Below are 55,487 nucleotides of genomic sequence, written 5' to 3' on the forward strand. Positions count from 1 at the left end.
CGGCACCTTGGCCACCGCACAACAAATCATGAGGCACATGCCATACGGTGGCGTGACCAAGCCAAAGGCCAAAGACAAAATGCCAATGATGGCAAAGTGCACAGGGTGCATGTCCACCGATTGGGCCAAAGGTTGTAAGGTGGTGCCCACGATGATGATGGCGGGAATCGCATCAAGAAAACAACCCACAATCAGGAAGGCTGCCGCAATGAAAATGCCGACGCCAATCACGTCCATGCCCCAAGCTTGGACATTGGTCAGCAAGGCTTTGGGAATTTGGTAGTAGGCCAACAGCCAGCCAAAAACCGAGGCTGTGCCCACACAGAACAATGCCACGGCCGACAATTTTCCCGTGTCCAACACGGCAGCCATGAACTGCTTGAAACCCATTTCGCGGTAAAACAGCAGGGACAGCACTGCGGCATACAACACCGCCGCTGCTGCCGACTCGGTCGCCGTGAACCAGCCCATCAAAATACCCCCCACGATGATCACCGGGGTGAGCAAGGCTGGAATGGCGACAAGCGTTGATTTGACAATTTCAGTGAAGTTGGCGCGCGGGTAGACCGGGTAATTGCGCTTGACCGAATAGGCGTGCACGGTGGCCATTTGGGCCAAGCACAGTAGCACACCCGGCACAATGCCCGCCAAATACATCGCACCAATCGAGGTGGAGATCACGCCCCCCCAAACCACCATGAGAATGGACGGAGGAATGATCACCGCCAGCACAGACGAAACCGCTGTGACAGCGATCGAAAACGACAAGTCATAGCCTTCCTTGACCTGTGCCTCAATGAACAATTTGCCTTGCCCGGCCGCATCGGCGCTGGCCGAACCCGAGATGCCTGCAAAAAACACCGACAACAGCACATTGATCTGTGCCAAGCCGCCTGGGAAATGGCCCACCAGCGCCCTGGACAATCGCATCATGCGCACGGTGATGCCTCCGCCGTTCATCAAATTGGCCGTCAAAAGGAAGAACGGCACCGCCAACAAAATGAAGGAGTTGTAGGTTTTGAAAGTCTCATTGAACAAGACCATCGGTGACAGACGAGGCTCCAGCAGCAGGACGGGCAAAGAAGCCAGGCCCAATGCAAAGGCCACCGGAACCCTGATCGCCAAAAGAAAAAAGAAACCTCCGAAGAGGACAATGGCGGCTATTCCTGGCGAAAACAATGCTGAGGTCAAACGACTGACTCCTGGTTCACGCTTTCATCGCCCACAGACTTGCTGAACATGTGATGCAACAAAAAGACGATCCACAAGAAGCCGGAAATCGGCCAGGCAATGAAGATCCACCACATCGGCATATCGGCCAACTCGGATGTCTGGTTCCAGCCAAATTTGGTGAACTCAATGCCCCAGTAGAAAATCACGCCGGAAAAAATAAGCATGAAAAACTGACAAAAGAACAGCAAGATGCGATCGGCCTTGGCTGACAATTTAGGCAAAAAATCCACATCAAAGTGCATTTTTTCTCGCACGCCCAAGGTGGCGCCCAACATGATGAGCCAAACAAAGAAAAACCGGCTCATTTCCTCGGTCCACATGTACCTGGGAATAAGATCGGTGTATCTGGAAAAAATTTGCAGGCTCACCGGCACCAACAACAGCAACACCACGAAAATCAATAGAAACGACAGAAAACTGTCGATCAAGTGCAGCAATTTATTCATGGGCAAATTCTGGGGAGCACGGTCAAACACGAGGCAGCAGCCGCATGGCCGCCGCCGGGGATGCACTTCACTTCATTGAGTTGATCTTGGCGTAGATGGCGTCAGCACCCACCTCTTTGGCGTAAGCGGCCATGACCGGGTCCACCAGCTTTTGCATTTCAGCGCGCTGTGCGAAAGGCACCTGCTTGAGCTTGCCTTCCTTGGCGTACTTGTCAAGCTTGGCCTGGTCTTCAGACGACTCGATCTGACGACCAAAAGCACCCGCCTCCTTGCCGGCCTTCACGATCGCTGCTTGCAGGTCTGCGGGCAGTTTTTTCAGCGTCTTGACTGAAAAGCACAGGGGACGAATGGTGATGGCATGGCGTGTCATCAGGATGTTGGGGGCCACTTCAAAAAACTTCATGGCTTCCACACCGGCGGCTTCGTTTTCACCCGCATTGATCACGCCGTTTTGAATGGCGTTATACACCTCGTTGTATGCGATGACCGTGGGGGTCATGCCCACAGCACCAAAGGTGCGGCTCCAGATGGGTGCACCTTGCACGCGCACCTTGAGGTTTTTCAAGTCGGCCAAATTACCGGCTGATTTGTTCGAGAAGATGTTGCGCACACCACCGCCGGCATAACCGATCAATTTGACTTCGGCTTTTTGCTCCACTTCGTCTGCAATCGGCTTGAGGATGTCTTGGTCCAACACCTTGTTCCAGTGGTTCAGGTCACTGAACAAAAACGGCGCATCAATGAAGGGCGCTGCTTTGGAGAAGGTGGACATGTGGGCTGGCGACACAATCGCAAAGTCCACCGCCTTGCCTTGGTTCATGTAGGCAAAGTAATCTTTTTCCAAACCCAGTTCGCTGTTTTTGTGCAGAACAAAGTTAACAGGTTTGCCATAGTATTTTTTCACCAGTTCTTCGAACTTGACCATGGTTTTGGTGAAGGCATGGTCGTCGCCAAACTGTGAGGCACCGTGCAATGTGATGGCCGCTTGTTGCGCGTGCGCGCTCAAGGCCATGATCGAAGAGAGCACCACGCCCAGCAAAGGTTTCAAAACTTTCATCTCTTTGTCTCCTGTATTGATCGGAACAACAACTTCAATGTGCTGCTTTTTTAACTTTAGGCCAAAGCAACTTCAACAGTCTTGGGGTAAACCATAGGTCATCTGCCCAACTGTCTCCAACGTGTCCTCGAGCGCTGGTCCCGGCCCTACCGGAAGTGATAACTTGAACCCCACCTCGCGCAAGAGCATGGTGGCCCTTAAGTGCGCCAGCCGGGATCAACTTGGGGTTGGTATTTTTTGATTCATCATACGAAAGAGACTCATGAAACACATCGGTTTTATAGGGGCCTCAGGCCTGATGGGCCACGGCATAGCCAAAAATTTGTTGGCCAAAGGTTTTCAGGTATCCCTGACCGCACATTCGCGGCTCGAGCCTTTGCAGGATTTGTTGGCCGCAGGGGCCAAACTGGTAGAGCGCCATGCCGATCTGACGGCCTGTGATGCGGTCATCATTTGCGTGACCGGCTCGCCGCAGGTCGAGGCCGCTTTGGAAGGCCCCATCGGCTTATTGAGCCAAGCCCGAGCGGGCTTGATTGTCATCGACGCGTCCACCAGCGAGCCCGATTCAACCCGCCGCCTGGCGGCACGCTGCCAGGCCGTGGGCATGACCCTGGTCGATGCCCCGTTGGCGCGCACCCCCGTGGAGGCCGAGGCCGGCAAACTCAACACCATGGTCGGCGCATCGCCCGAAGTCTTTGCCCGTCTGGAGCCGGTGTTCAAGGCCTATTGCGAAAATATTTTCCACGTCGGTGAGATGGGCTCAGCCCATGTCATTAAGCTGCTGAACAACTTTCTCGGGCAGGCCATCACCACGGCTGCAGCCGAAGCCTTTGCGGTAGGTGCCAAGGCCGGGATCGATTTAGGCCAACTGGTGCGCGTGGTGTCGGCCGGCGCGGTCAACTCAGGTTTGTTTCAGGCCATGGCCAAAACACTGGAGGGTGATTACACCGGCCTGAAGTTCGAGCTGAACAACGCATCCAAGGACTTGCGTTACTACGTGCACCTGACCGAAAGTGTCAAAGCGCCCTCATTGGTCGGCACCAGCGTGCACCAAAGTCTGGTGACGGCCTGCGCTTTGGGTTATGGACAGGAAATGGTGCCTTCACTGGTCAAAGCCCAAGCGCAAATCAACCAAGTCAAAATCGGCTCGGGTCGTTGATGAGCGCACGCCTGGGCATGGCCCTGGTGGGCCTGGGTGCAGCCACCCAGCCCCACCTGCGCAGCCTGCAAGACCTGAGCGAGCGCATTGACCTGCGCTATGCCGTCACGCGCCAACCTCACCCTGATCGCATCCGGCCCTACACCGGCACGGTGCGCTTGGTCAGCAGCTTGGACGAGGCCCTGGCAGACCCACAGGTTCAGGCGGTGATGGTGGCCACGCCACCGTCCACCCACTTGGATATCTGCCAACGCTGCTTTGCCGCAGGCAAACATGTTTTGCTCGAAAAACCGCTGGAACTCAATCTTGAGAGGTCACAGCAACTGGCCGCGCTGGCCCGTCAAAGCGGACTGCATTTAGGGGTGGTGCTGCAGCACCGGTTCCGTCCCGCATCGGTGGCCCTTCAGGCGGTGCTGGACACAGGACGCCTGGGTGAAATCCAGGCCGCATCGGTGCGTGTGCCCTGGTGGCGTTCTCAAGCTTATTACAACGAACTGGGCCGGGGCACGTTGGCACGCGACGGCGGCGGTGTGTTGCTGACCCAGGCCATCCACACCCTGAACCTGTTTCAGGCGCTGGTGGGGGTGAAATCGGTCACGGCCTCGGTGGTGCGGCAAACCCGTTTGCACCAGATGGAAACCGAAGACCACGTCAGCGCACTGTTGGTTTTGGGCAATGGTGCACCCGGTGACCTGATGGCCACCACCGCCATGTATCCGGGCTTCCCGGAAACAATCGAGGTGATTGGCACTTTGGGCAGCGCAAGGCTTAGCGGCGCCGATCTGCAGGTGAACTTTTTGCAGGGTGAACCCTTGACCGTGCGCAGCGAGGGGGGCACCGGCAGCGGCGCCAACATCATGGATTTTTCACACGAACCGCACCGCGAGTTGTTGACCGATTTCATCGACGCGATCGAACAAAACCGAGCACCTCGGGTCACCGCCGATGATGCGCTGAAAACCCATCTGCTGATTGACGAACTGCTGCGCAAGGGACAGATGTCCAACGCCTGAAACCTCAAAGCTTGACCGAACGAAACCCCGCAAAAATATCGCGCCGCTCGGACGCAAAGAAGTTTCGGTAGCGCACATCCACAACATGCGCCGAGGTGGCGGCGCAAGCCCCGCGCAGCACTCGGTGGTGGTGCCACGAGGGTTCTGAATAATCGCGGTAGGGGTGTGCCGCAAAGCCGGGGTAAGGCACAAAGTCGCTGCCGGTCCATTCCCACACCTGGCCCCACGAAAAGCCTGGGTGCTGAGCGGCGCACTCCCACTCGGCTTCGGTGGGCAGACGCCTGCCTGCCCATTCGCACCAGGCCTGGGCATCGGCTGCGTTGACATGCACCACAGGGGCGTTCAGGTCGATTGCCCCCCACTGGCCCAGGCGCCGCACTTGCCAATCGCCTTGCACGCATCGCACATGTGGCGTGAGGGCATGGCCCATGGCCTGCAAAAAGGGCAGGTACTGCGACCAGGTCACGGCCATCGCATCGATCTCAAAAGCGGCCAGCGTCACCGGATGGGCCTGGTATTCGTTGTCAAAGGCAAAACCAGGCCCGCTGTGGCCCAAGGTCCAAACTTGGGCGGGGATGTGCAAAGCGCTTGTTGAAACAGCCACCGTGTCAGCGTGGGCGTGCCCCACGCACAAGGCTTCGGGCAAATCCAGGCCCAGGTCTTGCGCCATGTAAACCCAAGCTTCGTTGTGCATGGCCTCGTGCTGCACCACCAAGCGCCAAAAGTAAAGCGCCTCGTCCGTGGACTCGGGCGCGGCCCGCAAATGGGCCAGGCTGTGCGCCAGCACCTCGGCCAGATAGCGCAGGGTGTGCTGCAAGTCGGGCAGCGGCAGCGACCAGCGGCTGTCGTGCGCCACCTCGCTGGAGTTGTAGAGCGCATCAGCACGGGGCATGAGCGAAGGCCCAAAGCCATCGCCCAAGGAGGCACTGCGGGTGCCTTCGTAGCGTTGTCGGTTGCGCACCGTCCACCATTCCTGAAACCAGGCGATGTGACCCCACTCCCACAGGGGCGGGTTCATGCCGGGCCGGGGTGGCACGGCCAGATCGGGCAGCGCCGCTTGCCAAGCCTGGATCAAACCCAGCGTGCGCTGGCGCGTGTCGCTCAGGGCTTGTGCCAAGGTCTCGGCGTTGGCCGTGCGCCAGGGGTTGGTCACGGGTCCATTCAAGCGGTGGGGATTCGTCTGCCTGGGGGGGGCTTTGGTACTGCTGCTCATGTATAAACTGCCCATGCAAAAACTTCGTGTGGTCATTGTCAGCCCTGCCCTGGCCGACGCCAACAACGGGAACTGGCAAACGGCGCGCCGTTGGCAGCACCTGCTTCGGCCTCATTTTGCCCGCATCGTACGGCAATGGCCCGACGCTGAGGCCTTGACCTCGCCGGATGATGTGATGCTGGCCCTGCACGCGCGCCGCTCAGCCGACTCGGTGCAAGCCTGGCACACCACGCACGGCCAGCGCGGCTTGGGCGTGGTACTCACCGGCACCGACCTTTACCGCGACATCGGCCATGACCCCCTGGCCCAACAGTCTTTGATGCTGGCCCATTCGCTGGTGGTGCTGCAAGAATTGGGGGTCAAGGCCTTGCCACCCGTACACCACGCCAAGGCGAGGGTCATCTTTCAGTCCACCGGTACGCGCCAGACTTTGCCCAAAACCACGCGCCACTTGCGCTTGGTGATGGTGGGCCATTTGCGCGAAGAAAAAGACCCGCTGACCCTGATGGCTGCTGCGCGCCTTTTGCACCCAGACGCGGGCGTGTTCATCGACCACATTGGCGCACCGCTGGATGCCGTGCTGGGCCAAGCCGCAGAGGCCACGCAGGCGCAGTGCCCACATTACCGTTGGCTCGGGGCTGTGCCCCATGCCCAAACCCTGCAGCGCATCCAGCGCGCCCACCTGCTGGTGCACTGCAGCCGCATGGAAGGCGGCGCACATGTGCTGATGGAGGCGATTTGCAGCGGCACCCCCGTGCTGGCCTCGCGCATCGACGGCAATGTGGGCCTGATGGGCGAAAATTACGCTGGCCTGTTTGAGCCGGGCAACGCCAAAGCTTTGGTCGATTTGCTGCTGGCGTGCCAATCACCACAAACCGGTCAATCTCTGGTGGCACACTTGCAGCATCAGTGCGCTTTGCGCGCGCCCTTGTTTGAACCGCAGGCCGAACGCGCCGCCTTGCACCGCTGGGTGCAAGACCTCTGGACCCTTTGAATGCAATCTTCCAATCAACCCGTGCTGCGCGATCTGGTGCTGGTAGGCGGCGGCCACAGCCATGTGGGCGTGCTGCGCATGTTCGCCATGAAGCCCGAACCGGGCGTGCGCATCACCTTGATCTGCACCGACATTGACACGCCTTACTCGGGCATGTTGCCCGGCTACATTTCGGGCCACTACAGCTTTGACGAGGTGCACATCGACCTGGGTCGCCTCTGCGCGTTTGCCGGTGCACGCCTGGTCCAGGATGCCGTGATCAGCATCGACCGCAAGAGCCAAAGAGTCATTTGCAAAAACCGCCCGCCCGTGCCGTACGACCTGTTGTCGATCAACATCGGCTCGACCCCGCAAATGCGGCAGGTCGATGGCGCACAGGCGCTGGCCGTGCCCGTCAAGCCCATTGCGCAGTTCAACCAGCGTTGGTTGGCCCTGATGGACAAGGCCCGTCAATGGCCCGCACACCGAGGCCCCATGACGATTGCCGTGGTCGGCGCAGGCGCGGGTGGTATCGAACTGGTGTTGTCCATGCAATACCGCTTGCGCAACGAATTCAGGGCCCTGGTGCGCAATCCAGAAGACCTGCAATTTGTACTGCTGGGTTCAGGCGAACACATTTTGCCTACACACAACCCGGGCGTGCGCGCGCACTTTTCTAAGGTTCTGCAAGAACGCAACGTCGCCGTGCACACCCATGCCGAGGTGGTGCAGGTCTCGCCCGGCTGTCTGCACACGCGCGACGGCCGCACCTTCGATGCCGACGAAACGATGTGGGTCACCCAGGCCGGTGGCCCCGAATGGCTGCAAAGCACCGGACTGGCTTTGGACAAAAACGGCTTCATCCTGGTGCACCCCCAACTGCAATCCCTGAATGACCCGCTGGTGTTTGCCGCAGGTGACATCGCTTCGTTTGTGGAGCGCCCATTAGAGAAAGCCGGCGTGTTTGCCGTGCGCATGGCCAAGCCCTTGGCCGAGAATTTGCGCCGCAGCCTGCGTGGCCAAAAGCTGCTGGCCTACGATCCGCAACGCCAATGGTTAGCGCTCATTTCCACCGGAAACCGCTTCGCCGTGGCCTCTCGTGGGTCGCTGGGTTTTGCCGGGGCTTGGGTCTGGCGCTGGAAGGACCGCATTGACCGAGAGTTCATGCGCCGCTTTACCGAGTTTCCTGCCATGCCGGGAGCCGGCGGCCCCGCCCAACCCGGTGCCAACGTCCGCGAAGCCGTGCAAGCCATGGGCCAACTGCTCAAAGACATCCAGGCCCAAGGCAAGGCACCCAGCACGCGCCTGACACTGACGAGTGAAGAATCACTGCAAGCCATCTCGGCCATCGCCATGCGCTGTGGGGGATGCGGTGCCAAAGTAGGCGCCAGTGTGTTGTCACGCGCCTTGGGGCAATTGCAACCGGTCGACCGCCCCGATGTGTTGATCGGCCTGCACTCGCCCGACGACGCGGCTGTGGTGCGCGTTCCGCCGGGCATGGCCGTGGTGCAAACCGTCGACTTTTTCCGGGCCTTCATCGACGACCCCTATTTGTTCGGCAAGGTGGCGGCCAACCACGCGCTGGGTGATATTTTTGCCATGGGCGCCGAGCCGCAAACCGCCACCGCTGTGGTCACCGTGCCGCCCGGGCTGGAGCGCAAAGTCGAAGACTTGCTGACCCAAATGATGAGCGGCGCCATTGAAGTGCTGAACGCCGCAGGCTGCGCCTTGGTGGGTGGGCACACGGGCGAGGGCGCGGAGCTGGCCTTGGGCTTTGCCATCAACGGCCTGATCGACGAAAACATGAACAGCGTGATGCGCAAGGGCGGCATGCAGCCCGGCGATGTGCTGCTGCTGACGAAGCCAATGGGGACCGGCACCCTGTTCGCTGCCCACGCGAGATATGCAGCCAAGGGGCGCTGGATCGCTGCGGCATTGCAGTCGATGGTGCTGTCCAACCAGACAGGCGCTAAAATTTTGCACCATTACGGGGCCACCGCGTGCACCGACCTGACGGGCTTTGGCCTGCTGGGCCACCTGGTCGAGATGACACGTCCATCGGGTGTAGACGCCGAATTGACCATGAGCACACTGCCCCTGCTGGACGGTGCGGTGGACTGCGTCCAGGCGGGCATTGTCAGTTCGTTGCAGCCTGCCAATGTGCGCCTGCGCCGCGCCCTGCGAAACGCCGATGAGTTCATCAACGACCCGCGCTACCCCTTGCTGTTTGACCCGCAAACCGCAGGCGGCCTGCTGGCCAGCGTGCCCGCAGCGCTAGCGGTGGCTTGTGTGCAAGCGCTCAAGGCGGCAGGCTACCCGCACACCGCCATCATCGGCCGCATCACCGCGCAAGGTGAGGCCATCGAACCGGTTCTGCTGAAAACCTGAGCTGCTCCAACGACATGACCACCGAACACATCACCCACCCCATCACCCTCAACGCCGACCGGACCCAGCGCTGCATCGTGCACAGCCCCTCGCTCGATTGGGTGGACTCACCCGCCTCGGGCGTATCGCGCCGCATGCTCGAGCGCGACGGTGGCGAAGTGGCCCGCGCCACTTCCATCGTGCGTTATGCGTCCGGCTCGGCGTTTGCCAGCCACACGCACGGCGGGGGCGAGGAAATCTTGGTGCTCGAAGGCACGCTGCGCGACGAACACGGGGCCTACGGCCCCGGCACCTACATCAAGAACCCGGTGGGCAGCGCGCACGCACCGTCCTCGCCAGAGGGCTGCACCTTGTTTGTGAAGCTGCGCCATATGGACGCGCGCGACAACGAACGCGTGGTCATCGACACGCGCCGCAGTGAATGGCGTCAGGGCATGGTGGAAGGCCTGAAGGTCTTGCCCCTGAACACCTTCGAGACACAAAACACCGCGCTGGTGCGCTGGGCACCTCAAACGTTTTTCAACCCGCACCGGCATTGGGGCGGCGAGGAGATCTTTGTGGTCGAAGGTGTTTTTTCCGACGAACACGGCGACTACCCCGCAGGCAGCTGGCTGCGCAGCCCGCACATGAGCCAACACCAACCCTTCAGCCGCGAGGGTTGCTTGATCCTGGTGAAAACAGGGCATCTGGCATGACGCACCCCAGCATCCGAGTGGTGGTGTTCGATGCCTACGGCACCTTGTTCGATGTGTATTCGATAGGCGCTTTGGCCGAAGAGTTTTACCCGGGCCAGGGCGCAGCGCTGTCGGTGCTGTGGCGGGACAAGCAAATCGAGTACACACGGTTGATCTCGCTGAGCGACCCCAACCCCGAAGGCAGTCGCCATTACCAGTCTTTTTGGGACGTCACGCGCGCTTCGCTGCGCTACGCGCTGGCGCGTTTGGGCCTGGCGCACACCCACGCGAATGAAGACGCGCTGCTGGCCCAATACGCCCAGCTTTCACCCTTCCCAGAAAACCTGGGCGTGCTGCAAGGCTTGCGCCAGCGCGGCGTTGCCACGGCCATTTTGTCGAACGGCAGCCCCGAGATGCTGCAGTCGGCCGTGCACAGTGCGGGCATGAGCGGGCTGCTCGATGCCGTGTTGTCGGTGGACCGCGTGCGCCAGTTCAAGACCACGCCCACCAGCTACCAAATCGTGACTGACCACTTTGGGTTTGCCACGGCGGCTGTGCTGTTTGTCTCGAGCAACGCCTGGGACGCGCTGGGCGCCACCTGGTTTGGCTTCACCACACTGTGGGTCAACCGCCAAGGTCTGCCTGCCGAAGCCATTGGACCGGCACCGCATCACACCGGGCGCGACTTGACGGCAGTGCTCCAAGTCTTGGGGTGAAACGGCAGCACGGGATGGCACATGTCACCTGGCTCATGTCACCTAGCTCATGTCACCTGGAACTTGTCAGCCCACTGAACGGCTCGCGTTTTTAAAACAGACCTTCACTTTTCATTCCATTTTTCGCTCAAACCATGAACACTCCCTCTGCAGCCTCTTTGGTCGATCAACTCGCTCCCGGCGGCGTTTTGCGCGTGGCGATCAACCTGGGCAACCCCGTGCTCGCCGGGCTCGACGCCGCAGGCGAGCCCTCGGGCATTTCGGCCGATCTGTCGCGCAAACTGGCGGCCCAACTGGGCTTGGGCATTGAATGGCGGGTGTTCAAGAAAGCCGACGACTCGGTGCAGTGCGTGCGCGCCGACGCCGCCGACATCGGCTTTTTTGCCATTGACCCAGTGCGCGGCGAAGGTCTGTATTTTTCACCGCCCTATGTGCAAATCGAAGGGGCTTACATGGTGCGCAACGACTCGCCACTGCAAAGCAACAGCGAAGTCGACCAAGCCAACCACCGCGTGACAGTCGGTGCAGGCAGCGCTTACGATTTGTTTTTGACCCGCCACCTGAAACACGCCCCCATCGTGCGTGCGCCCAGCTCGCCCGCCGTGGTCGATGTGTTCATGGCCCAGCAGCTCGAAGTGGCCGCAGGCGTGAAGCAACAACTGCAAGCCGATGCCCAGCGCTTGGGCGGCGTGCGCCTGCTGCCCGGCCGTTTCATGGTCATCCACCAGGCCATGGGCATGCCCGCGCAGCGCAGCGAACCAGCGCGGCAATTTTTGAACAGCTTTGTGGAAGACGCCAAGCAATCGGGTTGGGTTGCGCAGGCCTTTGTGCGGCACCAGATCCAGGGCGCGGCGGTGGCGCCGCCGGGCTATCGCGCACACGACTGAGGGCCGCCAGGTCCGGTGATAAATTGGGGTTTGATCTTTCAACCCACCCCAAGAAGAAACAGACCGATGACCTCCTCCAAAACCGACCGCCTGCCCGAAATCCCGCGTGAACAAATGACCGAAGCACAACGTGCGGCGGTGGACGAACTCGTCAGCGGGCCCAGAGGCAAACTCTCTGGCCCCTTTGTGCCTTTGATGCGCAGCCCCGAGCTGATGCGCCGCTTGCAAAAAGTGGGGGAATACCTGCGCTACGACAACACCGTGGGTTTGCACAACTCGGAATTTGCCGTGCTGGTGGTGGCGCGCCATTGGTCTCAGCCAGTTGAATGGCACATCCACAAGCCCATCGCCATGAAAGCCGGTGTGAGCGAAGAGACTTGTGACGCGATTGCCGAAGGCCGCCGCCCGCCGAACATGACGGCCGAAGAAGCCGTGGTGTACGACTTTTTGCAAGAGCTGCTGCACAACCAGTCGGTGAGCGACGTGACCTGGGCAGCTGCACAAAAGATGTTTGGCGACCAGGGCGTCATCGACATGACGGCGCACTGCGGTTACTACAGCTTGCTGGCCATGGTCATGAACACCACGCGCCGCGAACTGCCGGACAACGCCGCACCGGGCATTGCACCGTTTCCCCACTGAAGGCCTGAACGAAGCTTCGGAGCACGCTCAACCAACGGCGTTGAGCGTTTGCCCCCCTGCTTGCACCGGGTGCGCATGCACCAGCACCACCGCCATCACACAGGTTTCAGTGCCCCGGTTGATCCAGTTGTGCACCGTGCCGCGCTGCACCATGACGTCGCCAGCCTTCAGGTGGACTTCCTCGCCGGACTCGAGCTCCATGTCGATCTCGCCAGACATGACCACGATGTAGTCTACTGAGTCGGTGCGGTGCACGCGCTGCTGGACACCTGGATGGAAGTCGAGGATGCGGAACACGGTGCCATTTTCAATCACCGAAAATTTGCCCTCGCGTCTGCCTGCGTCCACATGACCGTTGTTGTTGGCGGGATTGGTGTCGGTGGTCCAGACATTGCACACAAAGCCATTGGGGCGGCCTTGGCGGTAATGGCTGCAGACTTCATCGATTTCAACGATGGCTTTGCCTTGGTCATCGTGACCGGTGACAACGCGGCGAATGGACGGATTGATCGGGGTGGACATTCAATAAGCTCCTAGGAAATCGGTTCAGTCACCATCATGGCCCACGCGGCGCATGAAATCAGCCATGGCTGTCGCCAGGGTTTCTTCGTGCGGGCCCCAAGCAGAAAAAGGCAATGCGGGCACGTCCTCGTCTGCCACCGGCAACTCAAACAGTTCGCAGCCGGGGATCAGGGCCGCCGCTTCGCGGCCATGTCGAGACACATGGGTGTTGTCATTGCCGGGCACCACCCAGGTGGGCACACGAATGGCCTGCAGGGCCTGGGTCGTCATGCCCAGCACCGGTTCACGCGGGCCTTGTAAAAAAACCGCGAGCCAGTGGCGCATGACAGCGATGTATTGCCGCGGGTCCATGGCCATCAGGCGATCCTGGTTGCTGGGGTCGGCTGCGATGAGTTCTTGGTAAAAGGGCGTGGCACAAACCGCAGCCATGCCGCCTTGCTCGGCCGCACGGATGAACTGGCCGTAATAGTTGTCGGGCAAGCGGCCCGCCGTGAAAGCGCCGCCCGTGATGCGCAGCAGCAGCAAGCCAAGCACCACGTCGGGGTGCCGCAAGCTGGTCAGCAAGGCCAGTCGCGCCCCTGAAGAACCACCCCCAAAAAACGCGGGCACCGCGTTCAGGTGCTGCATGAGCTGCACCCAATCGTCGGCCCAGATCTCTTCTTCACCGCGATCGCCTTCGATCAACACCTGCGAAGCCCCGGAGTTGCGCCGGTCGTGCAGCACCACCCGAAAACCCCGGGCCGCGATGAGGCGCGCCAGCGGCAAAAATTCGGCACCGCTGCGCCGACCACCTGACACCAGCGCCAACCAGGGGCCTTGGTCACCCAAAATCTCGTAATGCAGGCGCACGCCTTCGGTGTTGACAAAGTCCACGGCTCAATCCAGCAACACGGGCAAGCGCCAGCCGATGGCCGATGCCACCGCATGGGCCACCTGCAGCACATGGCCCTCGGCGTGCATCGCAGCACCGATTTGCAAAGCCATGGGCAAGCCTTGGGTAGACAGGCCCATGGGGCAAGTCAAAGCGGGATGACCGGTCAGGCTGAACAGTCGGTTGCAGGCGCTGCGCTGCCCAGTGGGATTGGCCATCAGGGCTTGCAGGGTTTCGGGCAAGGCTTCGCGACCTGGCCACATCAGCACATCCACCTGCTCAGCCAGCAAAGCGCTGACCTGCTGTTGCCACACATCGGCCTGCACGCGGGCCGCTTGGTAGCTGTTCAAACTCAGCTGCGCTGCACCCGCCAGTTTTTGGCGCAAGCCTTGCCCCAGCTGTTCCGGGTGGTCGCGCCAAATGTGCTGCAGTTGTTGAAACGCTTCATAGGCAATCAAGGTGTTGGCCGCCTGCACCACATCGGGCTGCGGTGGCCAATCCACCGCATCCACCGTCACCACTTTGGCGCCTTCAGCCTGCAGTGTTTGCAAGGTTTCTTCGAAGCAGGCCTGGATTTGCGGGTCGTGCGTGGCTTGGCCGTTCTCAGCGTTGCGCCACAGCCCCGAAGGCACGCCAATGCGCAACCCCCGAAGAACCGAACGCTGCACATCGGCAGCGCATGCATTAGCCACATCGGTGCCATGCCAAGCGTCCCAGATCAGGGCCTGGTCCAGCGCGGTGCGGGTCAAAAATCCGGCGACATCCAGGCTGGGGGCCAAGGCGATCACGCCCGACATGGGGTAAGCATGGCGCGTGGGTTTGAGACCCACCACACCACAGGCCGCAGCCGGGTGGCGGATCGAGCCGCCGGTGTCGGTGCCGGTGGCCGCCAGGCACAAACCTGCTGCCACTGCCGCACCTGAGCCGCTGCTGGAACTGCCGGGCATATGGGCCAGATGCCAGGGGTTGCGCGCAGGCGGAAACAAGTCATCTTTTGTGGGCGAGCCAAAGGCAAATTCATGGCAAGCCGTTTTGCCCAAACTGATCACACCCAAGCGCTCTAAACCCGTCACCAGCGTCGCGCTGACCGAAGGCACCCAGTCGTGCAAATGCCGTGAATGCGCGGTGGTGCGCACGCCCTGCGTCAGGTACACATCCTTGTGCGCCATCGGGATGCCATGCAAAGGCCCCCGGTATTGGCCTTGCGCAATCTCGCGGGTGGCCTGGTGCGCCGCTTGCAAGGCGGCATCCAGCGTGGGCGTGACAAAGGCGTTCACTTGCCCATCGAGTCGCTCGATCCGGTCGATGCAGACCTGCACCAGCTGCACTGGTGTGATGGTCTTTTGCCGAATCAGGGCACTGGCTTGCGCCAAAGACAGCGCATGAAGCGGCGTGTCAGCATGCGCCTCAGCAGATGGGTTCAAGGGCGTCTGACGGCTCATGCCTCAAGGCGCTGGCATCGGGTTGGCTTGCTGAAACCATTGGCTAATTTCAGAGCCGTTCCAGAACACCACGCCAGGCTGGCTGGCCAAAAACTCAAGCATCATTTCAAAGTACTCGATCCGGTGGGCAGCACCCGAAATGTAAGGATGCACGCCAAACGCCATGATGCGGGCGCTGTGCGCCGACTCGGCATACAGCCGCTTGAACGCATCTTTGGTGCGCAGCAGCATCGCGTCCGAACGCTCGTGCGAGGTGAGCATGATGTTGATGTCGTTGAGCTCGATGGTGTAGGGCACCGAGACCAGCGGTCCATGTTTGGTGAGCACATACTGCGGCTGGTCATCGAGCACCCAGTCGCCAAACCAGGACATGCCCAGCTCCTTGATCAGATCGGGGGTCTCCAGCGTCTGGCTGCGGCCCGGACCTAACCAGCCTTGTGGGCGCTGGCCGGTAAAGCGGGTCAGCACATCCAGCGTCTGCTCCATCATGGCCCGCTCGTCCGGGATCTTCTGGATCGGGATTTGCTCATAGCAATGCGCCATGAATTCCCAACCCGCATCGAGCGCGGCTTGCGTCACGCGCGGACGTGTTTCGCAGACTTTGGCATTGATGGACAGGGTCGGTCGGATACCTGCATTTTTGAAAGCGTCCATGAGGCGCCACACACCCACCCGCATGCCGTATTCATGCCAAGTCCAGTTGGGCACATCGGGCACCGGGGCTTGCCCACCGGGTGGCGGCGACACCATGCGCGGCATGGGTCGCGAGATGTCCCACTCTTCGATGTTGACCACCGGCCAGACCACCAACCGCACACCTTCGGGCAAGCGCAGTGGCGGCCGGTCGACGAGGGCCGAAAAGGGCAGGCGGTCCTCAGGGCGCAGCACCCCGTTGTTCAACTCAAAACTCATCAGTTCACTCCACCAGGAATCGAAGCGGCAATTTGTCGCAATTTGGCGGTTTCGGTGCGGATTTCTTGCACCATTTGCTCAGGCGTGCTGCCCACCAGGCTCATGCCCATGCCGTTGAGTTTGCGCTGCACGTCCGGATCGGCCAATGCGGTTTTGACCGAAGCGTTCAAACGCGCCTGGATGTCGGCAGGCAGGCCTTTGGGGGCAAACAGGCCCACCCAATAGGTCAGGTCGTAACCGGTCAAACCGCCTTCGCTGAGCGTGGGCACATCCGGGTAACGCGGGTCGCGCACCGAGCTGGTGGTGCCCAGCAGACGGACTTTGCCCGCATCAATTTGCGGTTTGGCAGCGCCATCAAAAATGACTTGGCAAACCCCTGCCAACACATCCTGCATGCCGGGGCCAGAGCCTTTGTAGGGCACATGTACCATATCCACCTTGCCCATGGCATTGAACAGCTCGCCCGCAAAATGCAGACCACTGCCCATGCCCGAGGTGGCGTAGTTGATCTTGCCTTTGTTTTTGGGGTCGCGGGCATAAGCCAGGAATTCGGGCAAGGTTTTGGCGGGCACCGTTGGGTTGACCACCATCAGCAAACCGTATTTGCCCACCAGAGAAATCGGCGTGAAGTCGCTGACCGGGTCATAAGACAAAGACTTTTCCACCACCGCCATGTAGGTCTTGGTGCCGTTGGTGGTCATCAGCAACTGGTAACCATCGGGGGCCATTTTGGTGACGGCTTCGCTGCCGATGCGGCCGCCACCACCGGCACGGTTTTCAATCACGATGTTTTGCCCCAGGTTGCGGGACATGGCCTCGGCAATGATGCGGCTGGCCTGGTCCGAGAAACCGCCTGCGGCATACGGCACGATGGCCTTGATGGGTCGCTGTGGGTAGGTTTGAGCCTGAACAGAAGTCAAGCTGGCGCTGGCCAACAGGCCGCAGCCCAGCCAAGCCAGGAGTTTGCGTTTGGATGCCGTCATTGGAATAACCCCTTTCGGTTGTCTCGTGGTTAGATGTTTCGGGGTTTTCGCTGCCCCGTGCTGCACAACAAAAATAAGTATGCGTGCCGGTTTTTGGCTTGGCAATCGGGAGATCCCGCTTTGACACACGCAACAGGAGTTGTCGCTCCAATATTCCGAATCGTGGAATACTTTGTCTTTTTGACCCACCGACGACACCCTGGCGCTCAGCTGTAGAGCCCTTTCAAGCCATGAACCCTTCCCCGAAAAACGAAGGCGCGCAAAGCATCGCGCGCGCCGCCTTGCTGCTGCGAACCTTGTCGACTTTCGGCTCGCAGGGCGCGGCACTCATGCAAATCAGCACCCTAACCCAATTGCCCAAGGCCACCGTGCACCGCATCCTGTCGGCCATGCTCGATGAGCACCTGGTTGAGCGCCCCTGGGGCACACGCCGCTACCGGCTCGGCCCGGAGGTTTATGCCTTGGGCATGTCGGTGCTGGACGTGCACGACATCAAAAGCATTGCCCAGCCATCCTTTGAACGTTTGGCCCAGGCCACAGGTGAAACGGTGTACTTGGGGATACGCTGTGGCTACGATGCCGTGTGCTTGGACAAGCGTCAGGGCCACCTGCCGCAAAACGCCGAAATCCTGCAGGTGCACAACCGCTGGCCCATGGGCATTGGCTCTTTCAGTCTGGCGATCCTGTCATTTTTGCCCGACAACGAGATCGCTGACATCCTGGCCTTCCACCGCCTGCGCAGCGGCCAAGACAAGGCCTTCAGCAAAATGGCCAGCGGCATTCAGAAGACACGCAAAAACGGCTACGCCCTGACCAAAACGCGTTCCGGACGGGGCATATCGGGCATTGCCGTGCCCGTTTTTGACCGGCGTCGCTACCCGATTGCCTCCTTGTGCGCCGTGTCCACGCTCGATCGCATGACGGGCAGCTACCTCAGCGATCTGGCGGCCACCTTGGCCCACGAGGCTGACATCATGTCGGCGCAATACGAGCTGGCCCGCATGAACCCGACCCAAGCCGAAACCTGGCGCACGGCCATCAAGGACCCGCAAAGCCCGCGCATCGCATTCTGAATACGAGCGGCTTCACCCTTGCACATGACGCAGCAGGCGCATCCAAGGCACAGGTCTGTAATTCCACCAGCTGGAATTTTGAGCTTGGTCAATTCACGCGGCCCTCCTAGAATCTCGCCACGATAACCAACGCTGGAGACTGTGTATGCAAAAGCTTGTCCGATTTCTCAAATGGAGTGTGCTGGCACCCTTGGCTTTGTGCCTGGGCGTGGTCCAAGCTCAGGGCTTTCCCAACAAGCCGATCAAGATCGTGGTGCCCTTCGGACCAGGTGGTTCGGGCGACATCACCGCACGCGCCTTTGGCCAATACCTGGAAGCGCAGTTCAAACAAGGCGTGGTGATCGAGAACCGGGCTGGTGCCAACGGCATCCTGGGCACCGAGGCGGTCAAGAACGCGCCCGCAGATGGCTACACCTTGCTGCTGACCACCAACACCACGCTGGCCGCCAACCTGAGCCTTTACAAAAAAGTGCCCTATGACCCCCTGAAAGACTTTGAGCACCTGGGGCAGTTCGGCACAGCCGCCTCGGTGGCGATGGTCAGCAAGGACTCGGGGATCCGCACACCCGCCGACCTGACGGCCTATGCCAAAGCCAACCCGGGCAAGGTGTTTTTTGGCCACTACAACTCGGCCTCGCAAATGACCGCCGAAATGTTCAAGGTCAAGACCGGCGCACCCATGACCGGCATTCCTTACAAAAGCATCGGCTCGGCCCTGCAAGACTTTTACGGCGGCCAGTTGCAGGTGCTGTTTCTGGAATACCTGCCTGCGATGGCCCACATCGACAACCCCAAAGCCACCGCCATTGGTGTGACGGGGGCCACCCGTTTCAAGCCCTGGCCCAACGTGCCCGCCATTGGCGAGACCTATGCGGGCTATGAACTGGGCTTCTTTCTGGGTCTGGCCGCACCGGCTGGCACCCCGCCCGACGTGGTGCGCAGACTGGATGGGGCCATCAGCTCCGCACTGAAAGATGAGGCCTTTTTGGCGCGTTTAGCGCAATTGGGCTTGGAGCCCTCCAAGGTATCCAAGGCCGAATATCCTCGCTTCATTCAAAGTGAAATCACCCGCTGGGCACAGGTCATCAAAGACGCTGGCATCAAGCCTGAGTGAATCTGCATTTTTCAAAAATCAACGACAGGACCCGCCATGCGCCTAGGCTACTTCACCATGCCCCTGCATCCCTTCGAGCGGGACACCACAGAGACCTTGCACGAGGACCGGCAGACCATCATCCTGGCCGACAAGCTGGGGTTTTACGACGCGTTTGTGGGCGAGCACCTCACTGACAAAGCCGAAAACGTGACCAACAGCCTGTTATTCCTGGCCACCTTGATCCCGGAAACCAAGACCATCAAACTGGGCAGCGGCACCTCCAACTTGTCGCACTCGCACCCCACACTGCTGGCCTCACAGGCGGCCATGTTTGACCACTTGGCCAAGGGCCGTTTCATCTTTGGTATCAGCCCTGGGGCCTTGGCATCCGACGCCGAAGCCTTGGGCATCCTCGACCAAGACCGCAACAAAATGTTCGCCGAGGCCATCGATGTGATCCTGGCCATTTGGGAGCGCGAGCCGCCTTACAACATCGACTTTCCGGACAACCGCTTCAAGGTCAGCACCCAGGTCACCTCTGTCCCCGCGATCGGTCGGGGCTACTTGATGAAGCCTTTCCAAAGTCCCCTGCCAGAAATTGTCGGCACGGTGGTGGCGCCCCACTCCAAAGGCGTGATCGCCATGGGCAAGCGCAACTTTCACCCCATGTCGGCCAACTTTTTGATGGACCATTGGCTGGCCAGCCATTGGGACAATTACTGCGAAGGCAAAACCTCCGTCAATGAAGTGGCCAACCCGGCCGACTGGCGCGTGGCTCGCACCATTTTCGTGAGCGACGATGCCGCAACAGCCAACCGATATGGCCGCGCGGACGCCAACAGCCCTTACCGTTATTACTACCGCCAAATGCTGACCAAGATGATGATGTCCAAGCGCCACGTCATCTTCAAAAAACACGCGGACGAAGACGACAGCCATGTCACGCTGGACCGCCTGCTCGACGAGTTGGTGATCACCGGCACCGTGAACGAAGTGACCGACAAGATTCTGGCTTTGCGTGAGAAGGCTGGCCCCTTTGGCGAAATCGTTTACGCCGGCATGGACCTGGTCGACCCCCAGTTGGGACGCCGCTCGATGGAGCTGATGGCCAACGAAGTCATGCCCCGTGTCAACCAGGCGCTGGGCTTGGGCTCGGCCATCAACGTGGACGCGCCCTTGGAAACGGCTGCGGCATGACCCCTCAAGCCTTCAAGCAGTTGATGCGCTTGCACCCGGCGGCAGTGAATATCATCGCCACCGGCAAAACGCCGTACCGCACGGGCATGACGGTTTCGGCCTTCATGTCTTTGGGCGTGGAGCCGCCCACGGTGGTCTGCGCCATCAACCGCAACGCCTTCAGCTACGCGCACATGGCCGACAACCAGGTGTTCAGTGTGAACACGCTGGCGGTCGAACACATCGCGCTGGCCAAATTGTTTGCCGGTCAAGCCCAGGTGTTTGGCGATGAACGCTTTGACGAGCAGCAATGGGGCTCATTTGATTCGGGTTCACCTTGCTTGCGCGATGCGGTCATAAGCCTGGAGTGTCGTTTGATTCGGCAGGTGCAGGAAAGCACGCACTGCCTCATGGTGGGTGAAGTCATTTCCGGCCATTACAACGACGCCGCCTTGCCCTTGCTGTACCGCGATGGCCAATGGGTCACCACCAGCGACGACCTGCTGATGACGCCTGTTGAACCTTGAACTACAAGCCTTGAATACGCCGCACGCCGGGTTCAGGCCGCCTTGAGCGGCAGTCCAATCAGCGCCGACAATTCCTCGAGCCCCAAGCCCTCGACCTTGTCAATGACCACCAGGCCTTGTGGCGTGCACGCCAGCGTAGCCAAGTCGGTGTAGACCCTTTTGACACAGCCAATGCCCGTCAGCGGATAGCTGCAAGCCTGCACCAGTTTGCTTTGGCCCTGTTTGGTCAGCAGGTCCATCATCACCCAGGTTTGTTTGGCCCCAATGGCCAGGTCCATGGCCCCACCGACCGCCGGAATGGCTTCGGGCTCACCCGTGTGCCAGTTGGCCAGATCGCCCGTGGCGCTGACCTGAAAAGCCCCCAACACGCAGATGTCCAGGTGCCCGCCGCGCATCATGGCAAAGCTGTCAGCGTGGTGAAAATACGCGCCACCCGGCAACAACGTCACCGGCTGTTTGCCCGCGTTGATCAGGTCGTAATCTTCCAGCCCCTTGGCCGGTGCCGGGCCCATGCCCAAGATGCCGTTTTCGCTGTGCAACAGCACCTCGCGGTCGGCGGGAATGTGGTTGGCCACCAAGGTGGGTTGGCCAATGCCCAGGTTCACGGTGGCCCCTTCGGGAATGTCTTGCGCCACGCGGGCGGCCAACTCGTCTTTGCTGCGTCGGGTGTAGCTCATGCTTTGATGCCTCCGGCCTGTGTGGCCACACGGTCGATCTTGACCACCGCTTGCACAAAAATGCCAGGCGTGACCACGGTCTCGGGGTCCAGCTCGCCCAAAGCCACTTGCTCGTGCACCGTGGCCACGGTTTTGCGTGCCGCCATGGCCATGATGGGCCCAAAATTGCGCGCCGCTTTGCGGTAAGTGAGGTTGCCCCAGCGGTCGCCGCGCTCGGCCTTGATCAAAGCCAGGTCGGCGTGGATGGGCGTTTCATACACGTACATGCGGCCGTCGATCTCTCGGGTTTCCTTGAGCGAGCCATCGGCGTGTTTGGCCAGCTCGGTGCCGTACCCTGTGGGCGTGAAAAACCCGCCAATGCCCGCGCCAGCCGCCCGAATGCGCTCGGCCAAATTGCCCTGGGGCACCAGCTCCAGCTCGATCTGGCCCGAACGGTACAAACCATCGAATACATAAGAGTCAGTTTGCCGGGGGAAACTGCAAATGACCTTGCGCACCCGACCCGCCTTGAGCAAAGCCGCCAGGCCTTGCTCGGCGTTACCCGCATTGTTGTTGACCAGCGTCAGGTCACGCGCGCCTTGCGCCAGCAGGCCCTCAATGAGCTCGTCAGGAATGCCTGCCGTGCCAAAACCGCCAATCATGACGGTGGCCCCATCGGCGGTGTCGGCCAGGGCTTCTCTGACCGAGGAAACAAACTTGTTGATCATGTTTGAAGTGCACCAGATTGAATCGCAAAGCACAGTTTGCAGACTTAGATTTTCACAGCACAAAGTCCAGCACAGAGGCACGTGGGTGACTAGCTCAAAGACCCCGCATACCCTGGGGGTTGTCACCTGAATGGCAGTCACAGACGAGTTGATGTCTCAGGATGGGGCATTTTGTGAAAGGACATTGCCATGTTGCCCCACGCCATTCGCACTTCAAACGCCCCTCGGACACGCCGCCTTTTGCTGGGCCATGCCCTGTTGGGCGCGTGCTTGTTGACCGGTCTTGGCAGCGCACAAGCCCAGGCCACCTATCCTCAAAAGCCCATCCTGATGGTGGTACCACAAGCGGCTGGTGGCACCAACGACATTGTCGGTCGCCTGGTCAGCCAAAAGCTTTCCGAAGTGCTCGGCTCCCCTGTGGCAGTAGAAAACCGGCCTGGCGCGGGTGGCAACATTGGCACCCAGTTTGCCGCCAAGGCCCCCAAGGACGGTTACACCCTGCTCATGACCATCAGCAGCAGCCAGGCCATCAACCCGGCCCTGTACAAGAATCCAGGCTTTGATCCTGTGAAGGATTTCAAACCTGTGGCCTTGATCGGTGCCGTGCCCAATGTGCTGCTGGCCCATCCAAGCTTCAGCGGCAAAACGGTGCAGGACCTGATCGCTACCGCCAAAACCAAACCCGGTCAGCTGCAATATGCCTCGGCGGGCAACGGCACGCTGAACCACCTGCTGGGCGAAATGCTCAACAGCATGGCGGGTATTCAGTTGCAGCATGTGCCCTACAAGGGTGTTGCCCCCGCCATGAACGATGTGCTGGGCGGTCAATTGCCTTTCGTGTTTGCCAGCCTGCCCGCATCGCTGAGCCACATCAAGGCCGGCAAGCTCAAAGCCCTGGCGGTGAGCAGCCCGCGCCGCTCTCCGGCCCTGCCTGATGTGCCCGCTCTGGCAGAGTCGGTGCCCGGTTATGCCGGCACCTTGTGGATCGGTCTGTTCAGCCCGGCAGGCGTGCCAGCAGAAGTCTCTGCCAAACTGAACGACGCCATGGGCAAAACGCTCGCAGCCAAGGACCTGCGTGACAAACTCGAACAGCAAGGCGTGGAGTTGGCGGCCCCCACTTCATCAGAACAGTTTGCCGCTTTGCTCAACGAAGACATTGTTCGCTGGGCACAAATTGTCAAATCATCGGGTGCGGCCATTGATTGATCGCCACGCCTGGCGTCCTGCATTCAATTATTCTGACGACTCCCACCAAGTAGGAGACAACATAAAACACCGCATTGAATTGGCATTGACCCGGTGACTGTGACTTTACTTTTACAGCGTCTTTGTCAGTACTGCTTGTAAGGCAAGAACTTGCCCGACAGCACCACATTCACGCGGTCACCCTTGGGGTCGGGTTGGCGCACGATGTCCATGCTGAAGTCAATGGCGCTCATGATGCCGTCGCCAAACTCTTCGTGGATCAGTTCCTTGATGGTGGTGCCATAGACGCTGACGATTTCGTACCAGCGGTAGATCAGCGGGTCGGTGGGGACCTGGCTGGGCAGCGAGCCTTTGTAGGGCACGACTTGCAGCCATTTGATCTCTTCGGCGGTCAGGCCAAAGATCTTGCCGATGATCTTGGCCTGCTTGGCATCAAAGGTCATTTGGCCCAAGCAACCGGCGGTGACCCATTCTTTGGACAGACCGACTTTGTCGGCCACGTCGCTCCACTTTATGCCCTTGGACACTTTGGCTGTGATGATTTTTTCGGTGATGTCTAAACGGTTCATGAATGACCTCTTGAGGGGGGTTGGTAAAAAATAGGGGGAAAACAATTCAATGGGCTTTGGCGCGGGACACCAAAAAGTCGACGATGTGGTTGCGCATGTCGTAGTAGCCGCTCAGGTGGTGCAGCTGGGCTCGGGTGCGCTCACGCGGCAGCGGGTTGACCACCACTTCGGCCAAGCCGCCGGGCACATAGCTGCCGCCCGACTCGTTGCCGTTGCTCATGAGCAGGATGCGGTCGGACAGCAAAATCGCTTCGTCCACGTCATGCGTGATCATGAAGACCGTTTGCTGCGTCTGGCGCACGATGGTCATCAGCTCGTCCTGGATGGTGCCGCGTGTGAGGGCATCGAGCGCGCCAAAAGGCTCGTCCAGCAGCAGCATCTTGGGCTGGATGGCAAAGGCTCGGGCAATGCCCACGCGCTGCTTCATGCCGCCTGACAGCTGGCTGGGTTTTTTGTCGATGGCGTGCAGCAAGCCCACCATGCCCACATGCTTTTCCACATGCAGATTGACCTGCGGTGCTTTCCAGTCGGGCCACTTGGACCGCACGGCAAACGCGATGTTTTGCCGCACCGTGAGCCAAGGCATGAGCGCATGGCTTTGGAACACAACCCCGCGCTCGAGGCTCGGACCGGCGATCTCGCGCCCATCCATGAAGGCATGGCCCGTGGTGGCGGTGTCCAAGCCCGCGAGCACGTTCAAGATGGTGGTCTTGCCGCAGCCTGAATGGCCGATGATGCAGACGAACTCGCCTTTGTCGATGTTGAAGGACACGTCCGAAAACACTGGCTTGTCGCTTTGGTAGGCCTTGCCCAGTTTTTCGATTTTGAGGAAAGCGTTCATGGCTTTGGCCTTGGGTTGGGGTGCATGGATGTGGGATGGCAAAGGTGCGATCAGCTCACGTTCAGTGGTTTCACTCCACATAGGTCACCGCCTTTTGCACTTGGGCAAATGCCAAGTCCAGCAACATGCCCACCACGCCAATCACCAGCACCGCAAAGATCACATTGACCAACGACAGGTTGTTCCACTCGTTCCAGACGAAGTAACCAATGCCCGTGCCGCCCACCAACATTTCGGCGGCCACGATCACCAACCAGGCGATGCCCATGCTGATGCGCATGCCGGTCACGATGGTGGGCGCCGCGGCGGGCAAGATGACCAAAAAGGCTTTGCGCAGCGGTTGCACTTCCAGCGTGCTGGCCACATTGAGCCATTCGCGCTTGACCGCAGCCACACCAAAAGCGGTGTTGATCAGCATGGGCCAGACCGAGCAGATGAAAATCACGAAGATGCCGCTAACTTCCGAATCTTTCAGGGTGTAGAGCGCCAAGGGCATCCAAGCCAGCGGGCTGATGGGCTTGAGCACCTGGATGAAGGGGTCAAACGCTTTGCGCATGAGGGGCGACATGCCAATCATGAAACCCACCGGCAAAGCCACCAACACGGCCAGGAAAAAGCCCAACGCCACGCGCCCCAGTGAATGCGCCAGCTGGATGCCGATGCCTTTGTCGTTGGGGCCTTTGTCATAGAACGGATTGGCCAGATGACCCAGCATGGCTTTGCCCACTTCCAGGGGTGGCGGAAAGCCGGTGGTTTTGACCGCCCCCGGGTCCTTGCCCATCATCTTTTGGTATTCGATGTCTTCCGCCGTCATGCCCGCCTTGGCAGCGCCGGCCACCGACGGCGCGGTGGCTGAGAGCTGCCAGGCCCCCAGAAAAACCATGAACATGAGCAGCGAGACCATGGCCGCGCGCAAATTGAGATGCGTGGTTTTCATGTGCCTTAGCCCATCTTGTTGATCGCAAAGCTCTTGATGTACTCCTCGGGCTTGGCCGGATCAAACTCTTTGCCCATGATCTTGTACTTGGGGTAAGGCGAGGTGGCCGCAAAGCTGTGGCCCAGCTCTTTCATGTGCTTTCGCGCATCCGTGATGAGGAACACTTTCTCAGCGATTTGCTTGTAATTCACATCGCCCTTCACATAGCCCCAGCGTTTCATTTGCGTGAGCATCCACACCGCCATGCTCTGCCATGGCATGGGGTCAAAGTCGGCACGGTCGGGCACGTTTTGCACCTTACCCAGGCCGTCGGCAAATTTACCGGTGAGCACTTGGGCAATCACCGCTTCGGGTTGGTTCAGGTACTGCGCGGGTGAAATCACCTTGGCAATCAGTTCTCGGTTTTCGGGCTTGCGGGCCATGGCGGCGGCCGTGAGCACCGCGCGATAGAGCGCGGCGAAGGTGTTGGGGTTCTTTTGGATGAATTCGGTGCTGGTGCCAAAGGCGCAGCAGGGGTGGCCATTCCAAAGGTCTTTGGTCAGCATGTGGATAAAGCCGATTTCGTCAAACACGGCACGTTGGTTGAAAGGATCAGGTCCAAGGAACCCATCGATGTTGCCCGAGCGCAAGTTGGCCACCATCTCTGGCGGCGGCACCACGCGGATTTGCACATCGGTGTCGGGGTTGATGCCGTTTTCGGCCAAGTAGTAACGCAGCAGGAAGTTGTGCATCGAGTAATCGAAGGGCACCGCAAACTTGAAGCCCTTCCAGTTCTTCGGGTCGCGGTTGTTCTTGTGCTTGACCGCCAGCGTGATGGCTTGGCCATTCACGTTCTGGATGGTGGCCACGTTCATGGGTGTAGCATTGGCGCCCAAGCCCATGCTGATGGCCAAGGGCATGGGCGACAAGAAGTGCGTGGCGTCGTATTCCTTGTTGATCATCTTGTCGCGGATCAAGGCCCAACCGGCGGTCTTGGTCACTTCGACATTCAAGCCCTGCTTTTGATAAAAGCCCAGTGGATCGGCCATGATGAGCGGCGTGGCGCAGGTGATCGGGATGAAACCGATCTTGAGGTTGGTTTTTTCCAAAGGGCCTTTGGACTGCGCCAGGGCCTGCAAGCTGGCCACAGGCAACACGCTGGCAATGGCTGCCATGGCGGTCTTTTTGCCCACAGCGCGCAAAAATAGGCGGCGCTCTTCATCATGTGGAAACAGCGACTTGACCAAAGTGGCTTCAATGAATTCCTGGCTGTAGGCCTCGAACTCGGCGGTCTCGGAGCGGGCTCGCAGCTGCACCGCTGCCGCATCGGCGGCCACTTCGGCGTGGTGGTCGGCAGGCGAATGGTCACGCCCGCAGCTGCACTTGAGCATCAGGGGACGGTCGGCGTTGTACGGGTCGAAAAATTCGGACATGGCAGCCTCGCTTTGTTGAAGATGCTCAGGTCTATGCAAGCTGTGGGCCAGAAAACGCCTAGGCCTGGCCAAATGGCGATTTCGTGGTCCGCTTGTCGACGTCTTGTAGGGTTGGCACTACAACAGCACCCCACCGCCTTGAGCATTCCCGTTCAGCGCACGCCGCCGCCGGGGTCGGCGCCGTGGCTTTGCGCATACAAAGCCAGCTCCACGTCGTTCTTGGTGCCGGTCTTTTCAAGAATGCGTGCACGGTAAGTGCTCACGGTGTTGGGGGCCAAGCTCAGCTGTGCACCAATTTCGCTCACCGTGTGGCCTTGGGTCAACAAAAGATAGACCTGGTGCTCGCGGTGCGACAGCATGTCGATCCCTGTTTTGGTGCGACCCTGGCTGACCATACTGGCCAAGGCCTCGGCGGTGGCGGGCGTGACGTGCATGCCGCCTGCGGCCACGCGGCGCAGCGCGGCCATCAGTTCATCCGGGTCGGTGCTTTTGTTCAGGTAACCCGATGCGCCCAGCTGAATGCAGCGCACCGCGTATTGTTTTTCGGGGTAGGTGCTGAGCATGAGCACGGGCAGGCCCGGCCAGTCACGCCGTAGCGCTTGCAGCACATTCAGCCCGTCCATGCCCGGCAAGGCGATGTCGAGCAAGACCACATCGATGCCCAGCTGGCCCTGCAGCTTGTGCACCTCGTCCAGCACGCCGGGACCGGTGTCGGCCTCGGCCACGACCTGCAAGGCGGGGTCGTCGGCCAGCACCATCTTCAGGCCTTCACGCACGATCTTGTGGTCGTCACCCAGCAGCACACGCACGGCGGCGTTCATGGGGCCACCTCTTGGGCAGTCAAGGGCATGGACAGGCGCATGCGCGTGCCCCGACCTGGCGCGCTGTCGATGTCGATCACGCCGCCAAAGTGGCGAGCCCGCTCGCGCATGCCCATGATGCCGTAGGCCTGCGCCGACTCAAAGGCCTGCGACAAGGCGCCGCAACCATCGTCTTCCACCGACAGATGCAGCCAGCCCTCGCGCTCCACGATGTCCACATCCACCGTGTGCGCCCGGGCGTGGCGGCCCACGTTGCTGAGCATCTCCTGAAAGATGCGAAACACCGCCATGGCCATGGGTTCAGGCAACTCCCGCTGCTCATTGACTTCCATGCACCACTTCAGTTGCTGTTCTGCAGACTGAACAAACTCCTGGGCCTGCCACTCCAAAGCTCCCCAAAGGCCCTGGTGGTCCAGGATACTGGGACGCAGGTCGGTGATGATGCGGCCCACATTGACCACCGCGTTCTCGATCAAACGGCTCATGTTCTGACACTTGGCCCGCATCTTCTCGCGCATGCTTTGCGCCTCTTGGGCTGCGCGTTGTTCCTGCTCGGACAAGCGCTTGTCCAGCCAACCCACATCCATCTTCAGGGCCACCAGCAAGCTGCCCAACTCGTCGTGCACCTCACGGGCGATGCGGGTGCGCTCTTCTTCACGCACCGCCTCGGACCAGGCGGCCAGTTCGCGCAATTGTTGCAAGGCGGTTTCCAGCGCCTGCGTGCGTTCGGCCACCCGCAGCTCCAACTCGTTCTTGGCCTGGTGCAAAGCATGTTCGGCCAGCTTGCGTTCGGTGATGTCCACAAAGGTGACCACCGCACCGCGCACCTGACCTTGGTCAAAAACCGGGTAACTCGAATACTCCACCGGAAAGCTGTTGCCTTCTGCCCGCCAAAACACTTCGCTGTCGATGCGGCAGGGCTCACCGCGCCGAAAAGCGTTGTAAATCGGGCAGTCGTCCAAGGGGTAATGCGAGCCATCGGCATGGGCGTGATGCGTCAGCACATGCATGTTTTGGCCCAGCACCTGCTCGGGTTGCAGGCCGATCATGCGGGCCCCGGCAGGGTTGATGAAGACGCACAGCCCGTCCAAATCAACACCGAAAACCCCCTCACCGGTAGAGGCCAACATCAAACCTAAGGGGTCGCGCCAAGCGTCGGTGACGCCCATGACACCGCCAATTACTGGCTGCGAAGGAGGTCGTTCAAGGTTCATGCACATGACTAGCAAGCCGTGTGCCATGCGTGCGGACGGTTGACCTTGAGCCCCATGGGCTTTGTCGCCTGGGGCACCACCCCGTTAAGGTACTGGACGCGACAATGGGAGCTGTGACACGATGTTTTGACTGCTGATTGGATGGCCATGACCCCGGTACCCACTGCGCTGTTGCAAGGCGCTTCGAACTTTCGCGATGTCGGCGGCTACCGCAATGCCGCAGGCCGCTGCGTGCGGCGCGGCCAAGTGTTTCGCTCCGACCATTTGGCGGGCTTGACACCAGAAGATTTGGTGCGCTTGGCGTCCTTGGGCATCGGGCACAGTTTGGACTTTCGCGGCGCAGCCGAATCCACTGCCACGCCTTATGCGATTCCCGGCGTGCAACGCTTGGCGCTGACCATCGAGCCCACCGTCATCGCCCGCATGCAAGCCTTGGTGGCGCAAGGCATCGTGCCCACCACCGAAGAGACCGTGGCGCTGATGGAAGAGACCTACCGTGATTTTGTGAACCACAACGCAATCACCTTTGGCCGTTTTTTAAAGCACTTGCTGGAGCAGCCCACACCGCAGGTGTTTCATTGCACCGCAGGCAAGGACCGCACGGGTTTTGCCGCGGCGCTGCTGTTGTCAGCACTGGGCGTGGACCGCGCAACCATCGAACACGACTATTTGCTGACAAACCAGCTGTACAAACGAGATAACCGCCTTGAGGGATCAGGGCACCCCCATGTGATGAAGGTGCTGTGGCAAGTGCAGCCCGAGTTCTTACATGCGGCTTTTGAGGCCGTGGATCAGCAGCATGGCGGCATCCAGGCCTATTTAAACGGGGCGATTGGACTCAGCCCACAAGAACTGGCCGAGCTCCAGCAGATGCTTCTGGAAGACTGATCAGGCCGCTTCTTTGTAAAAGAACCCGCCATGCACGTTGCGCGGTGCCAAAGGTGCAACGGCTTTGCCAATGGCACCAATGTGCTCGGGCGTGGTGCCGCAGCAGCCACCCACAATGTTGACCAGGCCTTCGGCGGCAAACTCGTGCAGCAAACGGCTGGTGACTTCGGGCGTTTCGTCAAAACCGGTGTCGCTCATGGGGTTGGGCAAACCGGCATTGGGGTAACAGCTGATGAAGGTATCGCCCGCGACCTTATTCAACTCTTGAATGTAGGGGCGCATCAGCGTCGCGCCCAAGGCGCAGTTCAGGCCAATGGCCAAGGGCTGCGCGTGGCGCACGCTGTGCCAAAACGCGGTCACGGTCTGGCCGCTCAAGATGCGGCCCGAAGCGTCGGTCACGGTGCCGCTGATGATGAGGGGCAGGCGCTGGCCGCTGGCTTCAAAAAATTCCTCGATGGCAAACAGCGCGGCCTTGGCGTTGAGCGTGTCAAAAATCGTTTCGACCAGCAGCACGTCCGAGCCACCTTCCACCAAGGCTTCGACCTGTTCGTAATAGGCAGCGCGCAACTCTTCAAAAGTAACGTTGCGGGCACCGGCGTCGTTCACGTCAGGGCTGATGCTGGCGGTCTTGGGCGTGGGGCCCAGAGCGCCGACCACAAATCGCGGCTTGTCGGGGGTGGAGAACTTGTCGCAGGCGGCGCGGGCCAATTTGGCGGACTGCAGGTTCATCTCGCGGGCGAGGTGTTGCATGTCGTAGTCGGCTTGGGCCACGGTGGTCGCGCCAAAGGTGTTGGTCTCGATCAGGTCGGCCCCGGCGGCAAGATAGCCTTCGTGGATGTCGCGGATCACATCGGGGCGGGTCAGGCTCAGCAGCTCGTTGTTGCCCTTGACGTCTTTGGGGAAGTCCTTGAAACGCTCGCCCCGGTAGTCGGCCTCAGACAGTTTGAAGCGCTGGATCATGGTGCCCATGGCCCCGTCCAGGATGGCGATGCGGTTTTTGAGGATGTCGGGCAGCGCCTGAGCGCGGGTGTAAATCAGGGGTTTCATGCCTCTATTGTAAAAACCTCTGAACGCCCTCCATTTTCAGACTGGTAATGCCTGCGCCTCTGGCGAGGTTTGTACCTCTTGGGTGGTGGCGCGCCGCAATTCACGGCGTTCACTCAAATCAAAGTAACGACCGCGGTGCACGGTGGCGGTGTTGTCCCACATCACCAAGTCACCCACTTGCCATTGGTGGGAATAGACAAAGTCCCGCTGTGTGGCGTGCTCCAGCAAGTCCATGACCAACAAACGACTTTCAGCCAAGACCATGCCCTGGATTTCACGGATGTGCGCACCGACAAACAGGATTTTTCGCCCTGTGCGTGGATCGGTTTGCACCAAGGGCCACAACACGGGCGGAAACATGGCGATTTGTTCCGGCGTGTACTGCGTATCGCCCAATACGAAGCGCGAATGCAGGGCCGAATGCACCGCGTTCAATCCGGCCACCTGAGCTTTTCGCCAGTCCGGCAGGGCGTCATAGGCCAGGCGCAAATCGGCAAACTCGGTCTCCCCCCCAAATGCGGGCACCACCGAAGCCGACAGCATGGAGTACTTGGCACGGGGCTTCTGGAAAGAGCTGTCGCTGTGCCAGAGCTGATTGGCCAAGTTGCTGACGATCTTGGTGTGCTCGCGGGCCGCTATTTCGCCATCGGTCGTGACGTTGGAGATATCGGCCAGCTCGTTGTATTTCAAGCGGTGTGCACCCGTCTTGATTCTTCGGAAACCCAACTCCAGCGGCCCCATGGCCTGCGCGAATGCGATTTGCGCATCCTGACTCAAGTTCTGCCCCGGAAACACCAGAACACCGTGCAGATCCATCGCTGAGCGGATGTCTTCTGCCAATGCAGGCGAGATCTGCGCCAAGTCGATACCCTTGACACGGCCGGCAAAAGGCGAGCGTTGTTCAATGTGCATGCTGTGACCCGTCTAACTGCTGGTGGGCTGGGGTTCAATCCAGTTTGATGTTCGCGCTTTTGACCAGCTTGGTCCAGCGCTCGATGTCTTCCTTGATGGTCACATCGAACTGTTCGGGTGTGATCGGATTGGGCTCCAAGCCCAAAGCGGCCATTTTTTCAATCACTTCGGGCTTTTTCAGGACGGTGATCAAGTCGGCATAGATTTTTTGAACCACGGCACGGGGGGTACCACTGGCCACCACCATGCCAAACATACTTTGCACATTGAAGCCAGGATAAAGCTCGGCCACTGTGGGAATTTCGGGTGCCAAAGGTGAACGGCGCGGTCCTGTGACCGCGATTGGTTTGAGCTTGCCTGACTTCACATGCGGCAAGCTGGAGAACAAGGGATCCACCAAAAAGTCGATGCGCCCGGAAAACACTTCCGGGTAAGCCGGGCCGCTGCCCTTGAAGGGGGCATGCAACAACTCAATGCCCGCACGTTGCTTGAGCAATTCCATCGCAAAGTGCATGGAGCTGCCACTGCCCGGACTGGCATAGGCGAACTTGGTCGGATTTTTCTTAATCAGATCGACCGCATCCTTGAGGGTGTTGGCCGGATAAGCGGACGTGGCTGAAATGAGAACATTGGACGTGCCCAAAATGGTGATGCCCGAGAGATCTTTGACGGTGTCAAACGGCAATTGACGCATGGCCGGGTTGATCACATGCGGGGTGGCCACCAAACACAACGTGTGCCCATCAGGTGCAGCCTTGGATGCAAAGTCAGTGCCCAACGCCGTGCCTGCGCCGGGTTTGTATTCAACGATGACCGATTGTCCCCACACGGACTGCAGGTGCAGCTGCAGCGAACGTGCCAGGATGTCGATGGCGCCACCCGGGGCATTGGGCACGATCAGGGTCACGGGTTTGCTGGGAAAGCCGGGCTGCGCAAACGCTTGCGGCGCAACAGCCGTTGCGGCTACAGCCGACAGGCTCAAGCCAAAAGAACGGCGAGAAATAGGGTATGTCATGGGGTCTCCTGTTCTGTAAGGGGTTCAATGTCAATCAATCTTGGCGCCCGTGGCTTGCACCACCGGAGCCCACTTTTTCATCTCGTCAAGGATGTAGGCGTTGTATTCCTCAGGGGTAGACGTGATCGCTTCTTGCCCGATCGAACGGATGCGCTCGGCCACCTCGGGCATTTGCATCACGCTGGCAAAGTCGTTGCGGATTTGCCTGACCAGCGCCGAAGGCGTGCCTCCACGAGCCACCAGACCAAACACCCCTGAAAAATCGTAGCCAGACACCAGCCTGCCAAAGGCTGGCGTATTGGGGGTTAAATCGGCAGGTTTGGTACTGAGCGTGCCGATCAGCTTGAGCTTGCCCGCCTGCACATGCTGCAAGGTGCTGTGCAAGACCGGATCGATCATGAGCTTGATGTGACCGCCCAGCACATCGTTGATGGCCTGCGCACTGCCTTTGTAAGCCACGTATTCCATGGAGGTTTTGGTCATCATGTTGAGCAAACTCATGCCCAAATACGACTGGGTGGTGGCTGCGGCATAGGCCAATGGCGGTTTTTGCTTGGCCAGTTCGATCAATTCTGCCGGCGTGTTTGCGGGCACGGAGGGGTGCGCATAAATGCCCATGTGAAACCGCGTCAGCATCATCACACCCGTCAAGTCCTTGAGCGTGTCGTACGGCAATTTGGCACCCAACAAGGGGTTGGTCACATGCGATCCGGTGACGATGCCCAACACATGCCCGTCGGGCGCAGACTTGGCCACCACATCGGTGCCGATGGCCGTGTTGGCGCCGGGCTTGTTCTCCACGATGACCGGTTGCTTCCACTTGTCACTCAGTTTTTCTGCCATCAAACGAGCCAAGGCATCCGTGGCACCGCCAGGCGGAAAAGGCACCACCAGCCGCACGGTTTTGGTCGGAAAATCAGCCGCCATCGCAGAGCCCCAACTCCAGCAGCAGGCCATCAACACCCATGAAGAAAAGCGAAAAAATGAACGCATGCTAAAACTCCTATGCTTGAGAGGGTAAACGTTTGGTGATTTCCACCACGCCTTGATCCGCGTCGACCCGAACCCAATCGCCGGTCTCAATCACATCGAGCGGGTTGTGGTCAAAGTCGGTCATGCACGGCGCACGGGTGACCACCGCACCCAGCGCCACCTTGGTGGTCATTTCGTTGAACAGCATGGCCGCGGGGGCCACGCCAAAGGTGCGCGTCAGGTGAAAGGCATTGGACCAACCTGAAGAGCCTTTGGCTCCCGGAAAAACCAGCACCTTGCCCGCAAAACTGATGTCACGTAACTCGTGGCGTGTTTCTACGATCGTGCCAGTGCGTGAATCAATGCCACCCCAACCCGATATCTGCTGACCGGTGACCAGCGCTTCGCCTTCGCTCACGCCAGGCACCACACAGCGACCGCGCAAAATGATTTTGGTCATCGCATCACTCATTTCAGCCCCCCTTGCCAGCGTCCTGTGCACGCGGCTTCCACGCAATCGGCGGTACTGCCGAACCAGGCTTGCACACCCAGAATGGCGGGCAGGTAATGGGTTTGCTTGGCTGAATCCATGGCCACCACCCGCGTGCCTTTGGGCATGGCCCGGCTCATGGCCGAGCAACTGTCCGACAGGATGTGCCCACCGGCGGCTTCAATGATGCGGGTGAAGCCGTTTTGGTCACACAAGGCCTTGGTGCTGCGTGGCGTGAAAATCCACAACTCGCAATCGGGGTGGACTTGTCGGCCCTCGATCAGTTGTGTCAGCTCCCACAACTGCTCCATGCTGTAGTGCGGGCAACCCAGCATCACGTAGTCCACTTTCGTGTCTTTTCCGGTGCTGTTGAGTTTGTCCAAAATGCCTTGTTTTTCACGCGCATCAAAGCGGAACACCTCTGTCGGCTTGCGCTGGCCAAAGGCCTGCTCTAGGGTCATCGCCTCGGGTGTGATGCCCACGATGTGGTACATCTCCACGCCCCCTGACGATGAAGCCGAGGCGCCAAAATGCTTGAGCCGGGCCAGGTTGGGCGTTTTGCCGATGCCCGTGACCACCGGAACTTTTTCCTGTACTTTGTCGCCGATCCAGTAGCCCAGCAAACCCCAGTCTGCGGTGGATTCAATGGGCGTGGCCACCTCAATCAGGTGGGTGCCCAAGCGGTTTTCATCGAGGTGATAACCCCAATAAGGAATGCGGCCGGTGAGCATGGCAGCGCCCACACTTTCACGGCCTTCGGTGTTGGTGCGTGCGCCGAGCACCGAGTTGCAATAGACCACCGCCGACGACTCCATCCAGGCGCAGTGCTCGCCACGGGTCGGGATGTTGCCCACCTGATAAGGCGTGCAGGTGTTGGTGGCCTGAATGCCCAGACCCGTGGTGAAGGCCTCGCCCTTGCGAAAAAAATGCACCGCCTCTTCGTCCACCCCCATGCGGGCGGCCTGCTCCGGATCAAAACCCAGCTGTGTATGGGTGGTGAAGGCCTTGATTTTCGGAATTTTCACCACCTCGTCGCTGTCCAAGCTGAACTGCGAGAACACCGCGTCCATGCCGCCGTTTTGGCGGGCAAAGTCGCGCATGAAGGGCGTGGTCGCACTCACCGAGGCCACCACATTGTTGGTTTCAACCAATCGTTCGGCACCCAAAGCGCGGCCATATCGGACCAGCAAGTCCATGGCTTTTTGCACGGCCGGGCCTTGCGCGCCATCGAACATGGCTTTTTCTTGCGCCGTGAGTTTCATGTGGCGCTTTCGGTGGCTGTGGCTGTATCTGGGCACACGCTGGCCTGCGCCTGTGGCCGCAGATAAACGCCTTGCTTTTGCAAACGCGATTGCAGCTGCACCATGTCCACCGCGCGCGGCTCAACACCCTGCGCCACCGCCAAGGCAGCGGCCACGCCGGCAGCCTGGCCCGTGATCCAGCACTGGGGAATTTCGCGCATGAAGCCGTGCGAATTCTTGTCGCAAGACAAATGGCGTCCAGGCGCCAGCAAGCCGTCCAAGGTGGCAGGCACCAGGGCGCCATACGGGATGGAAATGTTTGGAAAGGCAGGAGACACGGCGGGCGACACCCCCACTTCGTCGGGCAGGGCCACACCGGCAGGCCACTGCGAACGCAGCACCGCGCCCACCCCTTTGAGCCGGCGCGTGTGTCGCACCCCGATCTGCGGGGCGCTGAGCATCATGAAGGCATTTTCAAAGCCCGGGGCATTTTGCTTGTAGTAATTCAGATGCTGCTCCATGGCTTGGTGCGAGCGCACTTCGACCGTGGTGAGGTCGTCCACATCGAGCGCCGAATAGCCGGTTTGGCGTGGCCCCATGAACAAGGCCACTTCGTTGCGCCAGGACACAAAGGGCCGCTCAAACAAACCACATTCCGCGCGCCCTTTGGCCATGAACGCCGTGAAGGCATCGGGCTGCCCTGCCTTGAAGGCAATCCAGCGGTTCATGTCCACGCCCCCCAGCATAAAGGCGGTATTCATACTGTGGTGCACATCGGCTTCTTCGATGTCGGTGTCAAACTCGGCACCTGCACGGCCAAACAAATCACCATCGCCCGTGGCATCGATCACCACCTTGGCCATGATCGCCATGCGGCCTTCCTTGCTCTCGAACACCACGCCTTTGACGGCGCCGTCTTCCACGATGGGCAAGGCGGCCCACGAGTGGTAGACCAGTTTGACGCCACGTTCCAAGATGATCTCCTGACTCAGCAGCTTCAAGCGCTCCGGGTCCACGGTGGGTGACCAGGTGACCACGCCATGGTACGACGCCGTGCGCTGCGACCAATGCGCGGTTTTGCTGCTGTCGGTCGAGCCCCATTCACTCGGGTCAGGTCCGGCCACCGCATCAGCAGGCAAACGGTCAAACAATTCTTCGGCAAATCCGCGAATGACCAGCTGACCTGTCCAATCGCTCATGCGGTCGATCCAAATCACCAGCCCCCCGGTGGACAAGCCACCCAGGTGGTTGTAGCGCTCCAGCAAAGTCACATCTGCCCCTTCCCGGGCAGCTGCTGCGGCCGCGGCCGTGCCCGAGGGGCCACCGCCGACCACCAACACATCGCAGCGGTGGTAAATCGGGATGCGGCGTCCTTTTTCTTCCCAAAATCCGTGGTCCGGGCGTTGCGCCTTTTGGCCATCGCGGCCAAAAATGTCGGACACCAAAATCCGCTCGGCCGTGCGTTCGGTGGTGATGACTTTGCTGTCTTTCATGAGCCTTGACTTTCTTATTTTCGGTTTGAAGCGTGGGGCTCAATGAGCACCGCGCCATGGGCCAGTGAACTGACGTTGCGACGGTAAATCTGCAGCCAACCTTTGTCGAATTGTTTTTTGGGTGGTGTCCAATGCCGCTTTCTTTCTGCCAGCACGGCCTCGTCCACCAGCAAGTCGCAACGCTGTGAGTCCAGGTCGATGCTGATCATGTCGCCGTCTTCGACCAAGGCCAAAGGGCCACACACCGCACCCTCGGGTGACACCTCGGCCACCACCAGGCCTTTGCAGACCAGCCCTGACAAATGGCCATCGGTGATCAAGGCCACGTCGGAACCCAGACCGGCGCCATCGATGGCGAACACCACTTTGGATGAGCCGCCACCCATGCCGGGGCCCCCGGTCACGCCCGCCCCCCGCATGACCACCACATGACCGGGCCGAATGTCTTGGCGCTGCAAGGCCGCAATGGCGTCATCTGCGGCAGAAAAGCAAATCGCTGGCCCGGTGTACTGGCGACTTTTGCGCTCGATGATGCCGGTTTTGACAATGCCGTAATCGGGCGCCAGACTGCCGCGCAGCAGCACGATGGCGGGCTTGTTGGCCACCGGGCGACTCATGGGCCGGATCACATCTTCGTCGGCCACACGCACACCGCTCAGGTTCTGACCCAAGGTCTGACCCGTCACCGTCATCACATCCCGATCCAGCAGCGATTCGAGCTGCTTGAGCGTGGCACGCGCACCGCCAGCCGCTTCGTATTCCTCAATAAAACGATCACCCACGGGCCGGATGGCGCTGAGCACCGGGGTGTCTTGCGCCAAGCGGTTGAACAGCCCATACACATCCACATCACATTCGGACTCGGTGGCAATGGCTTGCAGGTGCTTGATGCAATTGATGGAGCCGCCCACCGACAAGATGGACCGCACCGCGTTGGCAAAGGCCTCGGCCGTCATGATGTCGCGCGGTTTGAGGTCCTCCTGCACCATTTGCACAATGCGCTGGCCTGCAAGGCGCACCGCCTCGAACATCTGCGGGCTGTTGGCTGCCACCGGCGTGGTGCCCGGCAATGCCATGCCCAGTGCTTCACACACGATGTGCATCGAATTGGCCGTGCCCAAACCCGAGCACACGCCCGGCCCCTTGATGGCCTCTCGGCTCATGCCAATCAGGTCTTCCATGGGCAAATGTCCCATTTGGGCGTGCATTGCCCCCACAAACACATCTTCGATGTCCACATGTTGGCCCTTGTACTGGCCGCTGGGTTGGTAACCGCAGGCCACCATCAGGGTGGGGATGTTCAAGCGGCCTGCCGCCATCAACTGACCCGGCACGGTTTTGTCGCAGGAAGTCAGGCACACCATGCCGTCGAGCAATGCACCTTCGACGGCGACCTCGATGTCATTGGTCACCAAATCCCGCGACACCAGCATGTAAGCGCCTTTGGCCCCCGGCGCGACCACAAAGTCGCTGGGGGCCGCGGTACGGATTTCAAAAGACACACCGCCCGCTGCCCGGATGGCGTCTTTGAGCACGGGCACGATGCCATCCAGATGCGAAAAACAGGCCGCCAAGCCTGAAGAACTGTTGACGATGGCAATCTTGGGTTTTTCGCAGTCTTCTTCAGGAATACCCAACACTTGCCACTGGGCATTTCGAACCGCCCATAAATAGGAGCCTCTTGGAAAATTACTGCGCAATGGGCGAGACATTGAAATCCTTGAAATGGATGGCGTAGAGTGCATGAATGTTCTTTATCTTGACATGTCCATAAATGAACTGTCAATCATCACTTTCACCTGCGCGACATGCTTCACAATCGGTTGTCGTTAGTTATAAAAATTCAACATGCCCCGAAAGCCACCCCCTCTGACCGAAACCGACGCGGCGCCAGCACGAGCCGCGCGCAAGCCGCCGCCTGTGGCGGGCCACAAGGCAGAAGTCAACCGGTTCATTGCGGCTTACATCATGGGTGTGGCCAATCGACTGGCCAACGGCGCATCGAACCATTACCGCAAACAACACAATCTGGGCATGGCCGAGTGGCGCACGATGATGGCGATTGGCGAAAGCTCTCACCGCATCGTGCGAGAAGTCTCTGAAATGGCCGATCTGGATTACGCGGCAGCCAGCAAAAGTCTGAAGGTTTTGACGCTACAAGGTTTGGTTGAGGTGGAACAAACCCGAAGTCGGGGCCGTGCGGCCATAGCCCGACTCACTCCGCAGGGCCTGAAGGTTTATGAAGAACTCTGCCAATCGGCCATGGCCCGGCAAGAGCGGTTGTTGGCCGCGTTTTCAGAAGTCGAAATCGAGCAACTGTGGTCTCTGCTCAGACGCATCGAGGCTCAAACGCCCTTCATGAATCAGGAACCCTGAAGGAATCCCCAAGCAATCCCGTCTCAGGACTGCAAATACCGATCAAAACCCGCTGCCCTGAGCTGGCAAGCCGGGCACTGGCCGCAGCCATAACCCCAGTCGTGACGCTGGGTGCGGTCGCCCAAATAGCAGGTGTGGGTGTGCTCCACGATCAAATCCACCAGCGCCTGCCCGCCTTGCGCCGGGTCGGCCTTTTGGCCCAAATCGTGCGCCAGTTGCCAGGTCTGCGCCTTGTCGATCCACATGAGCGGGGTTTCGATCAGCAGTTTGCGGTCCATACCCAGCGACAGGGCAACCTGCATGGCCTTCATGGTGTCGTCGCGGCAGTCGGGGTAGCCCGAAAAATCGGTCTCGCACACGCCGGTGACGATGACCTGCAAGCCCCGGCGGTACGCCAAAGCGGCGGCCAGCGTGAGGAACAGCAAATTACGCCCCGGCACAAAGGTGTTGGGCAGGCCCGAACTTTCCATTTCAATGGCCATGTCGCGGGTCAAAGAGGTTTCGCTGATCTGGCCCAGGATGCCAGCGTCCAGCAGGTGGTCTTCACCCATCTTGGGGGCCCATTGCGGGAATCGCGCTTTGATGCCGGCCAGCACGTTCAGCCGGGCGTCCAACTCGACCCTGTGGCGCTGACCATAGTCGAACGCCAAGGTTTCGATGCGCTCGTAACGTGACAAGGCATGGGCCAGGCAGGTGGTGGAGTCTTGGCCACCGGAAAACAGGACGAGGGCGGAGGTGTGCATGGGCTGGGATGGTAACGCTGTCCATGCAGGGGAATCGTTTGGGGTGCGCATTTGGAATGGGGCGGCGGCGGGCTCCTCATACTGCGGGTACACAGAAATCGTCGCCCGCCGCCGCCCCATTCCAAACGCTGGTGGTGGTCGTCAGTTTTGCTGGTGTTGAACGCATTCCTTGCTGACAGTGACAACTGTCCTTGTTGGCAATAAACGTTGGCCGTATGGGCGTTAGGCCTCGCAGCCCATGGTCTTGTGTGTGAGGGGGGAGGGCGGGCCCAGGGTGACGATTTGGGCGTACCCCCGCCGTATGAGGAACCTTGGGCCCGCCCTCCTCCACCCACACCACACCCGCCAAACTCAGACGACACAAACTCACGCAACAACCGCAAAACCCACCCCATCAATAGCGGACAATCAAGCCTTCAAAAAGCCACCAAACCCCAGTGTCCCCCCACCTCCCCATCCTGCGCGAAGTTTTTGGCTACGACGCCTTTCGCGGCCCACAACAAGCCATCATCGACCACGTGGCCGCTGGGGGCGATGCACTGGTACTCATGCCCACAGGTGGTGGCAAATCACTGTGCTACCAAATCCCGGCCATTGCGCGTCAGCGTGCAGGCCAAGGTATCACGGTGGTGGTCTCGCCGCTGATCGCGCTGATGCACGACCAAGTGGGCGCGCTGCACGAAGCGGGTGTGAGCGCTGCGTTTCTCAACTCGACCCTGACCAGCGAAGAATCCAGCGACATCGAGCGCCGCCTGTTGCGCGGTGAGATCACGCTGCTGTATGCCGCACCCGAACGCGTGACCACCTCGCGTTTTCTGGCGCAAATGGACTCGCTGCAAGAGCGCGGGCTGCTCAGCCTGTTTGCCATCGACGAAGCGCATTGCGTGAGCCAGTGGGGCCACGACTTCCGGCCCGAGTACCGGGGCCTGTCGGTGCTGCACGAGCGCTACCCCAGCGTGCCGCGTGTGGCGCTCACGGCAACGGCCGATGCGCTCACGCGTGCCGACATCGTCGAACGGCTGCAGCTGGAAAGCGCCGAGCTGTTCATCAGCAGCTTTGACCGGCCCAACATCCGCTACACCATCGTCGAGAAGAAAGAAGCCAGCACCCAGCTGCTGCGCTTCATCGAGCGCGAGCACCCCGAAGAAGCGGGCGTGGTCTATTGCCAGTCGCGCAAGCGGGTCGAAGAAATCGCGGTCATGCTGTGCGAGTCGGGCATCCATGCGCTGCCTTACCACGCGGGCCTGGACGCCGCGGTGCGTCAGCGCCACCAAAACGAATTTTTGCGCGAAGACGGCGTGGTGATGGTCGCCACGGTGGCTTTTGGCATGGGCATCGACAAGCCGGATGTGCGCTTTGTGGCCCACCTGGACATGCCCAAGAACATCGAAGGCTATTACCAGGAAACTGGCCGCGCCGGGCGCGATGGCCTGGCTTCTGACGCGTGGATGGCCTATGGCCTGCAAGACGTGGTGAACCAGCGCCGCATGATCGACGAGAGCCCTGCAGGGGAAGAGTTCAAGCAGGTCATGCGCGGCAAGCTCGACGCCCTGCTGGGCCTAGCCGAGGCGACCGACTGCCGCCGTGTGCGCTTGTTGGGTTACTTCGGCGAGAGCTATGCCAGCCAAAAGGACAGTGCGCAGGGCGTTTACATGCCGTTTTGCGGCAACTGCGACAACTGCCTACACCCGCCAGAGGTGTGGGACGGCACCGACGCGGCGCGCAAGCTGCTGTCCACCGTGTACCGAACCCACCAAAGCAGTGGCCACCACTTTGGCGCGGCCCACACCATGGACATCGTGCGGGGCAAGAAAACCGAGAAGGTGGTTCAGCGCGGCCACGAGAGCATCAGCACCTTTGGCCTGGGGGCCGACTACAGCGAGCAGCAACTGCGCGCCGTGATGCGCCAGCTGATCGCCATTGGCGCTTTGCATGTGCACACCGAAGACGGCTTCAGCACCCTGCACCTGACCGAGCCGTCACGCGCCGTGCTCAAAGGCGACGTGCCCGTGCAATTGCGTGAGAGCACCAGCCAACGCAGCGACAAAAAAAGCCGCACCCGCAGCGGCCCAGCGCCTGCAGCGGCCAACCTGGGGCAAGACGCGATGGTGCGTTACATCAACCTCAAGGCCTGGCGCGCCGAAGTGGCCAAAGAACACAATCTGCCCGCGTATGTGATTTTTCATGACGCGACGCTGGCGGCCATTGCCGAGAGCGCCCCGCAAAGTTTGGGCGACCTGCAAGGCATTAGTGGGCTGGGTGTGAAGAAGCTCGAGGCCTATGGCGCGCAGGTGCTGCAGGTTTGCAATGGGGCGGTTTGAGGGACTTTGCGGTTGGGGCGGGGCCACTGAAGACCCTGAGCGCTGCGTTTTTATAAAGGCCGACACCCTGAGCCCATTGGCGAGCATTGAGAAAACGTCGGCACATCGGCCTCTTTCATTTGACACTGGTACAACACACGCCGAACTGAGTTCCGCTAAATTCGTTTTAAGCCAGCTTCCAGCGCAGAACTGAGTTTTGCAGTTGAGTACGGCCAAAGATTTGCCCAATTTCTCAAGCAAGCTCGCCAAACCGCTTGCCAGCAACAGACACAACAAAAGGCCTCGTCTTTTCTTGACGATCATCCGCAGCAGCCAGCGGATGTAGTTGCCGGCTGCTCACAGCACCGCGTGCAGCGCATCCCCTTCATACCATCGTCATCGCTTAGCTCGAACGTTAGACGTCATGAAATATACTTGTCCTTGGTTAGCAACTTTGCTAACATAAAGTATGGCGTTTGAGATTCACTACTTCCATGAGCGCGTTTACGCAGAGGTGCATTCATGGCCAGTTGACGTTCTGGCCGACTATGCGCGGTTGGTTGAACTTCTCGCGGAGCATGGGCCGAGTCTTCGCTTGCCACATTCACGCGCTTTTGGTGATGGGTTGTTCGAGTTACGTCCGCGTGGGCGATCGGGCATTGGTCGGGCGTTTTATTGTTTTTTGATGGGGAAGAGAATCGTCGTTCTGCATGCGTTTATCAAGAAGTCGCAGCAGACCCCTGACAACGAATTGAAGATGGCACGAAAGCGCCTGAAGGAGGTGATGCATGGCTGACTTGAAGTACAAACCGGTTCCTCATAATCACGCTGAATTTTTGGCGGCTGCAAGGCAACGCCCGGGATTTAATGAGGCCTACGACAGCCTTGAACTCGAATACACCGTTGCAAGCCAGATGCTTAAAGCGCGAGCCAAAGCTGGCTTGACGCAAGACGCAGTCGCAGAGCGCATGGGCACCACGAAGAGTGCAATTTCGCGCTTGGAGGGTGCCGGCCGTCACGCTCCATCGTTGGCTACTTTGAAAAAATACGCCGCCGCGGTTGGCTGTGATTTACAAGTAAAGTTTGTGCCGCAAAAAGTAGCGTGACGACGAACTGGTCATTCGTCAAAAAGCTCGAAGCCTAAGGCCCCCAAGTGCCACGGGTGTGCAATAGGTCGGCTTGATCACTTGCGCACGGCCGGCACCTCGATGGGCAAGCCCTCACCGCGCCACATCAGGTACAGCGCCAGTTGCCGCATCTCCAAGGCACCCCAAGGCGGGGTTTCGGCGCGAATACCGGCATAACAACTGCGCAAGCGCCGCTCCAGCGATCCCGGTTTTTGCCATTCCAGACGGTACACCGGGTAGCCATTGGGCTGCCCTTGACTGAGCGCGTCGGTGTACAGGCGTTGCCCAAAATTTTGGTCATGGCATTGGGCGCACGACAAATTCATTTGGCCTTGGCGTTGTGAAAACAGAGCCGCTCCTGCTTGCCAGTGACTGCGGGCAGCACCGCCAATGTCTACCCGCAAGGGCATGCCTTTGGAGGCCTGCGTCACCAGCAGGCTCAAGCCAAGCAAGGCATCAGAATCGTACATGTGTGGCGCTGCTTGCTGATGGCGCGTGGTGCATTGGTTGATGCGGTCTTCGAGGTTGAACAGTCGCCCGCTGGCAGCGTCGATGGCGGGGTAACGCGTGGCGACGCCTTTCATGCTGCTAGCGACTGCACCATGGCAACTGGCGCAGGATTTGCCGTTGGCGGCACTGGGTTGGCCCCAAGCTTGCGCTCCTTGGCTCAGCCAGAGTTGGGCGGGGTTGGCAAATTCGTCCGCTTGTAAGGCTTGCACATCCTTGCCCGAGTAATGCAAGCCCGATTTGAGCTGCGACAAAGGCAAACTACGTGCGGGTGGCTCTGGCGTCTGCGCAACGGCGTACCCACTGCCCCCCCACAACGCGAGGAACATAAAGACCAACAAGCACACCTTGATCAAGGTGCGCTCACACCCTGCTGCGGACATCGACGCGAACGCTCGGATGCCCATGCGCTCAGGGACTGCTTTTGGGCAAGACCGGCAATGTTTGCCGCAAGCTGCCTTTGACGCCCCGGTCATCGGTCCACGCCACATGCATTTCGGCCGTTTGGTCCGCTCGCACAAAAAATTCAAACAAAGGATTGGCCGAGATCCCCGAAGAAGGCTCCACACGGAACACCTCTTGCTGGCCCCAAGTGCAAGTCAGTGACTGGATCACGTTGCGCGGCACCAACTTGCCCAACAGGTCTTGCAGATAACCCGTGTCCATGGGGTGCTGCACCAGCAGACGGACTTTGACCACGTCGCCCGCAAGAACGCGTTCAGGCCATTGGATGCGTGCAAATGCCATGGTCAGGAAGCGTCGACGCAAGCCGACTCGGTGACGATGATTTCCATCTGGCCATAACGAAACTCGCCATTGGACAGGCGTGCCAAAGCGACCACTTGCTGGGTGCCCGCCAAGCGCAGGCGCGTGCTGACTTCGGCACGTCCGTTCCACGGCCCCAAATGGAAAACCGCCATGCGGGTCACCGGATTGCGCTGAGACAACAGGTAAACATGCGTCACATGGTCTTGGGGCGTCATGGGGCTTTGCACTTGAACCGTGACGGGCACCAAAGTGCCGTTGTCGGCCAACACGGGGGCCACCCATTTCACGTCTTGCTCTAACACACGAGCGCCTTGGGTCAGGGGCTCGATCATTTTCGCCACGCTCAACAACTGGCCCGATGCCATGTCTTGGGCTTGGCTGGGCCACAGCTGAACAGCAGCCCCATAAAGTCCGGCCCGCAGCACTTGCCGCAAGCCTTCACGACGGGTCAATGTGGGCCACTTCATGGCGTGGCCTTGCTGGGCAAAAACAGGTAACTCAAGATGTCTTCAAGCCCCTGCGCCGTCAAAATAGTTTGCCCCTTGTAGGGGTTCGCCACCTTGTTCAAACCCTCGGTACTGAAATAGGCGGGCATGATGGTTTGCGGGTTAAAGCGCCGGGCATCGGCGATGCGCTCGCGGGCTTGAGCCTTCGTGCTGCGCTCGGCCAAACCGACCAAAGACGGACCAAGTGCACCACCCGCAGGCAAACCCGGCACTTGGTGGCACAGCGCACAGCCGCTGTCTTGTCTTTGCAAAAGCAAGGCTTTGCCCCGATCCGGCGAGCCAGATTGAAGGGCATCAGGCGTTTGCGCAGCAGCCCAGCCCCAGCCAGCGCTGCACACCAAGGCCCCCACCCGCGCCAAGCCCAGCACCGTCATGCGCGAGCCAAAGTCAAACCATGGTTTTTCAGAGGCAAGCTGCGGATGCGTTTGCCCAAAGCGGCCGAAATGGCATTGGCCACCGCCGGAGCCAAAGGCGCCTGGGCGGGCTCGCCCACCCCGCCCCAGAAGCCGCCTGTGGGGGCAATCACCACGTCCACCTTGGGCATTTCGTTCAAACGCATCATGCGGTAATCGTGGAAGTTGGATTGCTCCACTCGCCCATCCTTGATGGTGTTTTCGCCCCAGAAGATGGCGGTCAAACCGTGTACCACGCTGCCCTGGAACTGGGCCACGATGTTGTCGGGGTTGACGGCGTAACCAGGGTCAATGCCGATCACGATGCGGTGGATCTTGACCTCGTTTTTGGCGTTGATCGAGACATCACACACGCAAGCCGTCCAGCTGCCATAACCGTCAGTAGCGGCCACGCCCCGGAACACACCCGGTGCCGGTTTTTTGTCCCAACCGGCTGCCTTGGTCACGGCCAACAAGATGGCCCGGTCGCGGTTGGCCTTTTCGTTGTTGGGCAGCATGGCCAAGCGGTACGCCACCGGGTCTTGCGCTGCAGCCTGGGCCATCTCGTCAATGAAACACTCACGCCCAAACGGGTTTTGTGAATGCCCCACGGTGCGCCAAAAACCCACGGGCACATTGGTGTTGCGCTGGGCATAGTCCACCAAGGTGTTCGGGATGTCGTAGGGGTGGTCGTTGAAACAAGCCACCGCCTGACCGTCCACCCCTTTGGGCAAGGGCAGCTTCAGCAAGGTGGCCAAGATGGATGGGGCACTGACGCGGATGTGCAGTGCCTCGGCTTTGCCCGTGGCGCTCAAGCCCGCCTTGAAACGCATCAGACTGGCCGGACGGTACAAGCCATGCTGGATTTCCTCTTCACGAGACCACAGCATTTTGATGGGCTTGCCGGGCATGGCCTTGGCGATCGTGACGGCTTGGCGCGTGAAGTCTTGCGGGCTTTTGCGCCCAAGACCCCCACCCAATTGCATGGGGTGCACTTTCACATTGGCCTGGGGCACGCCTGCTGTCGCAGCCGCCACTGCCAAGGTGGATTCCGGGTTTTGCGTTGAGCACCACACATCGAGTTGGTCGCCCTGCAGCCAAGCGGTACACACCATGGGCTCCATGGTGGCGTGCGCCAAATAGGGCGTGAAGTACTCGGCCTCGATGACCTTTGCAGCCTTGCTCAGCGCATCAGCCGTGTTGCCGTCGTTGCGGGCCACCGCCAGTTCTGGTTGCTCCATACCGGCTTTGAAGTGGGCCATGATGGCGGCGCTGCTCAAGGTGCCGTGCTCGCCCACATCCCAGTCCACCGCCACATCGCGAAGCGCTTCTTTGGCACGCCACCAGTTGTCGGCTACCACGGCCACAAAGGTGCCCAAATTCAACACCTTGACGATGCCCCTGCGGTTTTCCACCTTGGAGGCGTCCATGCTTTTGACGGTGCCGTTGAACACGGGTGAAGCCGCAATGGCCGCGTGCAGCATGCCAGGCACTTGGGCGTCGATGCCGTACTTGACACGGCCGGTCACGATGTCGGGAATATCCACACGGGGAATGGACTTGCCGATCAATGTCCAGTCTTTGGGGTCTTTGAGTTTGACGTCTTTGGGGGCTTCCAGCTTGGCGGCCGCTGCGGCCAATTTGCCGTAGCTGAGCGTGCGCTTGCTGGGCAGGTGGGTGACTTTGCTCAGCGCTGCTTTGCACTCGCTGGCTGGCACGCCCCATTGCTGGGCAGCCGCGGCGATCAGCATCTCGCGCCCGGTGGCACCCGCTTTGCGCAGGTATTCCTGCGAATTGCGGATGGTGCGACTGCCCACCGAAGCCATGTCGCCATAGGCGCGTTTGGTGCGCAGGTTTTCATGCGCTGTGGCGTACTCGACGCGCACTTTCTTCCAATCGGCCTCCAACTCCTCGGCAATCATCATGGGCGCAGAAGTCATGCTGCCTTGGCCCATTTCAGCGCGGGCGTAGCGGATGACAATCGTGTCGTTGGGCTCGATTTCGAGCCACACATTCAGCTGGGGCGTTGCGGCCGCTTGGGCGCTTTGTGGAACGAAAAATCCCATCGACAAGCCCGCCGTAGCGGTGCTGGAGATCTTTAAGAAATGGCGGCGGTCCATGCCGGAGGTCAGTTCTGGGGTGCTCATGCGCGGGTCCCTTTCTTGGCAGCGGCGTGGATGGCGGTGCGCATGCGGGCGTAGGTGCCACAACGGCAAATGTTGGTCATCGCGGCATCGATGTCTTCATCGGTGGGTTTGGGCTTTTTCTTGAGCAGGGCTACTGCAGCGAGCATCTGGCCGCCCTGGCAGTAACCGCACTGAGGCACTTGGTGGTCGATCCAGGCTTGTTGCACGGCGTGCAAGCGGCCCTTGTCGGCCAAGCCTTCGATGGTGATGACCTTTTGCCCCGCAGCACCCGAGACCGGGTAAGTACAAGAGCGCACCGGCTCACCATTGAGCAAGACGGTGCAAGAGCCACATTGGGCCACGCCACAGCCGAATTTGGGGCCTTTGATGTCGAGTTCATCGCGCAATGCCCACAACAAGGGCATTTCGGGTTCGACATCCAGCGTGTGGGATTTGCCGTTGACGCTTAATTTCATGGGGACAGTCTCCGTGGTGAAAGCTTTGCATTCCACTATGTCGTGATCTCTGGGTTAAAGCAACCTGACTAAAACCTAGAAGGTCCTTGCGCGCATGCCGTTTTGTCACCCATGCGACGCGTTTGGGTTGCCGTTGCGCTTTTCAGGTGTGGCCCAAGACATGGGCTTGGGTTCACAATCCTCCCTTTACCCCGCATCGGCATTTCAACGGAGTCACTTGTCTTGTGAGCATGGAATACGCACCCCTTGGCTTGATCGGACTGCTGACGCCGCAGGCCAATACCACCGTTGAACCTGAAGCCTGGGCCTTGTTGCCCACAGGCTATTCGCTCATCAATGGTCGCCTCGTCAGCCAGGCACCCAGTCTGGATCAGCGATTGCTGGATTACTTTGACCAGCTTGAATCCAGCATGCTTCAATTTGGCAATGCCCCGCTGTCGGTTCTGGCACTGGCCTGCACCGGCTCATCCTATTTGATGGGCCGCGAAAAAGAGGCGCAATGGGTGCACGCTTGGCAAGCGCGCCTGAACATCCCCGTCGTCACCGCCGGTATGGCCGTGGCAGCAGCCTTAAAGACATTGGGCGCTCGTCGGTTGGATTTGCTCTCGCCTTACCCCGCTGACCTCACTCAAGCCAGCATCGCCTATTGGAAGTCGCATGGTTTTGACATTGGCACAGTTCAGGCTGTGAACTCATCAGATCCTGGTTTTCATGCCATTTACACCACCTCCAGCGAATCGGCCAACAGCGCAGCCCAAGCTTTAAGCGCATCAAGCGCTGACGCTGTCTTGATGCTGGGCACGGGCATGCCTAGTCTGAAAACGCTGTTGACTCAACGCGCTCGCCCCGGCCCGCCGTGGTTGTCGAGCATGCTGGCGTTGATGTGGCAATCGGTCGCAGCCATTCCCAGTACCCCCCCAAGGCCATCTGACCTTCAAACCTGGCTGGATGCCGGGCACTGGGCTGACAGAGCTCAGGCCATGGGCTTCGCTCGCAAGGCATGAACATCCAACCCGTCGTCATTTCTGGTGCGGGCCCCGTCGGCTTGGTGTTGGCCATGCGGCTGGGTCACATGGGCATCGCTTGCACGGTGCTCGAATCAGCGCCCGAGTTGGCGCGCGGTTTGCGCGCCTCCACGTTTCATCCCCCCACGCTGGACATGCTGCAAGCGCATGGCATCACGGCCGGATTGATCGCAGCGGGATTGATCGCCCCCACCTGGCAAGTGCGCATGCACTCAACGGGCCAGTACGCCGAATTTGACCTGTCTGTCTTGAAAGACGACACCGCGCACCCCTATCGCTTGCAATGTGAGCAATGGCGCTTGTCTGAACTGTTGTTGGCACACATCCAGACCCATTTGCCCCATGTGCAGGTGCATTGGGGCAGTCCGCTGATCGGTTTTTCGCAAACTGACCACTCAGTCAAGGTGCAATACCAGTCGCCAGACGGCCATCTGCATCAGCTGGAGGCCTCCTTTTTAGTGGGCGCTGATGGCGGCCACAGCACGGTGCGAAAACAATTGAATTTGGAATTCGATGGCTTGACTTTCCCGGAGACCACCATCCTGGCCACCACCCGGTTTGCGTTCCATGAACACTTGCCAAGTCTTTCCTACATCAATTACTGCTGGAGCGAACGTGGCACTTTCAGTTTGCTGCGGCTGCGTGATTTATGGCGCGTGAGTTTGTATCCGGATGAGGGGGAAAGCATCGAAGAGGCCACTTCAGACACCGCAGTCCAAGAAAAGATGCAGCGCATCTGGCTACGCCACGAAGCCTACGATGTCCTGGAAATCCGACCCTACCGGATTCACCAGCGGGTGGTGAAACAGTACGTCAACGGTCGTGTGGTTTTGGTCGGCGATGCCGCCCATCTCAACAGCCCCAGTGGCGGCATGGGCATGAACGGCGGCATCCACGATGCGTTCAACCTGAGCGAAAAACTGGGTGCCATATTGGATGGGAAATGCGGCCTTGAAGCTTTGGCTTTGTATGAGCGTCAACGCCGCCCGATCGCCATCTCGCATGTGCTGGAGCAATCGGGCCGCAACCGTGCGCGCATGCAGGAGCGGGACATGTCCAAACGCCAGGCCGCCATGGCGGAATTGCAGCGCAAGGCCAGCGACCCTGTCCTGCACAAAGCCCATTTGCTCAACACCTCGATGATCACCGGCTTGCGGGAGTCTGCCGCCTTGACGTGATCTTCCAGGGCTAATGCCTGCATCACTGCGCCTTGAGCTGGCCGGCCGTGATCACCGGCCCCCATTTCTTGATTTCTTGCTCCAGAAAAGTCTGAAATTCGGGTTTGTCCAGCCCCAAAGGCTGCATGCCCAATTCGGCCAATTTGGTGCGCATTTCCGGTTGCGCCAGTATGCGCGCCATGTCCGCACGCAAACGCTCTTGCACCTGCAGGGGCGTTTTTGCGGGCACCGACAAGCCGAACCAGGCGTCGCCTACGGCACCGGGCACCGTTTCAGACAATGTGGGCACTTGGGTGAATTCATTGTCACGATGATGCCCTGTCACCGCCAATGCACGCACTCGCCCGCCCTTGATGTGGGGTGCTGATGCAATCAGTGCATTGAACATGAAGTCAATCTGCCCGCCCATCAAATCATTGAACGCCGGCCCCGACCCCTTGTAGGGAATATGAACCATCTGAACCTTTGCCAATTGCTTGAGCAATTCGCCTGTCAGATTGCCCGCAGACCCCACACCCGCAGAGCCATAGTTGATCTTGCCCGGCTGCAGCCGAATCATGTTCAGTAAATCCTGAACATTTTTAGCCGGATGGTCAGCCCGAACGATCAAGGCATTGGTGAACGTGCCGAACAAGTTGAGATGGACAAAGTCACTCAATGGCTTGTAATTTGTGATCTGGCCCATGAGCGGGCCCGTGGTCATGGCGGCACCGTTGCTGAGCAAAACCGTATAGCCATCGGGTGCGGCCTTGGCAGCGAAGTCTGTGCCCAAGACCGACCCATTGCCGCCCCGGTTGTCCACGATCACCGATTGCCCCAAAGCCAATCCAAGCCGCTCCGACAGCAAACGGGCCACCGTGTCGGCAGACCCCCCCGCCGCAAAAGGCACGATGAATTTGATGGGCTTTTGCGGGTACGCCGTTTGAGCAGCCAAGCTGCCGCCCCACCCACCAGCAAGCAACAAGGTGCTTTGCAACAAGCTGCGACGCGAGGCCATGACCCCTCCAGAAATTTCAGAGCGCGCTTGTTCGGGTTGACTCTTCATGGCGTGCAGGCTGGTTTGAAAGCTCAGATTCAAGCACATTGGCAGATGTGATGTCTACTTTCAGGCGACATCCGAGGTGAGCACTCCGCGCCGAATCTGATCCCGCTCTAGGCTTTCAAACAGTGCTTTGAAGTTGCCTTCGCCAAAGCCTTCGTCGGCTTTGCGCTGGATGAATTCAAAGAAGACCGGGCCCAGCAGGGTTTGGCTGAAGATTTGCAGCAGCAAACGCTTTTCGCCATTGGCGGTTGATCCGTCCATCAAGATGCCGCGTGCCTGCAGCTCGGCCACGGGTTCGCCATGGCCCGGCAGGCGCTCTTCGAGCATCTCGTAATAGATGTCGTTGGGCGCGGTCATGAGCGGGATGCCCGCCATCTGCAGCGCGTCCACGCTTTTCAAAATGTCATCGGTCAACAGCGCAATGTGCTGGATGCCTTCGCCGTTGAATTGCATCAAAAACTCTTCGATCTGGCCGCCAGTCTTGCCCGACTCTTCATTCAGCGGGATGCGGATCATGCCGTCCGGCGCCATCATGGCTTGGCTGGTCAGGCCCGTGTATTCGCCCTTGATGTCAAAGTAACGAATCTCTTGAAAGTTGAACAGCTTTTCGTAAAAGCCACTCCAGTACGCCATGCGCCCTTTGTAGACGTTGTGCGTCATGTGGTCGATGAGCTTGAGACCGTGGCCCGGCGGGTGGCGGTCCACGCCGTCGATGAATTCAAAGTCGATGTCGTAGATGCTTTTGCCATCTTCATAACGGTCGATCAAATACAAGGGCGCGCCGCCAATGCCTTTGATGGCGGGCAAGCGCAACTCCATCGGGCCCGTGGGCACATCCACCGGTTGTGCGCCCAACTCGAGGGCTCGCGCATACGCTAGGTGCGAGTCTTTGACACGAAACGCCAACGCACAGGCGCAAGGCCCGTGCTCGGCAGCAAAGTAACCAGCCAAGCTTTTGGGTTCGCGGTTGACGATGAAGTTGATGTCGCCCTGGCGGTACAGCACCACGTCTTTGGATCGGTGCTTGGCCACCAGCGAGAAGCCCATCTGCTCGAACAGCGGCTCCAGGGTGTTGGGGGTGGGGGATGCGAACTCTACAAACTCGAAGCCGCACAGGCCCATGGGGTTGTCAAACAAATCGGTCATGAAAATCTCCAGCAGTGAACGGGGCCACGCTGCAAGGTGAGCGCGGTCCGAATTGATATCGGTCAAACGAAACGGGGGGTGTTGTAGGTCGGTGGCTTTAGCCCCGACATGTCGGTGGTGGACCAAAAACACGTCGGACCTGAAGGCCCAACCTATAAGAAAAGCTTCAAGCCTGCGGCGGCGCGCAGGGCTTGCCCCGCGTGCTGCGGGCGAGGTGGATGCCGAAAATCAATACCTGGATGGCCATGGGCTGATGGTCGTCGCCCGAGCATCAAATGTCAAGCGACGAACCCGTTGGCCTTATTGCGGCTCGATGCCCACTTTCTTGACCAGCGCGGCAAAGCGCTCCATTTCACTTCGGAAGATGCGCTGAGCGTGCTCGGGCGTGCTGATGGCGATCGTGTTGCCTTGCTTGGCCATGGTTTCCTTGACGGCCGGCTCGTTGAAGGCCTGCACCAGGGCATCGTTGACCTTTTTTACCGCGGCAGGGCTCATGCCTTTGGGGCCGAGCACACCAAACCAGGCATCGATCACGTAAGTGGGCAAGCCCTGCTCCGCAAAAGTAGGAATGTCTGGCGCAGCGGCACTGCGCTTGTCACCGCACATGCCCACCGCCTTGAGCGCGCCACTCTTGATGTGCTGTTGCACACTGGGCAAGGCCAACACTGCAAAGTCAATTTGACCTCCCAACAAGTCGGTGACCATCGGGCCTACGCCTTTGTAAGGGATATGGCGTGCCTTGACACGGGCTTCGTCCACGAACATCTCGGCGGCCAAGTGCAAAATCGTCCCCGTACCGCCAGAGCCGAAGTTGTAACCATCCGGCTTGGCACGCAGGGCGGCAATGAATTCACGGCTGCTGCTGGTGGGCATTTTTTGTGGGTTCGCCACCAACACCAGGGGCGTTGCTCCCAGCACCGCAATCGGTGTGAAATCGCCGGGCATTTCAAAAGGCAGGTTTTTGATGACGCTGGGGAAGATCACCACGTTGTTGGACACCACCGACAAGGTCAAGCCATCGGGCGGGTTCTTGGCCATAGCCTGCAAACCGATGACGCCACTGGCACCGGATTGGTTTTCCACCACCACATTGGCACCCAAAGCCTTGCCAATAGCAGGTGCTGCTGCGCGCGTGATGGCGTCTACGCCCGAGCCTGTGGCGTTGGGCAAGATGAATTTGACGGGGCGATCGGCTTGCGCCAACGACAGGCCCGGAAATGCCATCGCGGCGGCCGATGACAAAGCGGCCAATGCAGTGCGGCGTGTAATGTTTTGTTTCATGGAATGTCTCTTTCTTTGTTAGGGGGAGGTGAGGTAATTTACAACATGCGGCTGCGCTGACTCAGGCCACGGCTTTGAGCGAACGCAAACGCTTGATCTCTGCATCACTCAGGCCCAAGCCTTGCAACAACTCATCGGTATTTTCACCTTGCTTGGGCGGCTGGTGGCGCACACCTAGGCGTTGCCCGTCCATGGTGAAGGGAAAGAGCGCCGCTCGGGCGGTCTGACCCGCTTTGGGGCCATCGGTCAAGCGCACATCGGCAAGGCCACCGGTAGCCTGAAGGTGCGGGTCGTCAAACAACTCTTCGGGTTTGACGATAGGCGCAAAGGGCAGGCCGGCTTTTTCGAAAATCACGGTCAATTCGGCAGAGGTGAAGGCTTCCAGGCGGCGGCGCAGATCGGGCAACAACTCGGCACGCAGCGACACTCGGGCGTTGTTGTCAAAGTAGCGCGCATCGGCTTTCAGTTCGACGAAACCCAGCACATCGCAGAAGGTGGACCACTGGGCGTCACTCACTGCCGCCAAAAAGATCTGCTCGCCGTTCTTGACGGTGAACACGTCGTACACCGCCCAGGCCGAGATGCGGTTGGGCATGGGCTCGGCCGCCTTGCCAGTGATGGCGTACTGTAGCATGTGCTGGCCCACCAAAAAGACGTTGTTTTCAAACAGCGCCGACTGGATCTCTTGCCCGCGTCCGGTGATGCCGCGCTGGATCAGCGCACCCAGCACACCGATGGCGCCAAACATGCCGCCCATGATGTCGTTCACGCTGGTGCCTGCGCGCAGCGGGTCGCCTGGGCGGCCCGTCATGTAGGCCAGACCCCCCATCATCTGCACCACCTCGTCAAGCGCGGTGCGGTGGTCGTAGGGGCCGGGCAAAAAGCCCTTCAGGCTGGCGTAAATGATCTTGGGGTTGTGGGCCGACAGGCTGGCGTAGTCCAGCCCGTATTTGGCCATGGAGCCGGGCTTGAAATTTTCGGCCACCACGTCAGCCGTGGCGCAGAGTTTGCGGGCCATTTCGGCCCCTTCGGGGCTTTGCAGGTTGATC

56 protein-coding genes (2 of these 56 running past the window's edge) are annotated in these 55,487 nt (G+C 59.8%); 20 read left to right on the forward strand and 36 right to left on the reverse strand.

Going from position 1 to position 55,487, the window contains the following annotated elements; all coding sequences use genetic code 11:
* From B9Z49_RS14445 to B9Z49_RS14455, 3 genes are all read right to left on the reverse strand, one after another.
* On the reverse strand, positions 1-1,191 hold the 5' portion of the coding sequence (locus B9Z49_RS14445) for a TRAP transporter large permease (RefSeq protein ID WP_108354137.1). Its footprint begins 129 nt before the window's first position; 1,191 of the gene's 1,320 nt are visible here — the first part of the coding sequence; it begins with the start codon at positions 1,189-1,191; its stop codon lies off the left edge, out of view.
* Positions 1,188-1,679: a TRAP transporter small permease gene (locus B9Z49_RS14450; protein ID WP_108354138.1), complete on the reverse strand. Its 492-nt coding sequence runs from the start codon at positions 1,677-1,679 to the stop codon at positions 1,188-1,190. Before B9Z49_RS14450 ends, B9Z49_RS14445 begins: the two co-directional genes overlap by 4 nt.
* Before the next feature lie 67 nt (positions 1,680-1,746).
* The gene (locus B9Z49_RS14455; RefSeq protein ID WP_108354139.1) at positions 1,747-2,736 is read right to left on the reverse strand and encodes a TRAP transporter substrate-binding protein; all 990 of its coding nucleotides are present in this window, start codon (positions 2,734-2,736) and stop codon (positions 1,747-1,749) included.
* A 262-nt stretch (positions 2,737-2,998) separates the two neighbouring features.
* On the opposite strand from B9Z49_RS14455, the gene B9Z49_RS14460 reads away from it, so the two are divergent.
* Together B9Z49_RS14460 and B9Z49_RS14465 are read left to right on the forward strand one after the other, a co-directional pair.
* Positions 2,999-3,895 (forward strand): NAD(P)-dependent oxidoreductase, encoded by an 897-nt coding sequence (locus tag B9Z49_RS14460; RefSeq protein WP_108354140.1) that lies wholly within the window; start codon positions 2,999-3,001, stop codon positions 3,893-3,895.
* The gene (locus B9Z49_RS14465; RefSeq protein WP_108354141.1) at positions 3,895-4,908 is read left to right on the forward strand and encodes a Gfo/Idh/MocA family protein; all 1,014 of its coding nucleotides are present in this window, start codon (positions 3,895-3,897) and stop codon (positions 4,906-4,908) included. Before B9Z49_RS14460 ends, B9Z49_RS14465 begins: the two co-directional genes overlap by 1 nt.
* Before the next feature lie 4 nt (positions 4,909-4,912).
* Here the strand turns inward: B9Z49_RS14465 and senA are convergent, their stop codons facing one another.
* Positions 4,913-6,061, reverse strand: a complete 1,149-nt coding sequence (senA, locus tag B9Z49_RS14470; protein ID WP_233254638.1) for a selenoneine synthase SenA — start codon at positions 6,059-6,061, stop codon at positions 4,913-4,915.
* Between the two features lie 73 nt (positions 6,062-6,134).
* On the opposite strand from senA, the gene senB reads away from it, so the two are divergent.
* From senB to B9Z49_RS14500, 6 genes are all read left to right on the forward strand, one after another.
* Complete coding sequence (gene senB / locus B9Z49_RS14475; RefSeq protein WP_108354230.1) at positions 6,135-7,115, forward strand: selenoneine biosynthesis selenosugar synthase SenB; 981 nt, start codon at positions 6,135-6,137, stop codon at positions 7,113-7,115.
* A complete protein-coding gene (gene selD / locus B9Z49_RS14480) occupies positions 7,116-9,482 on the forward strand; it encodes a selenide, water dikinase SelD (RefSeq protein WP_108354143.1) in 2,367 nt (788 codons plus the stop codon). It begins immediately after the preceding gene.
* 14 nt (positions 9,483-9,496) lie between these two features.
* Positions 9,497-10,177, forward strand: coding sequence for a cupin domain-containing protein (locus tag B9Z49_RS14485; RefSeq protein WP_199225070.1), 681 nt, complete (start codon positions 9,497-9,499; stop codon positions 10,175-10,177).
* Positions 10,174-10,872, forward strand: a complete 699-nt coding sequence (locus B9Z49_RS14490) for a haloacid dehalogenase type II (protein ID WP_108354144.1) — start codon at positions 10,174-10,176, stop codon at positions 10,870-10,872. The genes B9Z49_RS14485 and B9Z49_RS14490 overlap by 4 nt, the downstream gene beginning before the upstream one ends.
* Before the next feature lie 134 nt (positions 10,873-11,006).
* Complete coding sequence (locus B9Z49_RS14495) at positions 11,007-11,759, forward strand: ABC transporter substrate-binding protein (protein WP_108354145.1); 753 nt, start codon at positions 11,007-11,009, stop codon at positions 11,757-11,759.
* A gap of 66 nt (positions 11,760-11,825) precedes the next feature.
* A complete protein-coding gene (locus B9Z49_RS14500; protein ID WP_108354146.1) occupies positions 11,826-12,401 on the forward strand; it encodes a carboxymuconolactone decarboxylase family protein in 576 nt (191 codons plus the stop codon).
* A gap of 27 nt (positions 12,402-12,428) precedes the next feature.
* Here the strand turns inward: B9Z49_RS14500 and B9Z49_RS14505 are convergent, their stop codons facing one another.
* The 5 genes from B9Z49_RS14505 to B9Z49_RS14525 are packed head-to-tail and all read right to left on the reverse strand — an operon-like array spanning position 12,429 to position 17,131.
* On the reverse strand, positions 12,429-12,923 hold the full coding sequence (locus tag B9Z49_RS14505; RefSeq protein ID WP_108354147.1) for a cupin domain-containing protein: 495 nt from the start codon (positions 12,921-12,923) through the stop codon (positions 12,429-12,431).
* A gap of 24 nt (positions 12,924-12,947) precedes the next feature.
* Positions 12,948-13,796, reverse strand: a complete 849-nt coding sequence (locus B9Z49_RS14510) for an alpha/beta fold hydrolase (protein ID WP_108354148.1) — start codon at positions 13,794-13,796, stop codon at positions 12,948-12,950.
* A 3-nt stretch (positions 13,797-13,799) separates the two neighbouring features.
* A complete protein-coding gene (locus B9Z49_RS14515) occupies positions 13,800-15,236 on the reverse strand; it encodes an amidase (RefSeq protein WP_108354149.1) in 1,437 nt (478 codons plus the stop codon).
* A gap of 3 nt (positions 15,237-15,239) precedes the next feature.
* Entirely contained in the window at positions 15,240-16,148 is a 909-nt protein-coding gene (locus tag B9Z49_RS14520; protein ID WP_108354150.1) for a polysaccharide deacetylase family protein, read from the reverse strand.
* Positions 16,148-17,131, reverse strand: coding sequence for a tripartite tricarboxylate transporter substrate binding protein (locus B9Z49_RS14525; RefSeq protein WP_108354151.1), 984 nt, complete (start codon positions 17,129-17,131; stop codon positions 16,148-16,150). Before B9Z49_RS14525 ends, B9Z49_RS14520 begins: the two co-directional genes overlap by 1 nt.
* Before the next feature lie 230 nt (positions 17,132-17,361).
* Here B9Z49_RS14525 and B9Z49_RS14530 point away from each other — a divergent pair, with 230 nt between their 5' ends.
* From B9Z49_RS14530 to B9Z49_RS14545, 4 genes are all read left to right on the forward strand, one after another.
* Positions 17,362-18,204 (forward strand): IclR family transcriptional regulator, encoded by an 843-nt coding sequence (locus B9Z49_RS14530; protein WP_108354152.1) that lies wholly within the window; start codon positions 17,362-17,364, stop codon positions 18,202-18,204.
* A gap of 145 nt (positions 18,205-18,349) precedes the next feature.
* The gene (locus B9Z49_RS14535) at positions 18,350-19,318 is read left to right on the forward strand and encodes a tripartite tricarboxylate transporter substrate binding protein (protein ID WP_108354153.1); all 969 of its coding nucleotides are present in this window, start codon (positions 18,350-18,352) and stop codon (positions 19,316-19,318) included.
* 36 nt (positions 19,319-19,354) lie between these two features.
* Entirely contained in the window at positions 19,355-20,497 is a 1,143-nt protein-coding gene (locus B9Z49_RS14540) for an LLM class flavin-dependent oxidoreductase (RefSeq protein WP_108354154.1), read from the forward strand.
* Positions 20,494-21,003, forward strand: coding sequence for a flavin reductase family protein (locus tag B9Z49_RS14545; RefSeq protein WP_108354155.1), 510 nt, complete (start codon positions 20,494-20,496; stop codon positions 21,001-21,003). The genes B9Z49_RS14540 and B9Z49_RS14545 overlap by 4 nt, the downstream gene beginning before the upstream one ends.
* Before the next feature lie 32 nt (positions 21,004-21,035).
* On the opposite strand, the gene B9Z49_RS14550 is transcribed toward B9Z49_RS14545, so the two are convergent.
* Together B9Z49_RS14550 and B9Z49_RS14555 are read right to left on the reverse strand one after the other, a co-directional pair.
* Positions 21,036-21,680 carry a 3-oxoacid CoA-transferase subunit B gene (locus tag B9Z49_RS14550; RefSeq protein WP_108354156.1) on the reverse strand — a complete coding sequence of 215 codons (645 nt, stop codon included), beginning with the start codon at positions 21,678-21,680 and terminating at the stop codon, positions 21,036-21,038.
* Positions 21,677-22,387 (reverse strand): 3-oxoacid CoA-transferase subunit A, encoded by a 711-nt coding sequence (locus B9Z49_RS14555; protein WP_108354157.1) that lies wholly within the window; start codon positions 22,385-22,387, stop codon positions 21,677-21,679. The genes B9Z49_RS14550 and B9Z49_RS14555 overlap by 4 nt, the downstream gene beginning before the upstream one ends.
* 189 nt (positions 22,388-22,576) lie before the next feature.
* Here B9Z49_RS14555 and B9Z49_RS14560 point away from each other — a divergent pair, with 189 nt between their 5' ends.
* Positions 22,577-23,593, forward strand: a complete 1,017-nt coding sequence (locus B9Z49_RS14560) for a tripartite tricarboxylate transporter substrate binding protein (protein WP_233254639.1) — start codon at positions 22,577-22,579, stop codon at positions 23,591-23,593.
* 125 nt (positions 23,594-23,718) lie between these two features.
* Here the strand turns inward: B9Z49_RS14560 and cynS are convergent, their stop codons facing one another.
* The 6 genes from cynS to B9Z49_RS14590 all read right to left on the reverse strand — a co-directional run bounded on the left by cynS (position 23,719) and on the right by B9Z49_RS14590 (position 29,342).
* Complete coding sequence (gene cynS / locus B9Z49_RS14565; protein ID WP_108354158.1) at positions 23,719-24,162, reverse strand: cyanase; 444 nt, start codon at positions 24,160-24,162, stop codon at positions 23,719-23,721.
* Between the two features lie 46 nt (positions 24,163-24,208).
* Complete coding sequence (locus B9Z49_RS14570) at positions 24,209-25,084, reverse strand: ABC transporter ATP-binding protein (protein WP_108354159.1); 876 nt, start codon at positions 25,082-25,084, stop codon at positions 24,209-24,211.
* Positions 25,074-25,940 (reverse strand): nitrate ABC transporter permease, encoded by an 867-nt coding sequence (gene ntrB / locus B9Z49_RS14575; protein ID WP_108354160.1) that lies wholly within the window; start codon positions 25,938-25,940, stop codon positions 25,074-25,076. Before ntrB ends, B9Z49_RS14570 begins: the two co-directional genes overlap by 11 nt.
* Before the next feature lie 5 nt (positions 25,941-25,945).
* Positions 25,946-27,352, reverse strand: coding sequence for a CmpA/NrtA family ABC transporter substrate-binding protein (locus B9Z49_RS14580; protein ID WP_108354161.1), 1,407 nt, complete (start codon positions 27,350-27,352; stop codon positions 25,946-25,948).
* A 152-nt stretch (positions 27,353-27,504) separates the two neighbouring features.
* Positions 27,505-28,173: a response regulator transcription factor gene (locus tag B9Z49_RS14585; RefSeq protein WP_108354162.1), complete on the reverse strand. Its 669-nt coding sequence runs from the start codon at positions 28,171-28,173 to the stop codon at positions 27,505-27,507.
* A complete protein-coding gene (locus B9Z49_RS14590; protein ID WP_233254640.1) occupies positions 28,170-29,342 on the reverse strand; it encodes a PAS domain-containing protein in 1,173 nt (390 codons plus the stop codon). The genes B9Z49_RS14585 and B9Z49_RS14590 overlap by 4 nt, the downstream gene beginning before the upstream one ends.
* Before the next feature lie 186 nt (positions 29,343-29,528).
* Between B9Z49_RS14590 and B9Z49_RS14595 the strand changes: the two genes are divergently transcribed.
* Complete coding sequence (locus tag B9Z49_RS14595; RefSeq protein ID WP_108354164.1) at positions 29,529-30,275, forward strand: tyrosine-protein phosphatase; 747 nt, start codon at positions 29,529-29,531, stop codon at positions 30,273-30,275.
* Here B9Z49_RS14595 and B9Z49_RS14600 read toward each other — a convergent pair whose 3' ends face one another.
* The 8 genes from B9Z49_RS14600 to B9Z49_RS14635 are packed head-to-tail and all read right to left on the reverse strand — an operon-like array spanning position 30,276 to position 39,157.
* A complete protein-coding gene (locus tag B9Z49_RS14600; protein ID WP_108354165.1) occupies positions 30,276-31,322 on the reverse strand; it encodes a homocysteine S-methyltransferase family protein in 1,047 nt (348 codons plus the stop codon). It abuts the gene before it with no gap.
* A 36-nt stretch (positions 31,323-31,358) separates the two neighbouring features.
* Positions 31,359-32,234 carry a TauD/TfdA family dioxygenase gene (locus B9Z49_RS14605; RefSeq protein ID WP_108354166.1) on the reverse strand — a complete coding sequence of 292 codons (876 nt, stop codon included), beginning with the start codon at positions 32,232-32,234 and terminating at the stop codon, positions 31,359-31,361.
* A 34-nt stretch (positions 32,235-32,268) separates the two neighbouring features.
* Entirely contained in the window at positions 32,269-33,249 is a 981-nt protein-coding gene (locus tag B9Z49_RS14610) for a tripartite tricarboxylate transporter substrate binding protein (protein WP_108354167.1), read from the reverse strand.
* Positions 33,250-33,279: 30 nt separating this feature from the next.
* On the reverse strand, positions 33,280-34,242 hold the full coding sequence (locus B9Z49_RS14615) for a tripartite tricarboxylate transporter substrate binding protein (RefSeq protein WP_108354168.1): 963 nt from the start codon (positions 34,240-34,242) through the stop codon (positions 33,280-33,282).
* 10 nt (positions 34,243-34,252) lie between these two features.
* Entirely contained in the window at positions 34,253-34,681 is a 429-nt protein-coding gene (locus B9Z49_RS14620) for an aconitase X swivel domain-containing protein (protein ID WP_233254641.1), read from the reverse strand.
* 8 nt (positions 34,682-34,689) lie between these two features.
* Positions 34,690-35,973 (reverse strand): aconitase X catalytic domain-containing protein, encoded by a 1,284-nt coding sequence (locus B9Z49_RS14625; RefSeq protein ID WP_108354170.1) that lies wholly within the window; start codon positions 35,971-35,973, stop codon positions 34,690-34,692.
* Positions 35,970-37,445: an FAD-dependent oxidoreductase gene (locus tag B9Z49_RS14630; protein ID WP_108354171.1), complete on the reverse strand. Its 1,476-nt coding sequence runs from the start codon at positions 37,443-37,445 to the stop codon at positions 35,970-35,972. Before B9Z49_RS14630 ends, B9Z49_RS14625 begins: the two co-directional genes overlap by 4 nt.
* Positions 37,446-37,459: 14 nt before the next feature.
* Complete coding sequence (locus B9Z49_RS14635) at positions 37,460-39,157, reverse strand: dihydroxy-acid dehydratase (protein WP_108354172.1); 1,698 nt, start codon at positions 39,155-39,157, stop codon at positions 37,460-37,462.
* Between the two features lie 136 nt (positions 39,158-39,293).
* Here B9Z49_RS14635 and B9Z49_RS14640 point away from each other — a divergent pair, with 136 nt between their 5' ends.
* The gene (locus B9Z49_RS14640) at positions 39,294-39,821 is read left to right on the forward strand and encodes a MarR family winged helix-turn-helix transcriptional regulator (RefSeq protein ID WP_108354173.1); all 528 of its coding nucleotides are present in this window, start codon (positions 39,294-39,296) and stop codon (positions 39,819-39,821) included.
* A 23-nt stretch (positions 39,822-39,844) separates the two neighbouring features.
* Here B9Z49_RS14640 and queC read toward each other — a convergent pair whose 3' ends face one another.
* Positions 39,845-40,564: a 7-cyano-7-deazaguanine synthase QueC gene (queC, locus tag B9Z49_RS14645; RefSeq protein WP_108354174.1), complete on the reverse strand. Its 720-nt coding sequence runs from the start codon at positions 40,562-40,564 to the stop codon at positions 39,845-39,847.
* 437 nt (positions 40,565-41,001) lie between these two features.
* Between queC and recQ the strand changes: the two genes are divergently transcribed.
* The 3 genes from recQ (at position 41,002) to B9Z49_RS14660 (ending at position 43,970) form a co-directional block, all read left to right on the forward strand.
* Complete coding sequence (recQ, locus tag B9Z49_RS14650; protein WP_108354175.1) at positions 41,002-42,885, forward strand: DNA helicase RecQ; 1,884 nt, start codon at positions 41,002-41,004, stop codon at positions 42,883-42,885.
* Positions 42,886-43,333: 448 nt separating this feature from the next.
* Complete coding sequence (locus B9Z49_RS14655) at positions 43,334-43,660, forward strand: type II toxin-antitoxin system RelE/ParE family toxin (protein ID WP_108354176.1); 327 nt, start codon at positions 43,334-43,336, stop codon at positions 43,658-43,660.
* The gene (locus B9Z49_RS14660; RefSeq protein ID WP_108354177.1) at positions 43,653-43,970 is read left to right on the forward strand and encodes a helix-turn-helix domain-containing protein; all 318 of its coding nucleotides are present in this window, start codon (positions 43,653-43,655) and stop codon (positions 43,968-43,970) included. Before B9Z49_RS14655 ends, B9Z49_RS14660 begins: the two co-directional genes overlap by 8 nt.
* A 77-nt stretch (positions 43,971-44,047) precedes the next feature.
* On the opposite strand, the gene soxA is transcribed toward B9Z49_RS14660, so the two are convergent.
* From soxA to B9Z49_RS14690, 6 genes are read right to left on the reverse strand one after another with little or no spacing between them, the layout of a single operon-like run.
* Complete coding sequence (gene soxA, locus B9Z49_RS14665; RefSeq protein WP_108354178.1) at positions 44,048-44,905, reverse strand: sulfur oxidation c-type cytochrome SoxA; 858 nt, start codon at positions 44,903-44,905, stop codon at positions 44,048-44,050.
* A 4-nt stretch (positions 44,906-44,909) separates the two neighbouring features.
* Positions 44,910-45,245: a thiosulfate oxidation carrier complex protein SoxZ gene (soxZ, locus tag B9Z49_RS14670; RefSeq protein WP_108354179.1), complete on the reverse strand. Its 336-nt coding sequence runs from the start codon at positions 45,243-45,245 to the stop codon at positions 44,910-44,912.
* A 2-nt stretch (positions 45,246-45,247) separates the two neighbouring features.
* The gene (locus B9Z49_RS14675) at positions 45,248-45,733 is read right to left on the reverse strand and encodes a thiosulfate oxidation carrier protein SoxY (RefSeq protein WP_108354180.1); all 486 of its coding nucleotides are present in this window, start codon (positions 45,731-45,733) and stop codon (positions 45,248-45,250) included.
* On the reverse strand, positions 45,730-46,146 hold the full coding sequence (gene soxX, locus B9Z49_RS14680; RefSeq protein WP_108354181.1) for a sulfur oxidation c-type cytochrome SoxX: 417 nt from the start codon (positions 46,144-46,146) through the stop codon (positions 45,730-45,732). The genes B9Z49_RS14675 and soxX overlap by 4 nt, the downstream gene beginning before the upstream one ends.
* Entirely contained in the window at positions 46,143-48,311 is a 2,169-nt protein-coding gene (locus B9Z49_RS14685) for a xanthine dehydrogenase family protein molybdopterin-binding subunit (RefSeq protein ID WP_108354182.1), read from the reverse strand. The genes soxX and B9Z49_RS14685 overlap by 4 nt, the downstream gene beginning before the upstream one ends.
* Positions 48,308-48,766 carry a (2Fe-2S)-binding protein gene (locus B9Z49_RS14690; RefSeq protein ID WP_108354233.1) on the reverse strand — a complete coding sequence of 153 codons (459 nt, stop codon included), beginning with the start codon at positions 48,764-48,766 and terminating at the stop codon, positions 48,308-48,310. Before B9Z49_RS14690 ends, B9Z49_RS14685 begins: the two co-directional genes overlap by 4 nt.
* A gap of 230 nt (positions 48,767-48,996) precedes the next feature.
* Here B9Z49_RS14690 and B9Z49_RS14695 point away from each other — a divergent pair, with 230 nt between their 5' ends.
* Both B9Z49_RS14695 and B9Z49_RS14700 read left to right on the forward strand, forming a co-directional pair.
* Positions 48,997-49,770, forward strand: coding sequence for a hypothetical protein (locus B9Z49_RS14695; RefSeq protein ID WP_108354183.1), 774 nt, complete (start codon positions 48,997-48,999; stop codon positions 49,768-49,770).
* Positions 49,767-50,969, forward strand: a complete 1,203-nt coding sequence (locus B9Z49_RS14700; protein ID WP_108354184.1) for an NAD(P)/FAD-dependent oxidoreductase — start codon at positions 49,767-49,769, stop codon at positions 50,967-50,969. The genes B9Z49_RS14695 and B9Z49_RS14700 overlap by 4 nt, the downstream gene beginning before the upstream one ends.
* A gap of 22 nt (positions 50,970-50,991) precedes the next feature.
* Here B9Z49_RS14700 and B9Z49_RS14705 read toward each other — a convergent pair whose 3' ends face one another.
* The 4 genes from B9Z49_RS14705 to B9Z49_RS14720 form a co-directional block, all read right to left on the reverse strand.
* Positions 50,992-52,014 (reverse strand): tripartite tricarboxylate transporter substrate binding protein, encoded by a 1,023-nt coding sequence (locus tag B9Z49_RS14705; protein WP_158273508.1) that lies wholly within the window; start codon positions 52,012-52,014, stop codon positions 50,992-50,994.
* Positions 52,015-52,074: 60 nt separating this feature from the next.
* A complete protein-coding gene (hppD, locus tag B9Z49_RS14710; RefSeq protein WP_108354234.1) occupies positions 52,075-53,157 on the reverse strand; it encodes a 4-hydroxyphenylpyruvate dioxygenase in 1,083 nt (360 codons plus the stop codon).
* Between the two features lie 300 nt (positions 53,158-53,457).
* Positions 53,458-54,438, reverse strand: a complete 981-nt coding sequence (locus tag B9Z49_RS14715) for a tripartite tricarboxylate transporter substrate binding protein (RefSeq protein ID WP_108354186.1) — start codon at positions 54,436-54,438, stop codon at positions 53,458-53,460.
* Positions 54,439-54,499: 61 nt separating this feature from the next.
* Positions 54,500-55,487 carry the 3' portion of a CaiB/BaiF CoA-transferase family protein gene (locus tag B9Z49_RS14720; RefSeq protein WP_108354187.1) on the reverse strand. 212 nt of this gene lie beyond the right edge of the window, so only the last 988 of its 1,200 coding nucleotides appear in the window; its start codon lies off the right edge, out of view — the gene reads right to left on this strand; its stop codon occupies positions 54,500-54,502.

The organism is Limnohabitans sp. 2KL-51 (assembly GCF_003063645.1).
Taxonomy (GTDB): Bacteria; Pseudomonadota; Gammaproteobacteria; order Burkholderiales; family Burkholderiaceae_C; genus Limnohabitans_A.

Bases quoted from the DNA above. Each gene is read 5' to 3' on its own strand.
- B9Z49_RS14465 (WP_108354141.1), top strand. From the start codon at position 3,895: ATGAGCGCACGCCTGGGCATGGCCCTGGTGGGCCTGGGTGCAGCCACC.
- B9Z49_RS14600 (WP_108354165.1), bottom strand. From the start codon at position 31,322: ATGAAACCCCTGATTTACACCCGCGCTCAGGCGCTGCCCGACATCCTC.
- B9Z49_RS14580 (WP_108354161.1), bottom strand. From the start codon at position 27,352: ATGTCCGAATTTTTCGACCCGTACAACGCCGACCGTCCCCTGATGCTC.
- B9Z49_RS14555 (WP_108354157.1), bottom strand. From the start codon at position 22,387: ATGATCAACAAGTTTGTTTCCTCGGTCAGAGAAGCCCTGGCCGACACC.
- B9Z49_RS14535 (WP_108354153.1), top strand. From the start codon at position 18,350: ATGCAAAAGCTTGTCCGATTTCTCAAATGGAGTGTGCTGGCACCCTTG.
- B9Z49_RS14715 (WP_108354186.1), bottom strand. From the start codon at position 54,438: ATGAAACAAAACATTACACGCCGCACTGCATTGGCCGCTTTGTCATCG.
- hppD (WP_108354234.1), bottom strand. From the start codon at position 53,157: ATGACCGATTTGTTTGACAACCCCATGGGCCTGTGCGGCTTCGAGTTT.
- B9Z49_RS14520 (WP_108354150.1), bottom strand. From the start codon at position 16,148: ATGAGTTTTGAGTTGAACAACGGGGTGCTGCGCCCTGAGGACCGCCTG.
- B9Z49_RS14525 (WP_108354151.1), bottom strand. From the start codon at position 17,131: ATGACGGCATCCAAACGCAAACTCCTGGCTTGGCTGGGCTGCGGCCTG.
- B9Z49_RS14505 (WP_108354147.1), bottom strand. From the start codon at position 12,923: ATGTCCACCCCGATCAATCCGTCCATTCGCCGCGTTGTCACCGGTCAC.
- ntrB (WP_108354160.1), bottom strand. From the start codon at position 25,940: ATGAAAACCACGCATCTCAATTTGCGCGCGGCCATGGTCTCGCTGCTC.
- B9Z49_RS14485 (WP_199225070.1), top strand. From the start codon at position 9,497: ATGACCACCGAACACATCACCCACCCCATCACCCTCAACGCCGACCGG.
- queC (WP_108354174.1), bottom strand. From the start codon at position 40,564: ATGCACACCTCCGCCCTCGTCCTGTTTTCCGGTGGCCAAGACTCCACC.
- soxA (WP_108354178.1), bottom strand. From the start codon at position 44,905: ATGGGCATCCGAGCGTTCGCGTCGATGTCCGCAGCAGGGTGTGAGCGC.
- cynS (WP_108354158.1), bottom strand. From the start codon at position 24,162: ATGAACCGTTTAGACATCACCGAAAAAATCATCACAGCCAAAGTGTCC.
- soxX (WP_108354181.1), bottom strand. From the start codon at position 46,146: ATGACGGTGCTGGGCTTGGCGCGGGTGGGGGCCTTGGTGTGCAGCGCT.
- B9Z49_RS14495 (WP_108354145.1), top strand. From the start codon at position 11,007: ATGAACACTCCCTCTGCAGCCTCTTTGGTCGATCAACTCGCTCCCGGC.
- B9Z49_RS14540 (WP_108354154.1), top strand. From the start codon at position 19,355: ATGCGCCTAGGCTACTTCACCATGCCCCTGCATCCCTTCGAGCGGGAC.
- soxZ (WP_108354179.1), bottom strand. From the start codon at position 45,245: ATGGCATTTGCACGCATCCAATGGCCTGAACGCGTTCTTGCGGGCGAC.
- B9Z49_RS14630 (WP_108354171.1), bottom strand. From the start codon at position 37,445: ATGAAAGACAGCAAAGTCATCACCACCGAACGCACGGCCGAGCGGATT.
- B9Z49_RS14460 (WP_108354140.1), top strand. From the start codon at position 2,999: ATGAAACACATCGGTTTTATAGGGGCCTCAGGCCTGATGGGCCACGGC.
- B9Z49_RS14620 (WP_233254641.1), bottom strand. From the start codon at position 34,681: ATGACCAAAATCATTTTGCGCGGTCGCTGTGTGGTGCCTGGCGTGAGC.
- B9Z49_RS14450 (WP_108354138.1), bottom strand. From the start codon at position 1,679: ATGAATAAATTGCTGCACTTGATCGACAGTTTTCTGTCGTTTCTATTG.
- B9Z49_RS14560 (WP_233254639.1), top strand. From the start codon at position 22,577: ATGTTGCCCCACGCCATTCGCACTTCAAACGCCCCTCGGACACGCCGC.
- B9Z49_RS14660 (WP_108354177.1), top strand. From the start codon at position 43,653: ATGGCTGACTTGAAGTACAAACCGGTTCCTCATAATCACGCTGAATTT.
- B9Z49_RS14590 (WP_233254640.1), bottom strand. From the start codon at position 29,342: ATGGGCGTCACCGACGCTTGGCGCGACCCCTTAGGTTTGATGTTGGCC.
- B9Z49_RS14515 (WP_108354149.1), bottom strand. From the start codon at position 15,236: ATGAGCCGTCAGACGCCCTTGAACCCATCTGCTGAGGCGCATGCTGAC.
- B9Z49_RS14490 (WP_108354144.1), top strand. From the start codon at position 10,174: ATGACGCACCCCAGCATCCGAGTGGTGGTGTTCGATGCCTACGGCACC.
- B9Z49_RS14635 (WP_108354172.1), bottom strand. From the start codon at position 39,157: ATGTCTCGCCCATTGCGCAGTAATTTTCCAAGAGGCTCCTATTTATGG.
- B9Z49_RS14685 (WP_108354182.1), bottom strand. From the start codon at position 48,311: ATGAGCACCCCAGAACTGACCTCCGGCATGGACCGCCGCCATTTCTTA.
- B9Z49_RS14550 (WP_108354156.1), bottom strand. From the start codon at position 21,680: ATGAGCTACACCCGACGCAGCAAAGACGAGTTGGCCGCCCGCGTGGCG.
- B9Z49_RS14530 (WP_108354152.1), top strand. From the start codon at position 17,362: ATGAACCCTTCCCCGAAAAACGAAGGCGCGCAAAGCATCGCGCGCGCC.
- B9Z49_RS14655 (WP_108354176.1), top strand. From the start codon at position 43,334: ATGGCGTTTGAGATTCACTACTTCCATGAGCGCGTTTACGCAGAGGTG.
- B9Z49_RS14500 (WP_108354146.1), top strand. From the start codon at position 11,826: ATGACCTCCTCCAAAACCGACCGCCTGCCCGAAATCCCGCGTGAACAA.
- B9Z49_RS14625 (WP_108354170.1), bottom strand. From the start codon at position 35,973: ATGAAACTCACGGCGCAAGAAAAAGCCATGTTCGATGGCGCGCAAGGC.
- B9Z49_RS14705 (WP_158273508.1), bottom strand. From the start codon at position 52,014: ATGAAGAGTCAACCCGAACAAGCGCGCTCTGAAATTTCTGGAGGGGTC.
- B9Z49_RS14675 (WP_108354180.1), bottom strand. From the start codon at position 45,733: ATGAAGTGGCCCACATTGACCCGTCGTGAAGGCTTGCGGCAAGTGCTG.
- B9Z49_RS14695 (WP_108354183.1), top strand. From the start codon at position 48,997: ATGGAATACGCACCCCTTGGCTTGATCGGACTGCTGACGCCGCAGGCC.
- selD (WP_108354143.1), top strand. From the start codon at position 7,116: ATGCAATCTTCCAATCAACCCGTGCTGCGCGATCTGGTGCTGGTAGGC.
- B9Z49_RS14605 (WP_108354166.1), bottom strand. From the start codon at position 32,234: ATGCACATTGAACAACGCTCGCCTTTTGCCGGCCGTGTCAAGGGTATC.
- B9Z49_RS14700 (WP_108354184.1), top strand. From the start codon at position 49,767: ATGAACATCCAACCCGTCGTCATTTCTGGTGCGGGCCCCGTCGGCTTG.
- B9Z49_RS14570 (WP_108354159.1), bottom strand. From the start codon at position 25,084: ATGTGGAGTGAAACCACTGAACGTGAGCTGATCGCACCTTTGCCATCC.
- senB (WP_108354230.1), top strand. From the start codon at position 6,135: ATGCAAAAACTTCGTGTGGTCATTGTCAGCCCTGCCCTGGCCGACGCC.
- B9Z49_RS14545 (WP_108354155.1), top strand. From the start codon at position 20,494: ATGACCCCTCAAGCCTTCAAGCAGTTGATGCGCTTGCACCCGGCGGCA.
- B9Z49_RS14615 (WP_108354168.1), bottom strand. From the start codon at position 34,242: ATGCGTTCATTTTTTCGCTTTTCTTCATGGGTGTTGATGGCCTGCTGC.
- B9Z49_RS14585 (WP_108354162.1), bottom strand. From the start codon at position 28,173: ATGAACGCCGCCGTGCGTGTGCTGCTGGGTGACGACCACAAGATCGTG.
- B9Z49_RS14690 (WP_108354233.1), bottom strand. From the start codon at position 48,766: ATGAAATTAAGCGTCAACGGCAAATCCCACACGCTGGATGTCGAACCC.
- B9Z49_RS14640 (WP_108354173.1), top strand. From the start codon at position 39,294: ATGCCCCGAAAGCCACCCCCTCTGACCGAAACCGACGCGGCGCCAGCA.
- B9Z49_RS14595 (WP_108354164.1), top strand. From the start codon at position 29,529: ATGGCCATGACCCCGGTACCCACTGCGCTGTTGCAAGGCGCTTCGAAC.
- B9Z49_RS14455 (WP_108354139.1), bottom strand. From the start codon at position 2,736: ATGAAAGTTTTGAAACCTTTGCTGGGCGTGGTGCTCTCTTCGATCATG.
- B9Z49_RS14610 (WP_108354167.1), bottom strand. From the start codon at position 33,249: ATGACATACCCTATTTCTCGCCGTTCTTTTGGCTTGAGCCTGTCGGCT.